The sequence below is a fragment of the Larkinella soli genome (genome assembly GCF_003703975.1).
GTDB classification, from domain to species: Bacteria; Bacteroidota; Bacteroidia; order Cytophagales; family Spirosomataceae; genus Larkinella; species Larkinella soli.
In genome coordinates, this window is sequence record NZ_QTJY01000024.1 from 1 (window position 1) to 57,671 (window position 57,671).

At 57.9% G+C, this 57,671-nt stretch carries 50 protein-coding genes (1 of these 50 running past the window's edge); 33 read left to right on the forward strand and 17 right to left on the reverse strand.

Annotated elements, in window-relative coordinates:
- The 5 genes from DX909_RS26965 to DX909_RS26985 all read left to right on the forward strand — a co-directional run.
- Window positions 1–220, forward strand: a 220-nt coding sequence (locus DX909_RS26965) for a YceI family protein (protein WP_164851424.1), incomplete at its 5' end; no start/stop codon positions are given.
- Window positions 221–294: 74 nt separating this feature from the next.
- Window positions 295–789, forward strand: coding sequence for a hypothetical protein (locus DX909_RS26970; RefSeq protein ID WP_128548366.1), 495 nt, complete (start codon window positions 295–297; stop codon window positions 787–789).
- A 160-nt stretch (window positions 790–949) separates the two neighbouring features.
- Complete coding sequence (locus DX909_RS26975; RefSeq protein ID WP_128548367.1) at window positions 950–1,681, forward strand: helix-turn-helix transcriptional regulator; 732 nt, start codon at window positions 950–952, stop codon at window positions 1,679–1,681.
- Window positions 1,682–1,903: 222 nt separating this feature from the next.
- Window positions 1,904–2,269 (forward strand): DoxX family protein, encoded by a 366-nt coding sequence (locus DX909_RS26980; protein WP_128548368.1) that lies wholly within the window; start codon window positions 1,904–1,906, stop codon window positions 2,267–2,269.
- 29 nt (window positions 2,270–2,298) lie between these two features.
- On the forward strand, window positions 2,299–2,532 hold the full coding sequence (locus tag DX909_RS26985) for a hypothetical protein (protein WP_128548369.1): 234 nt from the start codon (window positions 2,299–2,301) through the stop codon (window positions 2,530–2,532).
- On the opposite strand, the gene DX909_RS26990 is transcribed toward DX909_RS26985, so the two are convergent.
- Window positions 2,524–5,208 carry an ABC transporter permease gene (locus tag DX909_RS26990; RefSeq protein ID WP_128548370.1) on the reverse strand — a complete coding sequence of 895 codons (2,685 nt, stop codon included), beginning with the start codon at window positions 5,206–5,208 and terminating at the stop codon, window positions 2,524–2,526. The genes DX909_RS26985 and DX909_RS26990 overlap by 9 nt on opposite strands.
- On the reverse strand, window positions 5,205–5,531 hold the full coding sequence (locus DX909_RS26995; protein WP_128548371.1) for a PadR family transcriptional regulator: 327 nt from the start codon (window positions 5,529–5,531) through the stop codon (window positions 5,205–5,207). The genes DX909_RS26990 and DX909_RS26995 overlap by 4 nt, the downstream gene beginning before the upstream one ends.
- A 1,192-nt stretch (window positions 5,532–6,723) precedes the next feature.
- On the opposite strand from DX909_RS26995, the gene DX909_RS27000 reads away from it, so the two are divergent.
- On the forward strand, window positions 6,724–8,784 hold the full coding sequence (locus tag DX909_RS27000) for a HelD family protein (RefSeq protein WP_128548372.1): 2,061 nt from the start codon (window positions 6,724–6,726) through the stop codon (window positions 8,782–8,784).
- A gap of 144 nt (window positions 8,785–8,928) precedes the next feature.
- Here DX909_RS27000 and DX909_RS27005 read toward each other — a convergent pair whose 3' ends face one another.
- Together DX909_RS27005 and DX909_RS27010 are read right to left on the reverse strand one after the other, a co-directional pair.
- Window positions 8,929–10,608 (reverse strand): FAD-dependent oxidoreductase, encoded by a 1,680-nt coding sequence (locus tag DX909_RS27005; protein WP_128548373.1) that lies wholly within the window; start codon window positions 10,606–10,608, stop codon window positions 8,929–8,931.
- A gap of 175 nt (window positions 10,609–10,783) precedes the next feature.
- The gene (locus DX909_RS27010; protein WP_128548374.1) at window positions 10,784–14,857 is read right to left on the reverse strand and encodes a hybrid sensor histidine kinase/response regulator transcription factor; all 4,074 of its coding nucleotides are present in this window, start codon (window positions 14,855–14,857) and stop codon (window positions 10,784–10,786) included.
- Window positions 14,858–15,163: 306 nt separating this feature from the next.
- On the opposite strand from DX909_RS27010, the gene DX909_RS27015 reads away from it, so the two are divergent.
- Window positions 15,164–16,693, forward strand: a complete 1,530-nt coding sequence (locus DX909_RS27015) for a glycoside hydrolase family 43 protein (protein ID WP_229311216.1) — start codon at window positions 15,164–15,166, stop codon at window positions 16,691–16,693.
- 98 nt (window positions 16,694–16,791) lie between these two features.
- Here the strand turns inward: DX909_RS27015 and DX909_RS27020 are convergent, their stop codons facing one another.
- The 5 genes from DX909_RS27020 to DX909_RS29970 form a co-directional block, all read right to left on the reverse strand.
- On the reverse strand, window positions 16,792–18,033 hold the full coding sequence (locus DX909_RS27020) for an MFS transporter (RefSeq protein WP_128548376.1): 1,242 nt from the start codon (window positions 18,031–18,033) through the stop codon (window positions 16,792–16,794).
- Window positions 18,034–18,074: 41 nt separating this feature from the next.
- Complete coding sequence (locus DX909_RS27025) at window positions 18,075–18,641, reverse strand: DUF7010 family protein (protein ID WP_128548377.1); 567 nt, start codon at window positions 18,639–18,641, stop codon at window positions 18,075–18,077.
- Between the two features lie 166 nt (window positions 18,642–18,807).
- Window positions 18,808–19,188: an ATP-binding protein gene (locus tag DX909_RS29960; protein WP_310589889.1), complete on the reverse strand. Its 381-nt coding sequence runs from the start codon at window positions 19,186–19,188 to the stop codon at window positions 18,808–18,810.
- Window positions 19,189–20,139 carry a sensor histidine kinase gene (locus tag DX909_RS29965; RefSeq protein WP_229311217.1) on the reverse strand — a complete coding sequence of 317 codons (951 nt, stop codon included), beginning with the start codon at window positions 20,137–20,139 and terminating at the stop codon, window positions 19,189–19,191.
- Window positions 20,140–20,226: 87 nt separating this feature from the next.
- A complete protein-coding gene (locus DX909_RS29970) occupies window positions 20,227–20,478 on the reverse strand; it encodes a hypothetical protein (protein WP_229311218.1) in 252 nt (83 codons plus the stop codon).
- 258 nt (window positions 20,479–20,736) lie between these two features.
- On the opposite strand from DX909_RS29970, the gene DX909_RS27040 reads away from it, so the two are divergent.
- On the forward strand, window positions 20,737–22,074 hold the full coding sequence (locus DX909_RS27040) for a sigma-54-dependent transcriptional regulator (protein WP_128548378.1): 1,338 nt from the start codon (window positions 20,737–20,739) through the stop codon (window positions 22,072–22,074).
- Window positions 22,075–22,088: 14 nt separating this feature from the next.
- Here DX909_RS27040 and DX909_RS29680 read toward each other — a convergent pair whose 3' ends face one another.
- Window positions 22,089–22,238 (reverse strand): hypothetical protein, encoded by a 150-nt coding sequence (locus tag DX909_RS29680; protein ID WP_164851426.1) that lies wholly within the window; start codon window positions 22,236–22,238, stop codon window positions 22,089–22,091.
- A gap of 126 nt (window positions 22,239–22,364) precedes the next feature.
- On the opposite strand from DX909_RS29680, the gene kdpF reads away from it, so the two are divergent.
- Genes kdpF through DX909_RS27075 form a run of 7 tightly spaced genes read left to right on the forward strand, consistent with a single transcriptional unit; the run spans window position 22,365 to window position 31,009 of the window.
- On the forward strand, window positions 22,365–22,445 hold the full coding sequence (gene kdpF / locus DX909_RS27045) for a K(+)-transporting ATPase subunit F (protein WP_128548427.1): 81 nt from the start codon (window positions 22,365–22,367) through the stop codon (window positions 22,443–22,445).
- A 43-nt stretch (window positions 22,446–22,488) separates the two neighbouring features.
- Complete coding sequence (gene kdpA / locus DX909_RS27050) at window positions 22,489–24,204, forward strand: potassium-transporting ATPase subunit KdpA (RefSeq protein WP_128548379.1); 1,716 nt, start codon at window positions 22,489–22,491, stop codon at window positions 24,202–24,204.
- 37 nt (window positions 24,205–24,241) lie between these two features.
- Window positions 24,242–26,344: a potassium-transporting ATPase subunit KdpB gene (gene kdpB / locus DX909_RS27055; protein WP_128548380.1), complete on the forward strand. Its 2,103-nt coding sequence runs from the start codon at window positions 24,242–24,244 to the stop codon at window positions 26,342–26,344.
- A gap of 54 nt (window positions 26,345–26,398) precedes the next feature.
- Window positions 26,399–26,962, forward strand: a complete 564-nt coding sequence (gene kdpC / locus DX909_RS27060) for a potassium-transporting ATPase subunit KdpC (protein ID WP_128548381.1) — start codon at window positions 26,399–26,401, stop codon at window positions 26,960–26,962.
- A gap of 5 nt (window positions 26,963–26,967) precedes the next feature.
- The gene (locus DX909_RS27065; protein ID WP_128548382.1) at window positions 26,968–28,101 is read left to right on the forward strand and encodes a porin; all 1,134 of its coding nucleotides are present in this window, start codon (window positions 26,968–26,970) and stop codon (window positions 28,099–28,101) included.
- A gap of 18 nt (window positions 28,102–28,119) precedes the next feature.
- Window positions 28,120–29,247 carry a sensor protein KdpD gene (locus DX909_RS27070; protein ID WP_128548383.1) on the forward strand — a complete coding sequence of 376 codons (1,128 nt, stop codon included), beginning with the start codon at window positions 28,120–28,122 and terminating at the stop codon, window positions 29,245–29,247.
- Between the two features lie 16 nt (window positions 29,248–29,263).
- Entirely contained in the window at window positions 29,264–31,009 is a 1,746-nt protein-coding gene (locus DX909_RS27075) for a sensor histidine kinase (RefSeq protein WP_128548384.1), read from the forward strand.
- A 12-nt stretch (window positions 31,010–31,021) separates the two neighbouring features.
- Here the strand turns inward: DX909_RS27075 and DX909_RS27080 are convergent, their stop codons facing one another.
- A complete protein-coding gene (locus DX909_RS27080) occupies window positions 31,022–31,894 on the reverse strand; it encodes a phosphatase PAP2 family protein (protein WP_164851427.1) in 873 nt (290 codons plus the stop codon).
- A 1,164-nt stretch (window positions 31,895–33,058) separates the two neighbouring features.
- On the opposite strand from DX909_RS27080, the gene DX909_RS27085 reads away from it, so the two are divergent.
- The 4 genes from DX909_RS27085 to DX909_RS27100 all read left to right on the forward strand — a co-directional run bounded on the left by DX909_RS27085 (window position 33,059) and on the right by DX909_RS27100 (window position 35,899).
- Entirely contained in the window at window positions 33,059–33,355 is a 297-nt protein-coding gene (locus tag DX909_RS27085; RefSeq protein ID WP_128548386.1) for a helix-turn-helix domain-containing protein, read from the forward strand.
- A 56-nt stretch (window positions 33,356–33,411) separates the two neighbouring features.
- Window positions 33,412–33,666 carry a hypothetical protein gene (locus DX909_RS27090; protein WP_128548387.1) on the forward strand — a complete coding sequence of 85 codons (255 nt, stop codon included), beginning with the start codon at window positions 33,412–33,414 and terminating at the stop codon, window positions 33,664–33,666.
- Between the two features lie 192 nt (window positions 33,667–33,858).
- Window positions 33,859–34,668 carry an alpha/beta fold hydrolase gene (locus DX909_RS27095; RefSeq protein WP_310589888.1) on the forward strand — a complete coding sequence of 270 codons (810 nt, stop codon included), beginning with the start codon at window positions 33,859–33,861 and terminating at the stop codon, window positions 34,666–34,668.
- A 7-nt stretch (window positions 34,669–34,675) separates the two neighbouring features.
- Window positions 34,676–35,899, forward strand: a complete 1,224-nt coding sequence (locus tag DX909_RS27100; protein ID WP_128548388.1) for a sensor histidine kinase — start codon at window positions 34,676–34,678, stop codon at window positions 35,897–35,899.
- A gap of 19 nt (window positions 35,900–35,918) precedes the next feature.
- Here the strand turns inward: DX909_RS27100 and DX909_RS27105 are convergent, their stop codons facing one another.
- The gene (locus tag DX909_RS27105) at window positions 35,919–36,137 is read right to left on the reverse strand and encodes a hypothetical protein (RefSeq protein ID WP_128548389.1); all 219 of its coding nucleotides are present in this window, start codon (window positions 36,135–36,137) and stop codon (window positions 35,919–35,921) included.
- A gap of 147 nt (window positions 36,138–36,284) precedes the next feature.
- On the opposite strand from DX909_RS27105, the gene DX909_RS27110 reads away from it, so the two are divergent.
- The 5 genes from DX909_RS27110 (at window position 36,285) to DX909_RS27135 (ending at window position 40,448) form a co-directional block, all read left to right on the forward strand.
- Complete coding sequence (locus DX909_RS27110; protein ID WP_128548390.1) at window positions 36,285–36,776, forward strand: hypothetical protein; 492 nt, start codon at window positions 36,285–36,287, stop codon at window positions 36,774–36,776.
- A gap of 69 nt (window positions 36,777–36,845) precedes the next feature.
- Window positions 36,846–37,400 (forward strand): RNA polymerase sigma factor, encoded by a 555-nt coding sequence (locus DX909_RS27115; protein WP_229311219.1) that lies wholly within the window; start codon window positions 36,846–36,848, stop codon window positions 37,398–37,400.
- Between the two features lie 6 nt (window positions 37,401–37,406).
- Window positions 37,407–38,762 carry a hypothetical protein gene (locus DX909_RS27120; RefSeq protein WP_128548391.1) on the forward strand — a complete coding sequence of 452 codons (1,356 nt, stop codon included), beginning with the start codon at window positions 37,407–37,409 and terminating at the stop codon, window positions 38,760–38,762.
- A gap of 472 nt (window positions 38,763–39,234) precedes the next feature.
- Complete coding sequence (locus tag DX909_RS27130; RefSeq protein ID WP_128548392.1) at window positions 39,235–39,894, forward strand: DUF6766 family protein; 660 nt, start codon at window positions 39,235–39,237, stop codon at window positions 39,892–39,894.
- 128 nt (window positions 39,895–40,022) lie between these two features.
- Window positions 40,023–40,448 (forward strand): response regulator, encoded by a 426-nt coding sequence (locus DX909_RS27135; RefSeq protein WP_128548393.1) that lies wholly within the window; start codon window positions 40,023–40,025, stop codon window positions 40,446–40,448.
- Between the two features lie 12 nt (window positions 40,449–40,460).
- Here DX909_RS27135 and DX909_RS27140 read toward each other — a convergent pair whose 3' ends face one another.
- Window positions 40,461–43,796, reverse strand: coding sequence for a sensor histidine kinase (locus DX909_RS27140; protein WP_128548394.1), 3,336 nt, complete (start codon window positions 43,794–43,796; stop codon window positions 40,461–40,463).
- Window positions 43,797–44,014: 218 nt separating this feature from the next.
- Here DX909_RS27140 and DX909_RS27145 point away from each other — a divergent pair, with 218 nt between their 5' ends.
- The 3 genes from DX909_RS27145 (at window position 44,015) to DX909_RS27155 (ending at window position 46,379) form a co-directional block, all read left to right on the forward strand.
- Window positions 44,015–44,776 (forward strand): OBAP family protein, encoded by a 762-nt coding sequence (locus DX909_RS27145; RefSeq protein WP_128548395.1) that lies wholly within the window; start codon window positions 44,015–44,017, stop codon window positions 44,774–44,776.
- 84 nt (window positions 44,777–44,860) lie between these two features.
- The gene (locus DX909_RS27150) at window positions 44,861–45,784 is read left to right on the forward strand and encodes an ROK family protein (protein ID WP_128548396.1); all 924 of its coding nucleotides are present in this window, start codon (window positions 44,861–44,863) and stop codon (window positions 45,782–45,784) included.
- A gap of 34 nt (window positions 45,785–45,818) precedes the next feature.
- Window positions 45,819–46,379, forward strand: coding sequence for a D-sedoheptulose-7-phosphate isomerase (locus tag DX909_RS27155; RefSeq protein ID WP_128548397.1), 561 nt, complete (start codon window positions 45,819–45,821; stop codon window positions 46,377–46,379).
- 20 nt (window positions 46,380–46,399) lie between these two features.
- On the opposite strand, the gene DX909_RS27160 is transcribed toward DX909_RS27155, so the two are convergent.
- Window positions 46,400–47,125, reverse strand: a complete 726-nt coding sequence (locus DX909_RS27160; RefSeq protein WP_128548398.1) for a sulfite oxidase-like oxidoreductase — start codon at window positions 47,123–47,125, stop codon at window positions 46,400–46,402.
- 97 nt (window positions 47,126–47,222) lie between these two features.
- On the opposite strand from DX909_RS27160, the gene DX909_RS27165 reads away from it, so the two are divergent.
- Together DX909_RS27165 and DX909_RS27170 are read left to right on the forward strand one after the other, a co-directional pair.
- Window positions 47,223–48,101, forward strand: a complete 879-nt coding sequence (locus DX909_RS27165; protein ID WP_128548399.1) for a LytTR family DNA-binding domain-containing protein — start codon at window positions 47,223–47,225, stop codon at window positions 48,099–48,101.
- Window positions 48,102–48,210: 109 nt separating this feature from the next.
- Window positions 48,211–48,954 carry a DUF8737 domain-containing protein gene (locus tag DX909_RS27170; protein ID WP_128548400.1) on the forward strand — a complete coding sequence of 248 codons (744 nt, stop codon included), beginning with the start codon at window positions 48,211–48,213 and terminating at the stop codon, window positions 48,952–48,954.
- A 55-nt stretch (window positions 48,955–49,009) separates the two neighbouring features.
- On the opposite strand, the gene DX909_RS27175 is transcribed toward DX909_RS27170, so the two are convergent.
- Window positions 49,010–51,544, reverse strand: a complete 2,535-nt coding sequence (locus DX909_RS27175; protein WP_128548401.1) for a YfhO family protein — start codon at window positions 51,542–51,544, stop codon at window positions 49,010–49,012.
- A 179-nt stretch (window positions 51,545–51,723) separates the two neighbouring features.
- On the opposite strand from DX909_RS27175, the gene DX909_RS27180 reads away from it, so the two are divergent.
- A complete protein-coding gene (locus DX909_RS27180) occupies window positions 51,724–52,347 on the forward strand; it encodes a Uma2 family endonuclease (RefSeq protein ID WP_128548402.1) in 624 nt (207 codons plus the stop codon).
- 12 nt (window positions 52,348–52,359) lie between these two features.
- Here the strand turns inward: DX909_RS27180 and DX909_RS27185 are convergent, their stop codons facing one another.
- The gene (locus DX909_RS27185) at window positions 52,360–54,771 is read right to left on the reverse strand and encodes an endonuclease MutS2 (protein WP_128548403.1); all 2,412 of its coding nucleotides are present in this window, start codon (window positions 54,769–54,771) and stop codon (window positions 52,360–52,362) included.
- A gap of 84 nt (window positions 54,772–54,855) precedes the next feature.
- On the opposite strand from DX909_RS27185, the gene DX909_RS27190 reads away from it, so the two are divergent.
- Complete coding sequence (locus DX909_RS27190; RefSeq protein WP_229311220.1) at window positions 54,856–55,737, forward strand: hydroxymethylglutaryl-CoA lyase; 882 nt, start codon at window positions 54,856–54,858, stop codon at window positions 55,735–55,737.
- A gap of 5 nt (window positions 55,738–55,742) precedes the next feature.
- Here the strand turns inward: DX909_RS27190 and DX909_RS27195 are convergent, their stop codons facing one another.
- Window positions 55,743–56,267 carry a DUF7935 family protein gene (locus DX909_RS27195; protein ID WP_128548404.1) on the reverse strand — a complete coding sequence of 175 codons (525 nt, stop codon included), beginning with the start codon at window positions 56,265–56,267 and terminating at the stop codon, window positions 55,743–55,745.
- A 138-nt stretch (window positions 56,268–56,405) separates the two neighbouring features.
- Here DX909_RS27195 and DX909_RS27200 point away from each other — a divergent pair, with 138 nt between their 5' ends.
- Together DX909_RS27200 and DX909_RS27205 are read left to right on the forward strand one after the other, a co-directional pair.
- Window positions 56,406–56,726 carry an iron-sulfur cluster assembly accessory protein gene (locus DX909_RS27200; protein WP_164851428.1) on the forward strand — a complete coding sequence of 107 codons (321 nt, stop codon included), beginning with the start codon at window positions 56,406–56,408 and terminating at the stop codon, window positions 56,724–56,726.
- A gap of 90 nt (window positions 56,727–56,816) precedes the next feature.
- A protein-coding gene (locus DX909_RS27205) for a sensor histidine kinase (RefSeq protein WP_229311221.1) crosses the window boundary here: on the forward strand, window positions 56,817–57,671 show its beginning. 2,904 nt of this gene lie beyond the right edge of the window; only the first 855 of its 3,759 coding nucleotides appear in the window; the start codon lies at window positions 56,817–56,819; its stop codon lies off the right edge, out of view.

Consider the following 57,671-nt stretch of genomic DNA (forward strand, 5'->3'; position numbering starts at 1 on the left):
CAAGGAGGGGAGGAACCGGTATACCGGCTGGTTTCAATTGACCATCAAAGGAATCACCCGGGACGTAATGATCCCCTTCACACGGATCCGGCTCCGGTCGGCAGTCCGGTATCAGGGCCGTTTTACCCTGAATCGACTGGACTTTGGGGTGGGGGAAAGCAGTATGCTGCTTGACCGGGACGTCACCGTTTCCATCCGGTTGCAGGTTCCGGAAGGGTAGACCCCCTGTCTGCAATCAGCCCTAAAAACCTTTCAACCCGAACAGTAATTCCATACCAATCCAAATAAATAATCATGAATTCCGTCTTACCCCAATCTCCTTCTGCCCGGAAGCAGGACACCGCCGGTGTGCCGGCAACCAATCTCTTTGTGGTCCTTACTTTCTTTAGTTACGGCACGGCCATGATGGACTATTTTCTGGTGTATCCGTCGCGGGCCATCGTCGGCGCCGGCGAGTTCGTGGCCTACCACGCTCTGCTCGAAGACCGCATTTTGCCCATCAGCGTGGTGCCCTTTGCCCTGATGACCGTCCTGAACCTGTTGTTGCTTTGGTACCGCCCGGCGGATGTTCCGAAAGGGCTCATCCGGCTATCGTTGCTTTGCCTGCTGCTGGACTGGGCTTCGTCCATTCTGGTGCAGATTCCGATGAACCTGCAACTGAACGAGGGGAAAGACCTGCTGCTTATTCAGCAGGTGATGGACACGAACTACGGCCGGATTTTTCTGGAGTCCGCCCAGGCTCTGATCGCCTTTCTGATTTTAAACAAGCGAACCCGGCAGCCGCAGTGACCTGCCCCCGCTGATTCATGGTACGGGCGCAGATGATTTCAGGTAGTTCTACGCGTAAATTTTCTGAATATCGTGCCGAACTTTACCCCGGGTTATTCGCAGGTCGATGCGAATAACCCGGGGTATTTTTCTTTAATTACTTGTGAACCGGAATACCGCTATGGTCAACCTGCTATCGAACTGGACGTATTCGACGCCGGCTGCCTCTTCCCAATCAAGCCAGGAACTGAGCGTGCTGGATCAATTCTTTCCGGGATGGGTCCTGGCTATCTTTGAAAACCAGGGAGGGGATACGCCACGCTTTCTGAGTCGAAATGCATCGGAATTCTGGGGTATGACCGACGAAGAACTGACCCGGAAAACCTGCCATGATATAGAAGCCATGATCCATCCCGACGATCTGGACGGCTATCTGCGTTGCAGGCGACGGATGGCGGAACTACAAAAAACGCTGAAGCCCAGTGAAGCCCTCCATTATCGCTTTGCGATTCAATACCGGCTTCGTCCGCACCGGCACCTGGCGTACCGGCATGTTTACGGGGAGGTGCTGACCTACCTCGACGGTCAGAACCGGACGGCTCAGGCCATGATGTACCGGGATGCCTCCGCCGACCGGGTATCGGACCGGGTGCAACTCACCTGGTACCGCACCCATGGGCTGGATTATCACAAAGTGGGTAGTTACATTCCCGCCACCGCCGAGCAGGGACTGACCGTCCGTGAAGAAGAAATCCTCCACCTGATCAAGGAAGGCTTCAGCAGCAAGGAGATGGCCGACCGGCTCAGCATCAGCCTCAACACGGTCAAGAACCACCGTAAAAATCTGCTGCGAAAAACCCAGTCCCGCAACATGGCCGATCTGGTCCATACGGTCACGGCCGGCCTGTCCTGATTCTTTGCCGCGCCCTCCTGCCCTCCACCCCCGCTCGTTCCTCCCTAAGCCGTCTCCGGTCGGTGGTACGGACGACACTGTCCTTATTCACCGGGCAAAGGCGAACAATTAGCTCCAAAGGGCTATTTACCCGGGCTGGTCCCGCCCCCTACCTTTGTTACCCGGAACCCAACTCCTGCACGGCGTAGGTTCCGGCACAACACCGGTTACCAAAACCAGTCCATGAAAACTATCAAAATCATCTACTGGACCACTACGTCGCTGCTGGTCCTGTTGTCGGCCGCATCGGCCTATGGTTACTTAACTCAGGCCGAGATGCAGCAGAGCTTTCTCCATCTCGGCTTTCCCGACTACTTCCGGGTAGAGCTGGCGATTGCCAAACTGGCAGGGGCCGTGATCTTGCCGGCCCCGGTCAAGGCCCGCTATAAAGAATGGGCCTACGTCGGCTTTGCCATCGTTTATATTTCGGCCATTATTGCCCACGGCAGCGTGGCCGACCCCTTCGTCAGTACCGTATTTCCTTTAGTAGCCCTGGTGCTGCTGCTGGCATCCTATACCACTTACCATCGGGTGCAGGCAGTTTTTTAAAGCCGATCAATACCAAACTTCCACATCTCATGAAAACCACGTGCCTGCCCATTTTGGCCACTGAAATTCTATTTTTCCTGATCCTGCTGATCGTTTGTAAAGAAGATCCGGACGACAAAAAAGAGCGTTCCCGGAAGACCTGCTTATTCGTCCACAAAGCCGCCCGCGGGGCGGGGGCCTGGAAGAAAGCAGCGCCCCTCTCACGAATTGTTTTTTCTTCTTTTGAAAGGAGAAAGAAAAACCAGGGCCTATGGCTATTCTGAGCGCAGGCTTTTGACCGGGTTCATCAGGGCGGCTTTGATGCTTTGGAAGCTCACCGTCAGTACGGCAATGCCAACGGCCAACACCCCTGCCCCGGCAAATACCCACCATTCAATGTCAATGCGGTAGGTAAAGTCCTGCAGCCATTGATTCATCAGGTACCAGGCCACCGGGGACGCAATGAGGATGGCAATGACGACCAGTTTGACAAACTCTTTGCTCAGCAGGGCGACAATGCCGGCCACCGAGGCCCCGAGCACTTTCCGAACACCGATTTCTTTCGTTCGCTGTTCGGCCGTAAAAGCCGCCAGGCCAAATAATCCGAGGCAGGCGATGAAAATAGTCAGGCCGGCGAAAGTGCGATACAGCCCGCCCATTTGCTGTTCCGCTTTGTAATAGGCATTCAGGCTCTCCTCATAAAACCGGCCCACAAAAGCCACCTCGGGAAAGACCCGGGCGTAAGTGGCTTTGATACGGTCCACCGTCTGAAGTAGGTTTTTTGAACGTATTTTCACGCTGCCGGCGTAATAGAACTTGCTGGAGGGCGTCATTAGCAGCGGCTGAACCCCGCCGTCCCGTGCCGAGTTGGTGTGAAAGTCTTTCACAACGCCCACAATAGGTCCCTTGATGGGGCTGGTAAAACCGCCTAAGCGTAAGTTCCGGCCAAGAGCCGAGGCCGCATTCTCCACGCCCAGTTTTTTGAGCAGGGTTTCGTTGACCACGAATTTGGGAAGCGTATCGTTGACGGCGTAGGGAGTCCCTGCCAGAAAGGTAATACCGTGGGTTTGAAAGTAGTTGCCGTCGGCCATCTTCAGGGAGACGGTGAAGTCTTCATCTTTCGAGAGGTTGGAGTAGGCGAAGGTGCTCTGCCACTTGCTGTTTGAAGAGGGCACATCCGACGAGAACGTCACGGAAGAAACGCCCGGAATACGCAGCAGCTCGTTGCGAAGCGTGGCGTTTCGGGGGCCGTACTCGGTATCCATGCCGAAATTATACACGCCCTGCTGATCAAAACCTAAGTCCAGGCGGCTCAGGTAGTCCATCTGACGCAGGTTGATCACCGTGCTGATGATGAGCACTAAGGCCGCAGTGAATTGAAACACAATCAGGCTCTGACGCAGGGAAAGGCCCTGCAGCCACCCTCGTGACGGTTGTTTTCGGAACACGTCCAGGGGAGAAAACGAGGATAGAATCCAGGCCGGGTAGAGCCCCGCCAGCAACGTGAGCAGGACCAGAAGGCCCAACAGGGCGAAGCTGACGTCGGGTCTGAAATACAGCGAGGCATCGGCGGGAATGTTGAACAGGGTGCTGACGTAGGGCAGGGCGGCATAGGCCAGTCCAACGCCCAGCAGCAACGAGACCAATACCATGAAAAGGGTTTCGGTCAGAAACTGGGCTACCAACTGCCCTTTCTGACTGCCCAGGACCTTGCGGACGCTCACTTCCTTGGCCCGCCGGGAAGCCAATGCTGAGGCAATGTTGACGAAATTGACGCAGGCCATCAAAAGCAACAGGCCGCCCACAATCGCCAGGTTCCAGATGCGTGACCGGGGAACGACGGCCACCTGGTTCGAAAACGTATCATACCTTTGGTCATGATGCATCTCGGCTAACGGACTCAGGAAGTGCGTTTTCTTATCACGATCCTTCTGCCCTTCATAGTGTTTGCGGGAAAACTTCACCAGGAGGGCGTTGGCGGTAGCGACCGGGAAGTTGGGCGGCAGGCGGACAAAAATCTGGTCGTTGCTCGAGGTGCTGCCCCAATCGGCAAATGACCCGAAGCCGAATCGCTCGGCCCTGTCGGCCTGTTTGGTGGCGTAAGAAATCACCAGGTTCATCGGAAACGAGGTATTGGAAGGCGCATCGGCCAGGACGCCAACCACCTGCATGGTGGTGTGGTTGTTGATCCGCACGAACTTGCCCACCGCCTGCTGGGCATCACCGAAATATTTCTCCGCAAATTTCCGGGACAACGCCACCACATTCGGTCGCGCCAATGTGCCGGGCTGACCGATAAGCCAGCGGAAATTAAACAGCCTGAAAAACTCGGGTCCCACCATCAGGCCTTCATCGTCTTCCAGAAACTTGGCCGTCGCGTGGGCGGCATTTGGATCGCTGCCCAACACCGTCACCTGGGGGTCGAGCGTCCCGAAGACGGGCGCGATGATCTCCAGCTGGGGAAGATCCGTTTTAAGCGCGGCCGCCACGGGCAGCGGATTCCCTGGGGTAAATTCTTTGTCACCCGTGGCCAGCACCTGCTCCCGCACGATGCGGTAGATACGGTCGGGGTCGGTATGAAACCGATCAAAACTAAGCTCGTAACGGACCGTCATGAACAGTAACAGGGCCGCAGCCACCCCGACGCTCAGGCCCAGCACGTTCAGGGCGGTGAAGCTACGATGGCGCTTGAGGCCACGCCAGGCAAGCAGAAAGTGATTTCGAATCATGTCGGTTGTGGTCGGGTTTGAAAAGGGGGTCGGTTGACGCTTCATGACAAAAGGCCGCATCAGGCTCAGGACATCGCGCCAGTAGCGCCACCGCGCCCTGCGAAGGCCCATCAACCCGACCCGCTGGTGAAACAGTTCGTCAAGGTCACTCTCCATTTCGTCGAGCAGGTGCGGAGCGCAGAACCAGCGAAGCAGACGTTGGGCGAGGGCAGGAGGGAAAGGCTCTTTCATGACCAGGCGGTTTGGGGAATGGCGTTCCACATCTGGTTTCTCAATTGCCGGACCTCTTCCAGCGCGCGCCGACCAGCCCCCGTGACCGAGTAAAGCCGTTTCCGGCGGCCGCCCCGTTCCGGCGCAATACCGCCCATCCGGGATTCGACGAGCCCTTTTTCCTGAAGCCGGTTCAGGGCCGAATGCACTGCGCCGAGGTTGACCGGACGATTCATCTGCTGTTCAATTTCGGTGACCACTGCCGCCCCGTATGCATCCCCGGCCCGAATGGCAACGGCCAGTAAGACCACTTCTTCAAACTCGCCCAGATAGGTTCCTTTCATGGCAAATGATTATTCCCGTAAATGTATAACAAATGTCTTGCCAGACTAAAAAATCCTTTCTGACAGGCTCTTTTCGCCTGTTTCAGGTTGGTGGCGCAGGGGAACTGTCCAGAAATGGACAAAAAAGCGTACGGTTTTGGACGGCCCCGTCTGCCGGTTTCTTTCACGAGGTCAGGCAACGGAAACGGCCGGCCATCCTCGATCAGGGGAAGCTCGAAGTCACCCGGAAACGGAAAGAGAACCGGGAAAAGGCGGGGGACAGCCTCCGGTTTCTTGCGCGCGTTGGGTAGTTCGGTGCATCGAAAAAAAGCGGCTATTGTATGATAACCCGCTGATTCTTGATAAATTAGAAACGTGATGGTGAGTAAACCACACGAAAAACGATGAAAACCGCTTTTGTCTATTCGGGGCGACGGCCCGAGGTATACTATCCACTCAGGCGACAGATCGTGGAAGAATTCCGGTTAGAGCTGGCGCAAGCCACCGGCTTCAAAAGATCCTGGCTACGCTGGAAACGAAGAATAGCCTTAGACATCAGGTACAATCAAATTCTGTTTTCCGCAAGGGGGCAGATCGCCCGTTAGCATCGGATTATACAGGAACTCGCTAAACATGAACGCCCGGCTACTCTGCTTAGTAGCCGGGCGTTCATGTTTGGTAGACGGCAATGGATCAGCGTTCTCCGGGTCCTTTCTCCTCTCTTTCAAAAAGTAAAGGGAGACGATGAACTTCTCGGATAGACGATTCCGGAGGCTAAACTTCAAATCGATGGTTTGGAAAAAAATGGTCGAAATGCAGACATCCCGAGAGGCCCATTCCGGGTAGTTAATCTCCCTTTGAGGAGAGTAAAAGCAGCCTTCAAAACTGTGCCCTCTTATTTGGAAAACGCATTGTTTTAGGGAATATTGCTCGAAAAGGAAGATAATTAATTTATTGATTTACAGTTAGTTATTTAAAATTTGGTGGTTTATATTCGCAGCACGATTCAGTTTTCCACCCTCTTTTATTCTCAAATAAACAGCATGCTTTCACCGTCTCGCGCGGAATGAAATGACGGATCGGCGTTTCGGTTTTTCTGCCTTGCGCGGGCAGCGCAACGGGTTGGCGCCCTGCCGGCGGAAGGGAACGGAAATGGGAAAGCCGTAACGTCTTTATCGACCGGAATCCAGGGCTTCTTTTAAATAAACAGTAAATGATAAACGCAACCGAACAGGAAGAAAGAGAATTCCTTGCCGAGATCAGGGAAAAACTGACGTTGGCGGTCAGACGGATCGATGAGGCCGTCAAGCAGTATTCCGACGAACTCAGGGAGAAAAAGCGGTATATTCATGAGCATCAGTCGGGCATGGACGACGCCGATATGGTGGCTGCGGACCAATCCATCAACCGTATGGCTTTTACGGGCGAAGCCGCGGTGGCGAGGAAACGGAAGCTGATCAAGCTGGTTCAGTCCCCTTACTTTGGCCGCATCGATTTCGTCGCGAAGGAGGATCAAAGATCGCCGGTGTATATCGGCATCCATACCTTCTCCGACGAAAAGCAGCGGGTGAACCTGATTTACGACTGGCGGGCCCCGATCTCCGCTTTGTTCTATGACTTCGAGCTGGGAGAAGCCTCGTACTCGACCCCTTTCGGAAAGGTGCAGGGCCACATCGCCTTAAAACGTCAGTACAAAATCAGAGACGGTTACATGGAATTCATGATCGAGAACGACGTGAACATTCATGACGACCTTCTTCAGAAAGAGCTTGCCCGGTCCTCGGACGACAAGATGAAGAATATTGTCGCTACCATTCAGCGGGATCAGAATGCGGTAATCAGGAACGAGTCCGCCCAGGTTATGGTCATCCAGGGCGTAGCCGGTTCCGGGAAAACGTCGATCGCCTTACATCGGATTGCCTTCCTGTTGTATCGTTTCAGAGATTCGATTGCGGCAAAAGACATTCTCATCATTTCTCCCAACAAGGTTTTTGCCGATTATATTTCCAATGTCTTACCCGAGCTGGGGGAAGAACACATTCCGGAGATGGGCATGGAAGAGCTCGCCGTTCAGCTGCTTGAGAAAAAATACCGGTTTCAGACCTTCTTCGACCAGGTGTCCGCGTTGCTGGAGGGACACGATGCGGCTTTTATCGAACGCATCCGGTTCAAATCCTCGGCCGAATTCCTCAGCAGGCTCGATCAATACCTGATCTATATCGAGAATAATTACTTCCGGGGGGCGGACCTCAGGGTTGGCAAAACCATCGTTCCTGCCACTTTCATTCTGGATAGGTTTAGGGCCTACCACCGGGTTCCGCTTCTGAAAAGGTTCGAACATGTCGTAAAAGACGTTCAGGATTTTGTCAGAACCGCAGGAAACCATAAGCCGACCGGGCCGGAGAAAACAAAAATCTGGGAGGCCGTTCCGGCCATGTTCAGGTTTAACAATGTGCAGGACTTCTACCGGGATTTTTTCGACTGGATCGGAAAACCTGAGTTTTTCAGGATCGACCACCGGCTGACCCTGGAATACGCGGACGTCTTTGCCATCATTTATTTTCAGATCCGTCTGGAAGGCATCTCCACCTACAATCATGTCAAGCACCTGCTGGTGGACGAAATGCAGGATTATACGCCCGTTCAATATGCGGTATTGTCCAGGCTGTTCCTTTGCCGGAAGACGATTTTGGGGGATGTAAGTCAGACGGTTAATCCTTACAGTGCTTCCTCCGCCGAAACGATCGAACGGGTGTTTCCTCAGGCCGATGTGGTCAAACTTTACCGAAGCTATCGGTCCACGGTAGAGATTACCGCCTTTGCGCAGCGGATCATCCCCAACCCTGACATTATCCCCATGGAAAGGCATGGTCAGGAACCCCTGTTAGCCCGTTTCGACAGCCGGAACGAAGAACTGGAAGCCGTCAGACAGCTGATCCTGACCTTCCAAAAATCACAAAATCAGTCGCTTGGAATCATCTGCAAAACCCTGCGGCAGGCCGAGGATCTATACGATGCGCTGAAAGGGCCGGGGGTTCATCTGCTTACTGCCGACTCCGTGGCCTTCGAAGAGGGCGCCGTCATCACTACCGCGCATTTGGCGAAGGGGCTTGAATTTGATGAAGTGGCCGTACCGTTTGCTTCCGCCCGGAATTACCGGACCGAGGTAGATAGGCATATGCTCTATATTGCCTGTACGCGGGCGATGCACCGGCTGACGGTGACCTATTCAGGAGACCTCACGGAATTTCTGTCGGCAAACAGGAAACCATAACGGGAAGCCGCCCCGCCCGGAAGACGATACCGGGCGGGGCACGGCCAATACGGCCTGAAAGGACCGGGGTGGTTTTTCTAAGGCCTCGATTCCCGTAGTCACGGGTCCGGAGAATGTTTTTTACCTGCTTCGGAACATTCCGGCTTAATAAAGCTGGTAAAGGGCCGCTTTAAGGTGGTCTTCCAACGCTGACCAGCTATCCGAGGTCAGTTCACCGGCATGTTGGCGCAACGACTTGCGAACGTTTTCATACTGCCTTGCCAGCTCGGAAGCGGGAAGGGCAGCATCCATTTCCGAAATAAAATTCAGGGCGACGGTACTTTCAAACATGGACTTGGTCGTACTGCCTGTATTGCCCCCTCCATGCACAAGCATCACCCCGCCCTGGCGAGTTTTCTGAACGATGCGCAGTTCGCGGTCGTCTACACTCCATGACCGGATGCAGCCTTTCTCCAGAATGTTGACGTCCGGATGGTTCCGGGCCAGGCAATCTTCGAGGGATAGGTCCAGATGATAAACCCGTCTTACCACTTCCCAGAAACCGGCAACCGCCAGCTTTTCCGCTTTCCGGATCGTGTTGATCCGTTCGATGCGCTGAGGGTCCGGTTTGGGTAGATCCGTATCTCCTTCGAAAGGATAGGTGCCCACGAACAAATAGCCGCTGCCGATGCACAGAATATATTCCGTCTCCCCGTTTTCCTTTTCCAGGATGACCGGCTGAACGTTGAGATCGGCAACCTGGGACAGATACTCTTCGCCGTCTACCGTAATCCGCATTTTGCCCCCGTGAATTTTACAGGCTTTCGGAGACAGACCCATACCACCGATCAGTTTTTCGGCGGTTTTCCCGGTGATGTGCGCCCAGAAGCCTTTCATGCCGCACACGTGCTGGCCGGCGTCGACACCCCTGAACAAACCCGGTTGCAGGTAGGCGCCCCCGTGAAACAGGATGTGCCTGGAGGCATATTCCCCGCCGTCGCGGGTGATCAGGGCTTCTACCTGATGATTGGAATCGTATCGGATTTCGGTTACTTCATAGCCGGGTCCGAACAGAAAACGGACACCGGACTTCTCCAGTTTCTCCAACAGGAATCGGGTAACGGCCTTGATGTTGAAGGCTAACCCGTGCATAATCAATGCACCTCCTTTTATGAAGGATTCTTTCTCAAAACCGGCCTGGTAGGCGGCAAACTCCGGATTATCGACGGCTTCCTCATTATAAAAGGAAGCTTTGATAATGCCTTGACCGGAAAGCGTTTTTCTGGCGCTCTCGAACAGGGCTTTTTCGTCATAGAAACGGTGAATACCGAGACTCAGGGAGAGTTCCTGCGCCAGCCGGGGCTTTTCGGCCAGAAACTGCGCCAGCTCCCGGTACCATAGTTCCATACTGCAGATATTCTCCTCAACATACTCGATAAACAGTTGCTCATTCTCCAGCCATGCCTGCTGGTTGGTTTTAATGGCCTGATTGAGTGCTTTTCTTTTCAGTAAAAAGCGCTGCGTTTCCGGAGAGAATTCTTCGAAAGGTAAAGCCAGCATTCCGCCTTCGGCGATGGTCTTTTCAAAATCGGCGGCAATATCCGGGTACATCTGCGTAACGTAGCCGTCCAGATCGAGGTAGGGGTGGCCCTCCGTCGAGGTGATGTACCGATTATAGGACCCGTCGTGGGTGGACGATTGAAATAACTGGCCGGCACCAGCCGTGCGTGTACAGGGCGACTTACTGAGCAGGGTGACGGCCAATCCCTGTTCAACGGCTTTGAAGGCGGAGACCAGGGCAGTGATACCGCTGCCGACAATGATCATGGAGTCATTGGTTTTCATGGGCTAAGGAATAAGCTGGTTTAGTACGACATGGTAGCGTCTGCCCAGGGTCCCGGTCGACGGAAAGGGATGGGTCAATCGCCGGCTAAAGATGGTGCCGGGCGAATTCGCGGGCTATCAATTATGTTGCCGTGCCTATCGATTATGTTGCGGGGCCTGAAAAAACCGGTCCGGCTTAACCGGTTTGAGCGTGCCGGGCCAGAAACTCCGTTGGGGTAAGCGCGTATAACTCCCGGAAGCATTTGGTGAAGTAGGCCGGAGACTCGAACCCAACCAGATAGCCGGTTTCGGCAATCCCATACCCCTGCCGGAGATACTCGGTGGCACGTTTAAGCCGGTAGTTGCGCAGGAGTTCGCTGGCCGACAGGCCCGATAGGGCTTTTACTTTCCGGAACAGGTAACTTCGGCTCATGCCCGCCTGGGCGGCCAGTTGCTCGACTCCGTAGTCTGATTCATCGAGGTGCGTATCGATCAGGGCATACAGCCCGGTAATGAACGTGTCTGCCGGTGGCGACCCAGGTCCGGACGGGGGGGCATCCAGTCCCGTAAGGCCGGCACGGATGTGTTCCCGGAGCCGCTGGCGTTGCTGAAGCAGATTGCCGATCCGAATCTGAAGTTCCCGAACATGAAATGGCTTGGTCAGGTACTCGTCGGCCCCCACCGATAAGCCTTCAAGCCGGCTATCGAGCGATGATTTGGCCGTCAGCAGAATAACCGGCAGGTGGTTGGTTCGTACATCGGCTTTGAGTCTTCGGCAGAGTTCAAGACCGTCCATCACCGGCATCAGTACGTCGCTGATGATCACATCCGGCATCTGGGCCAGGGCCTGCTCGAAGCCCTGATGACCCTGCTCCGCCCGGTAGATGCGGTAGGCCGACGGCAGGCTTCCGGCAATAAAATCGGCCAGTTCCGCATTGTCTTCCACCAGCAGCACCGTCGGCGATTCGCCCGAAACCCGGTCCGGGCTGGAGTCGTTGACGTCCGTTTCGGCCGGCGGCACGATCCCGTTCTCACCCCCTGTCTCCGGCGGTTTTGCTGAATCCATCGGCCCGGCTGGTGGAAAGGGTAACCAGACCCGGAACGTAGTGCCCTGCCCCGGTTCACTCTGCACGGCAACGGTACCCTGTTGTAACTCGATCAGTTCCTTCACCAGAGCCAGTCCGATGCCCGTTCCCGGCTGACCCGACGCTGGCGTAGCGTCGGCCTGGTAGAAACGCTCGAAGATGCGGGGCAGGGCGTCGGCCGGAATGCCCCGGCCCGTATCGGCGACGGTCAGCTCAATCCCTTCCCGTGCCGTTGAGGGAGCGAGTTCTACCCGAATCTGCTCGCCTGCCGGGGTGAACTTGACGGCATTGCCCAGCAGGTTGGTTACGATCCGTTCGAACTTTTCCCGATCAAACCAGTAGGCGCCCCCGGCCGTACACCGGTAACTGAACCGACAGCCCCGGTTCTGCGCTTCCTGCGCAAAAGGCGCGGCCCACTCCCCGATCAGAACGCCCGGCTCTCCCCGGATGAGGTGTACCGGCTGGGCACCCGCTTCCAGCCGGGCGAAGTCGAGCCACTGGTTAACCAGCCGCAGAAGCTGATGGGCCTGCCGGTCGATGGTACTCAGCCGAAGGCGGTCTTTAACGGAGCGGTCCTCGCTCATCATCTGCTGCGCAGGACCCAGAATCAGCGTCAGGGGCGTCCGTAGTTCATGGGTAATGTTGGTGAAAAAGGTGGTTTTCAGCCCATCGAGTTTCCTGAGTTGTTCGGCCTCCTGCCGGCGAAGCCGGATGGCCTGCCGTAACTGCAATCGGTTGAGGTAGATCCGCACGGAAACCAGCAGAACCGCCAGCCCCAGCAGGCCATAAAGTCCGTAAGCCCACCAGGTAGCCCAGATGGGGGGCCGGATCGTGATCGCCAGCCGGCGGACGTGCGGGCTCCACCGTCCGGAGGTATTGGAAGCATTGACGAGCAACGTATATCTGCCGGACGGTAAGTTCGTATAAACGGCTTCGGGCTGGTCGACGGGTTTCCAGGCCGCTTCCAGCCCTTCGAGCCGGTAGCGGTAACGGTTTTTAGCCGGGCGGTTGAATTGGAGGGCGGCAAACCGGAACGTAAGGTAGTTCTGATCGTAGGCCAGCAGGAGCCGGTCAGCGGCATGCAGGGGCCGGTTGCCCAGCGGGGAGGCCGGTTCAACAGCGCCCGGGCCTGCACCGGATCGCCCGGTGGCGGGTCGATCGGGCCGGATAAGTTGATTGTTGATCTGCAATTCGGTCAGTTCCACCATCGGTTCGACCGGGTCATCGACGATCTGGCGGGGATAAAAAACAGTGAAACCTTCCAACCCGCCCATCAGGATCTTCCCGTCCGGAAACGCTATGAAGTGATTGCTGTTGAACTCATCGGCCAGCAGACCGTCGTCGCGGGTGAAAGTCCGGACGGCAAAGGTCCGACGGTTCATGCGGCATAAACCCTTGTTGGTACCCATCCACAGATCGCCCCGCCGATCGGGCAGGGCGGAGTATACGACATTGTTGGGCAACCCGTTGGCCTGGCTAAACCGACGAAACCGTCCGGTTCGTTTGTCAAACAGACACAGGCCGTTCCCGAAGGTGCCCACCCACAGCCGATGAGGATCGTCCGGGTCGGCCGCCACGCAGTACAGGGAATTACTGCTCAGCGAAGCCGGGTCTCCGGGCTGATTTACGAACCGGCGCGTCCGGCCGGTTTGCCGGTCGAGCTGCCACAGCCCGCCGGTCCGGCTGGCCAGCCACAACGACCGGGCATCCACCACGAAGGCCGTAACGGTCCCGGCAGGCTGCCGAGGTACCGGATGGGCCAGACGGACCCAGCGCTTTCTGTTTTCTTCATACCGATACGCCTGATGGCCGTACACGGCCCAAACGCTCCCCTGGGGGTCGGTAGCCAGCGGGCAGGGCGTGTCGCCGGCAAGCCTGCTCCGAAACGGAACGGGCAGGGGCAGATGGTGGATCTGATTTCGGGCAATGTCCAGCCGGTATATATCCGAGCTGCCGACGTTGAACCACCAGCGTCCGGACGCATCGAAAGTGGATCGCAGGTTATAGCTGATCAGACCGTCGAGGGCCGACAGCACCGGAGCCGGGACGGGAGGGATGCCGAATGTACCGCTGGTAAGCAGGTCGAGGTGGAATCCCCGCTCATACCGGCGCGTGTAAAACGGATTCGGGCGAAGGTCGTACGTCCGGATACCGGCCCCGTTCGTGCCCACCCACAATACGTCCGTCCGGTCGATGAACAGACTGGCGCAGGCATCGGTCGGCTGGTTCAGGCGATCCGCTATCCGGACGCCGTCCCGGTCGGTAAACCGGAACAGGATATTGTTCTGATCGAAGTAAACGGTACCCTGCCGATCCTCGGCAAAATGAGTATCCTCCCACTGGTTTCCCTGGGCCGGCAACGCATAGCTTCGCCACCGGCCCGTATGAGGCTGGAATAAGGTCAGATGCCGACGCGCCAGTAACAAAAGCTCACCGGTCGGACGCGGGTGTATCCCCACCAGATGATGATCGGAGGGGTCACCGGCCTGGATCGGCGGCCTTTCAATCAGGACAAAGCGCTGGGTGCCCTCGTCGAACCGGTTCAGCCCGTTTGCGGTGGCGAGCCAGATGGTTCCATCCTTTCCCTCGACCAGATCATGCACCGCATCGTGGCGGTTTGACCCGGCCCGGGAAGGCAGGTGCCGAAACCACCTTCCCCGCCGGCTTTTTAAATGCCAGCACAGAACGCCCCTGTTCTTCAGAATGATCCAGAGTCGATCCCGCCGGTCGACCCGCACCCGGTAGGGGGACCTGCCCGTCAGCAGCCGACGCAGGGCCGGCTGCCGGGATAGGTTGGTAAACGTTTCGGTAATCGGGTTGAAGACATCGATGTCGCCCTGTTCGGACACGATCCAGATCTGTCCACGGTGATCGGGGGAGAGTTGTTCCAGCCCGGCGAAGGATAAGGAGGGCCTTCCATCCGGATCGGGTTGAAAGATCCGGAACTGATGGCCGTCGTAGCGGCAAAGACCGTCGCGGGTAGCCACCCAGATAAACCCCTGTCGATCCTGGAGTATGGACGGCACAAAAGCCTGAGGCAGCCCCTGCCGGTCCGTGATGAATCCGGGCTGGGGCAGTTGCCGGGCGGAAACGGCCCGGAACCAGGGCGATGCCCAGATTATCCAGATCAGGCCGGCTATCCGTATTGGCTCGAAAAGAGTAGTATAGAAGCTGCCGCTTTTCATAAGTTGAACTATAACCCTATGAAAATTAAGACATTTTAAGGTAATTGCTGAGTAATTCTACCTGTCGGACCGCTGAAGGAGGCAGGACCCTGCCCGGGTGATCGGTCGGCGATGTGGTGGAGGGGCGCGGCTTTCGGGCCCAAAAAATGTCCTGTTAAATTCACCGGATGGATGCGGAACGATGAACGCAGCGAACTATCTTCGGCCCTGGGACCGCGTTTCGCGCGTCAACCCTCCGTTCCCTGACCTTCCTCAAGCGATCTCCGGATGAGAAACCGTATCCTTGCGAGTATTTTAATCTTGGCGGTGGCTCTGCGCGCCTACGCCCAAATTTCTCCCTCCCCGGGGGTAACCTATACCAACCCGGTCATTGCGGGCGACTTTGCCGATCCTTCCGTCATCCGGGTCGGCGATACCTACTACGCCGTGGGGACCTCCTCGGAATGGGGACCGGCCTATCCCCTTTATACTTCCGGCGACCTGGTCAACTGGACGTATGTGGGTCCGGTGTTTCACCAGTTACCCCCGTGGACGATGGGCAGCTACTGGGCCCCGGAGCTGTTCCATCGCAATGGTACGTATTACGTGTACTATACGGCCCGGCGGAAATCCGACCGGCGTTCGTTCATCGGCGTGGCTACGACGCGCGACCTGACAAAGGGGTTCACCGATCATGGTTTATTACTGGAATGGACGACCGAAGCGATTGATCCCTTTGTCATCGAGGACGCCGGTAAACTGTACATGACCTGGAAAGCCTACGGGTTGGATCAGGGCCGGGCCATCGAAATCCTGGGTGCCGAACTGTCGGCGGACGGACTCAGGGTCACCGGACCACCGTTTTCGCTCATCCGGGCGGAGCGGGATACCTGGGAAAAGGGAGGAGCGGAGGGGCAGGCGATTTTCAAACGGGGCCGCTACTTTTATATGTTGTATTCGGGCAATGCCTGCTGCGGGCCGCAGTGCAATTATCAGGTCGGTATAGCCCGGGCCGAATCACTCCGGGGCCCCTGGGAGAAATTTGCCGATAACCCCCTGCTGGTCAGTGATACCGACTGGAAGTGTCCCGGCCACGGAACCGTCGTGGTCACGCCCGACCGGCGGTACTTCTACCTGCACCATGCCTATAACGGGGTGGATTTTACCTTCACCGGCCGGCAGGGCGTGTTGAGTGAGCTGATTTGGGACGATAAAAGCCAATGGCCCGCTTTTCGGTATGGCCGCTCGACCCCCACCCGGGCGGAGTCACCGGGTCAGGCCGGGCAGAAACGGCCTTTGCCTCTTGCGGTCGATTTTAGCCGCGCCGGAGGCAATGTTCCCTGGGTTTGGGATGTGAGCCTTCCCCGGCCGGTGTACAGGGTGAATCAGGGTTACCTGCAACTGGTCAATACCGGCTCGGACCAGGCAGGGGTGTTCCTCGGGCTGGTCATCAAAAAGGGAACCTATACCCTGTCGGCGGACCTCGTTCCCCAGGCCGACCTGCTGCAAAGTGTGTGTCTGTACGGTGATGCCCGGAACCAATTGGGATTAGGAATCCGGCAGGGATCGCTTGAACTCTGGCAAATCAGGGAGGGCAAGCGGACGATTCTCAAGACGCAGCCGATTCCGGAAGCCGCCCCATTGGTGACGCTCCAGGTACGGAGTAAAGAGGGCCGGTTTTTTGAGTTCGGATGGCGCACGAAAGACGGCTCGCAGACCCTGCTGACGGAGGCACCCCTGGATGGTTCTTTTCTGCCTCGCTGGGACCGCGCTCCCCGGATCGGCATCGGCCTCAGCGGTAAAGACCAGGCGAGCAGTCGGGTTCGGGCCCTGAGTGTTCACTACGGAGAGCCCTGAATCTGGCGGAAGGTCCGTTGGTCTTGTCAGTCGGTTACGAAAGAAACGGCAGGGACTTCCGGCCGACCGGCTTTTCTGCCGCATGACCGACCCGTCTTTCACATTCGTCTGGGTAAAAATAAAGTCAGCACGGCGGCCGTCAACACGGCAAAAGCCATCAGGATATAGGAGGAATGGAACGAACCCGTCAGACCATTCAGAAAACCTACCAGATACGCACCCACAAAAGAACCTAAGGCACCCATGCTGTTGACCAGACCGATCGCTCCACCGGCTACGTTTTTCGGCAACAGCTCGGTGATAAGGGCAAAAAACGGCCCGTAAGGGGTATATAAAGCCCCTCCGGCGATGACCAGCGAGCCGAACGAGAGCCAGAAATTACTGCCCTCCAGGAAGAAAGTACAGAAAAAGGCCACGGACGCGATGAGCAGGAACGGCCAGATGAAAAGGCTCCGGTTCTGGGTTTTATCGGAGTAATAGGAAGCACCGAACATACCTGCAATGGCAACCAGGTAAGGAACCGCCGACAGCCAGCCCGTGGTGACGATGTCCATATCGGGACTTGCCCTGATGATGGAGGGGAGCCACATCACAAAACCGTATACGCCCAGACTCCACAAAAAATAGTGAATACATAACAGAATCACCGCTTTGGACCGAAACGCCTGGCTGTAGTTCCTGACCGGTTTGATTGCGCTTTGCTCCTCCTTCAATTTGCTCTCCAGCTCCGTTTTTTCCTCATCCGTCAGCCAACTGGCTTCCCGGGGCGTTTCGTCGATCAGTTTCCACCAGACAAAGGCCCACAAAATTCCCGGTGCGCCCTGGATTATGAACATCCATCGCCATCCCAGGGAGTTGATCAGATAGCCGGACAGAACCGACATCCATAACACCGTTACCGGGTTGCCCAGAATCAGAAACGTATTGGCCCGGGAGCGTTCTTCCCGCGTAAACCATTGACTCAGCAAAATGAGCATGGAGGGCATTACCGCGCTTTCTACCACACCGATCAGAAACCGGATGGTAATCAGCGCGGTTACGTTACTCACCATGCCGGTGGCCGCAGCCAGACCGGCCCATAAAATCAGGGAGACGAAAATTAACTTCTTGGCACTTTTATGCGAAGCGTACTGGGCTCCTGGAATCTGAAAAAAGAAATAACCCAGAAAAAATAAGGAACTGAGCAACGAAGAAGTGGCCTTGGAAATCTGAAGATCTTCGTTCATTCCTCCCGCTGCGGCAAACCCAAAATTAGCCCGGTCGAGATAGGCCAGACTGTAGGTGATGAAAACGATGGGGATGATACGGTACCAGCGGCTGGGAGCGGCTATTCTGGACATGGAGGAAGGGTTTCTTTTTTATTTCGGTACAATTCCGGCGTTTACATCCGCATGGGGCCTGATTTCACCCTTCGGTTCATCAGCACGGCGATGGTCACCAGATAGATCAGGACAATCGCAAAAGGAATGGCCGTAAACCGCTGCTGCGGCCATAAATACCAGAGGATCAGGACGAGAACCGTCCTTGCCAGGGCATGGAAAACCCCTACCCAATGGTCGATGATCCACGTCAGGGGCAGCCACATCAATCCGGTCAGGATACCCACCGTGAGCGGCAGGGAAGAATAGTCGACCAGGAAAAAGGGAATAGCGATGGAATAAACCAAAACGGCCTGGCCTACCGTAAAGAAGAACAGGGCATCGAAAGTGTTTTTCGGCCTGGATTTATCGAGGAAGTTCTCGCCGGTAAACCTGGAAATAAACATTCCGAGGTAGGCAATGCTTCCCGTGGCAATAAATAGAAGCCATACTTTGGCCGTGGCCGGTAAAAACGTTCCCCCGATGCCGACGATCAACCAGGCGATTAACCCGGCGATGGGGGTCGCCAGCAGCTTCCGGCTTTTAAATTCCTCTTTTTGTTCTTCAAGACTCCTGCCTGTTGGTATCATCTGCCGTTCTGTTTTTGAATAGCCCACCACTCGCCGATGGGTCCATAGGGTAGGGCCGGCGCCCGATCGATGTCCGGAATGGGGTCAACTGAATGAAAGGCGGATAAATATAGCAATGAATATGGATTGTCGAGCCTGAGTCGGGCATTCCGTGAAAACCGCCGTTCTAACGGCACAGGACACGTGCACGGCTCTGCCCAGTTTTGCAATCCAGCGCCTGACAGATGGCTTCCAGCGTGCTGAACCGGATGGCTTTACCGGTTTTCAATATGGAAAGATTGGCCAGGGTCAGATCCACTTTTGCGGTAAATAGTGGCCGGAATCTATCCGACCTGTTCGGCCGGCAAATAAATCCAGAAGGTGGCCCCTTCCCCGGCTTACTGGTGGCCGTGATACCGCCGCCGTGATTTTCTACTACCCGCTGGCAGATGGCCAGGCCGATGCCGCTGCCCTCAAACTCATTCTTTCCGTGTAAGCGCTGGAAGACCTGAAAAATCCGGTCGGCATATTTACTTTCAAAACCGATTCCTTCATCGCGTATGCTGATCTATTGAAACTGGAGCGCCGGGCTGGCCGGCCTGACCTCCGGGGGTAGTTCATTCCGAAGACAGAGGGCACTCCTTAACTCCACTTTCGGCCGCTGATCCGGCCGGTGGAACTTCAGCGCATTGGCCAGCAGGTTCTGGAACAGCTGACCGAGTTGAAGGGCGTCGCCCTGCACGACCGGAAGGGAAGGAACAACGACCTCGGCCCCCTGCCGGCTGATGGCCCAGTCCAGGGTGGTCAGCACTTCCTCCAGGACGGCGGTCAGCGAAACGGCACCGAAGTCCTGCGGACGCGTCGAGAGCCGCGAATACGTCAGCAGGTCGTTGATCAGACGGGACATCCGGGCTCCGGCATGGCTGATGCGATGAAGAAAATCGCGGCCGGTTTCCGATAACTGACCATCCAGCTGCTGGATCAGCAGGGAGGTGAAAGACTGAATTTTTCGCAGCGGCTCCTGTAGGTCATGACTGGCTACGTAGGCAAACTGCTTTAGATGGTCGTTGGAGCGGTTCAGTTCCCCGATCTTGTTTTCAAGTTGGAGCTGGAGCTGTCTTAACCGGGTAAAATCGGTGAAGTGAATGACGACTTCTTCCCCCAGTTTGCTGGTACTCATTAAATTATACAGGTCCAGCCCGTCCTTGTCATAGTGGATTTCAAAGGTGAGCGGCTGCCCCGTCCTGAAGGTTTCTACGGGATTGGTGAAGCTCTCCGTGTCGAAATACCCGGGAAATACCTCGCCCACCGTTTTCCCCTGCAACTGCTCCGGCGTTGCGTTGGCATACGACGCATAGGCCTGGTTGGTCAGCTTAAAACGAAAGTCGATAATTTCGCCGTTTTCGAGGATCGGCTCCAGAACCTGGAGGGGCTCCCGGAAGAGGTTGATGATGGATTGCAGATACCGGTTAGCCTGGGCGACTTCCACCAGCCGGACTTCGTTCGTGACGTCCACCACCGAGTGAATGATGTAGGAAAGCGACCCACTTCCGGATACAACCGGCTTGTTGATCGGTCGCCAGGTTCGCCATTCCGGTTCGCCGGTCTAAGCATTCGGCCACTCGTGGCGCTGATCGGCCATCGGATGAGCCTCCCGGGTTTGAATCACCTGGGTCAGTGACTGAAGGAGCTGAGCGGCCACGGCATCGTTGCGCCCGTCGCTGAAAAACACCTCGAACAACCCGTGTCCTATCAGTTGGGATCGCTGGAGGTTGGCGGCCGCCAGATAATCATCCGAGACGGCGGCTATGGTAAACCTGGGCGCATCCGGACAAAGCACCAGATGTTTGCCCGGCATCGCACTGATTAAGTGGGTGGAAAAAGCCGGAGCATCACTGTCCGCTGCTGGAGTACGCATCACCGAAAACCTGCCAGATGAAAAGCATTATATGACAAAGTAATCGCATCCGGGCCTCATTGGCAAGGAAAGCATCCGGTGTTCCGAATAAAATCCGCAGGGGGCCGGGCACCGGGAGGGCGATGCTATTTAACTCAATTTGCCGTATTTTACGGCACGGTCGCGAAAGCGGCTTTTTTAACCCAATTCCATCGCCCCTTGTCGGCCACGCTACTCCTTATCGACGACGAATCCCGGCTGCGCGGCCTGCTGGCTCGCCTGCTGCAACTGGAAGGCTACACCGTGCTGGAAGCAGACACCGCCCACAACGGCCTGAACCTCCTCGAACGGGAAGAAATCCAGCTGGTAATCAGCGACGTCCGGCTGCCGGACCTGAACGGCATCGAACTCACCGCCCGCATCCGGGAAATCTCCCCCGCGACTGAAATCATCGTCCTGACCGCCTATGGCACCATCTCCGACGGGGTGAAGGCCATCAAAAACGGCGCCTTCGACTACATCACCAAGGGCGATGATAATGACCGGATCATTCCGCTGGTCAGCCGGGCGGTTGAGAAGGCCAACCTCCAGTTCCGCATCCGCCGGCTGGAACGGCAGATGAGCCGGCGCTACGGGTTCGACAGCATCCTCGGCGAATCGGCGGCCATCCGTCAGGCCGTCGATCTGGCCCGCCGGGTGGCACCCACCGATACCACCGTTCTACTTACCGGCGAAACCGGCACCGGCAAGGAGGTGTTTGCCCAGGCCATCCACCAGGCCAGTCCGCGCCGGACCGGCTCTTTCGTGGCCGTCAACTGCGGAGCGCTCAGCAAGGACATTCTGGAAAGCGAACTGTTCGGCCACCGGGCCGGCGCCTTCACCGGGGCCTCCCGTGACCAGAAGGGGCTGTTTGCCGAAGCAGACAAAGGGACAATCTTCCTGGACGAAATCGGTGAACTGCCGCCCGACCTGCAGGCCAAACTGCTTCGGGTACTTGAAACGCACGAATTTCTGCGCGTCGGCGATACGAAACCGACCCGAACCGACGTGCGGGTGATTGCCGCCACCAACCGGAGCCTCGAACGCGAAGCTGAATCCGGGCAGTTCCGGCTCGACCTCTTTTACCGGCTTTCGGTGTTCACCGTCGAACTGCCGCCCCTCCGCAGCCGGCCTGAAGATATTCCGGCGCTGGCCGAACAGTTCGCCCGGCAGGTGGCCGCCAAAACCGGGTTACGGGAGGTACGGCTCGATCCCGAATTTCTGGAGAAGCTCCGCCGACACCCCTGGAAGGGCAACATCCGCGAGTTGAAAAACGTCATCGAGCGGGCCGTCATCCTGACCGACGGGCCGGTGCTGACCTCCGGCCTGCTGCCTTCCGACCTGCAGACCGGAACGGCCACCGGCGATCCGTCCGCCCTCGACCTGGCGACCGTGGAGCGCCGGCACATCGGGCAGGTACTCCAGCGGACCAACGGCAGCAAGCCGGAGGCCGCCCGGCTTCTCGGCATCGGCCTGACGACCCTCTACCGAAAAATTCAGGAATACCGCCTGGAATAGGACCCTTCCGTTTTTCATTTTGGAAAAACGGCTTTCCATTCCGGAAAAATCGCCCCCTTCATTCCTGCTCTTCTTCCGAAAAGCTTTACGGTTAATATATTGATTATCAGTGGTTTGTTATCAAATCTCTCTGCCCAGGCATTTTCAGGAATACTTTTTGGCATACGGTTTCCGACTGATCAAACAAAAAGAATTCTATGGTAACTGCACTGCTCTGGGCTACGGCTCTCCTCTGTTTCGCACTTTTTTACAGGACCATTCACTGGGTTGAACGCATCTGACCCGACGCCATGCTGACACTCCTTCTCATCGTCTCTCTGCTGGTCTTTGCCTACATGCTGTATGTGCTGATCCGGCCCGAACGCTTTTAGGCGGTTCCGCTCTGTCGGCCGCTCCCATGAAATGAATACGACTATGACCAATGAACTTCTCGGAATCGCCCTGATTTACGGCCTGGCCGTGCTGTCGGCCTACCCGCTGGGGAAACTGATTGCCGCCGTTTACGCCGGCCGGCCCAATGTGATGGATTGGATGGCACCGCTGGAAAGGCTTCTCTACCGGATCGGTGGAATCGATCCGCACCGCCGGATGAACTGGAAGGAACACCTTACCGCCCTGCTCACCCTGAGTGGAGTCTGGTTCGTTTACGGCTTCATCCTGCTGCAGACGCAGGGAAGCCTGCCGCTCAATCCCGACGGAAATCCCTCACAGACGCCCGATCTGGCTTTCAACACCGTCATCAGCTTTATCGTCAACTGCGACCTTCAGCACTATTCCGGCGAGTCGGGCCTGACCTACCTGACCCAGACCGCCGTGGTGATGTTCTTTCAGTTCGTCTCGGCGGCCGCCGGAATGGCCGCGCTGGCGGTGCTGTTCAACGCCCTTCAGACTCAGGCGACCGACCGGCCCAACAATTTTTACGTGTACTTCGTCCGCAGCATTACCCGCATCCTGCTGCCGCTGTCGCTGGTGCTGGCATTGATTCTGGCTTTCAACGGGGTACCCGCGAGCTTTGAAGGAAAAGATACCGTCGTTACGCTGGAGGGCGATACCGTTCAGGTGTCCCGCGGCCCGGCCGCCGGGATGATCGCCATCAAGCAGCTGGGAACCAACGGGGGCGGCTGGTTTGGGGTCAACTCGGCCCATCCGCTCGAAAACCCCAATTTCGCGACCAATGTCGCAGAAAACGTGTCCATTCTCCTCATCCCGATGGCGCTGGTGTTTGCACTGGGCTTCTATCTGAATCGAAAGAAGCTGGCCCTCAGCATCTTCCTGGTCATGACGGTGGGTTTCTTCGCGGTTCTGACACCCTCCCTGACGGCCGAACTGAAGGGTAACCCGGCAATCGCTTCGCTCGGCATCGGCCAGCCGCTGGGCAGCATGGAGGGCAAGGAAATCCGGTTCGGGGCGGCCGCTTCGGCCTTCTGGGGCATTTCGACGACGGCCACCTCCAACGGCTCGGTCAATGCCATGCACGATTCCATGACACCCCTGTCGGGGGCCATGCAGTTGCTCGACATGATGATCAACGCCTTCTACGGGGGTGTCGGGGTCGGTTTGCTGAACTACTTCATCTACCTGATCATTGCCGTGTTTATTTCAGGACTGATGGTGGGCCGTACGCCCGAATTCCTGGGCCGGAAGATCGAAGCCCGCGAGATGAAGATTGCTTCGCTGGTCGCCCTGCTGCATCCCCTGCTGATTCTGGCCGGAACCGCCCTGGCGAGCCATCTCCGTGTGAACGCTCCCCAGGCCGACTGGACCGTCCGGCCCGCCGGCTGGCTCAGCAATCCCGGTTTTCACGGCTTTTCGCAGATGCTGTATGAATTTACTTCCTCGGCGGCCAACAACGGCTCGGGTTTCGAGGGGCTGAGCGACAGCAACTTTTTCTGGAACTACACCACCGGGCTGGTGCTGATCCTGAGCCGGTATCTGCCCATCGTGGGGCCGATCGCCATTGCCGGGCTGCTGGCGGGGAAAAAATACGTACCCGAGAGCGCCGGAACGCTGCCCACCGACAACGCCACCTTCGGGCTGATGACCTTCGCCGTCATTTTCATCCTCGCGGCTCTATCCTTTTTCCCGGCGCTGGCGCTGGGGCCGCTTGCCGAATATTTCTCTCTTCCATAAAACCGGCCGGCCCGCTGAAACCGGCCGCCTTTTCATCATGACTCCATCAACTTCTTCTTCCGCCAAACGGGTCGCCCGCCCGCACCGGAGCAGCCTGTTCAAAGCCGCCCTCCGGGAATCGTTCCTGAAACTGAATCCCGCCCTACTGATCCGGAACCCGGTCATGTTCACCGTCGAAATCGGCACGGCCGTCATGCTGCTCGTAACGGTTTATATTGCCCTTTCGGGCGAAACCGACCAGGGAACGCCGGGCTACAACTTCGCCGTTACGGCCGTGCTGCTGCTGACCATCCTGTTTGCCAACTTCGCCGAGGCCATCGCCGAGGCCCGCGGCCGTGCCCAGGCCGAATCGCTCCGGAAAACCCGGCAGGAAACCCCCGCCAAAGTGCTGCCTGCCGACGGCGGATTTTCACCCGATCAGGTTCGGGTCACCTCCTCGGCGCAGCTGCGGAAAGACGATCTGTTTCTCTGTGAAACCGGCGACATTATCCCGTCCGACGGAGAAATCATCGAAGGGCTGGCGACCATCGACGAATCGGCCATCACCGGCGAGTCTGCGCCGGTGATCCGGGAAGCCGGGGGCGACCGTTCCTCGGTGACGGGCGGCACCAAAGTCCTGTCGGACCGGATCATCGTGCGGGTGACGACCCGGCCGGGCGAATCCTTCCTCGATAAAATGATCGCGCTGGTGGAAGGAGCCTCCCGCCAGAAAACGCCCAATGAGGTGGCCCTGACCATCCTCCTGGCCGGTTTTACCCTCGTATTCATCATCGTCTGCATAACGCTTCAGCCCTTTGCGGTCTACGCCGGGACCCCGATTACCGTGGCGGCCCTGATCGCCCTGTTCGTCTGCCTGATTCCGACCACCATCGGCGGGCTGCTGTCGGCCATCGGCATCGCGGGCATGGACCGGGCGCTCCGGGCCAACGTCATCGCCAAATCGGGCCGGGCCGTCGAAACCGCCGGGGATGTCGATACGCTCCTGCTCGATAAAACCGGCACGATCACCATAGGGAACCGGAAAGCGACCCGGTTTTATCCGGCTCCGGGAATTGCCCCGGTCGACCTGATCCGGTCCGCGGCCCTGAGTTCCCTGGCCGACGAAACGCCGGAGGGAAAGTCCATCGTCGAGCTGGCCGGGCCGGAAATGACCCGGGAGCTGAGTACGGCCGGAGCCACTCTGATCCGGTTTACGGCCGAAACCCGCTCCTCCGGCATCGACCTCCCCCTGAACGGCTCCGCCCGGCCGGCCGGCCGGCCCAACGGGCTCCGCATCCGGAAAGGGGCGGTCGATGCCATCCGGACGCTCGTCCGGCGGGCGAACCAGACGTTTCCCGAAGAAACCGACGCGCAGGCGAAAGCCATTGCCGCCAACGGCGGTACGCCCCTGATCGTGACCGAAAACGAGCAGGTGATGGGCGTCGTCGAACTTCAGGACATCATCAAGCCCGGCATCGCCGAACGTTTCGAGCGGCTTCGGAAAATGGGTGTCAAAACCGTCATGGTCACCGGCGACAACCCCCTGACCGCCCGCTTCATTGCCGCCAAAGCGGGGGTGGACGAATTCATCGCCGAGGCCAAACCGGAAGACAAAATGAACTACATTCGCCGGGAGCAGGCCGGCGGGAAGCTGGTGGCGATGATGGGCGACGGGACCAACGATGCCCCGGCGCTGGCCCAGGCCGACGTCGGCGTGGCGATGAACTCCGGAACGCAGGCGGCCCGGGAAGCCGGAAACATGGTGGACCTCGACAACGATCCGACCAAACTCATCGAGGTAGTGGAAATCGGAAAGCAGCTGCTGATCACCCGGGGAACGCTGACCACCTTCAGCATCGCCAACGACGTCGCCAAATACTTTGCCATCGTGCCCGCGCTTTTTGTGGCCTCCATCCCGGCCCTGCAACAGTTGAACCTGATGCGGCTGCACAGCCCGGAGTCGGCCATTCTGTCGGCGGTGATCTTCAACGCCCTGATCATTCCGATGCTGATTCCGCTGGCGCTCCGGGGGGTCGGCTACCAGCCCATCGGGGCCAGTGCGCTGCTCCGCCGGAACCTGTTCATCTACGGCCTCGGCGGGCTGGCGGCACCGTTCGTCGGCATCAAACTGATCGACCTGATCGTTGGTTTATTGATCTGATTCATCCGGGGCGGTTCAAACCGCCGACTATTTCCCTTTAAATGGATTATCCCTATGAAAACGCATATCGGGCCGGCCCTGCGACTGACGCTGGCCCTTCTCCTTCTTCTTTCGGCTGTTTATCCGCTCCTGGTGGGGGGCATTGCCCGGCTGGCACCGGGGGGCGGAAACGGGCGCACGGTTTCAATACTCGGAAAGACGGTCGGTTATGCCGACGTCGGGCAGTCCTTTACGCAGGATCGGTATTTCAACTCCCGCCCCTCGGCCGTGGGCTATAACCCGGCCGGGTCGGGCGGCTCGAACAAAGGCCCTTCCAATCCGGATTACCGGAAGGAGGTGCAGGCCCGGATCGACACTTTTCTGAATCATAATCCCGGCGTTCACCAGGCCGAAATTCCCGCTGAACTGGTGACGGCTTCCGGGTCGGGGCTGGACCCGGACCTCTCGCCCGCTGCGGCCAGAATTCAGATTTCCCGCATCGCCCGGGTTCGTAACCTGCCGCCCGACCTCCTGAACCGGCTCGTGGACGAATGCACGGAAGGCCCCTGGCTGGGCCTGTTCGGGCCGGAGAAGGTAAACGTGTTGCGTCTCAATCTGGCGCTCGACCAGTTAAAGTAAAGCCGATGATCAACCAAATAAGAATCGGATGGGCCGCTGCCGTTCTGGGATTTGCCGGTTTTTCGGCTCCGGCCCAGCCGGCGGATTCCACGGCGGCCGCAACCGGTCTGCGCCTGACGGGTTATGTGGAAGCCTATTATGCCCATGATTTCACGGCCCCCCGGACGGTCCGGGAGCGACCCGGTTTTCTGTACAATCACCGCCGGAACCGGGAGGTAAACATCAATCTGGCCTTTCTGAAAGCCGCCTGGAGCGGGAACCGGACGCGGGCCGGTCTGGCCCTTCAGGTCGGAACCTATCCGCAGTACAACTACGCTTCCGAGCAGGAACTGGTCCGGAACATCCTGGAAGCGAATGCCGGAGTGAAGCTGAGCCGGACGCGGAGCCTCTGGCTCGACGCCGGTATCTTTGGTTCGCACATCGGTTTTGAAAGCGCCGTCTCGAAGGATTGCTGGACGCTCACGCGAAGCCTGCTGGCCGAAAATTCACCGTATTACCTCGCCGGGCTGAAGCTGACCTACGAATCGGCCGACGGCCGCTGGACGCTGCTGGGGTCCCTTGTAAACGGCTGGCAGCGGGTCAGAATACCGGAGGGCTTTCGGGGTCCGGCCCTCAGCACGCAGGTTCAGTTCCGGCCGACAAAGGTCCTGACGCTGAACTGGAGCAGCTTTCTGGGTTCCGACCGGCCCGATTCGCTGAAGCAGGGGCGGTTTTTCAATAATTTCTATGCCGTGCTTCAGCCGGGTGGGCGGGTCGGGCTTCAGCTTGGTTTTGATATTGGGCGGGACCGGAAACCGGTGGTCCGGGCGGGTTCGGAGGTGCGCGTCGACGGGGGAGGGGTCTACGTCTGGTTTTCGCCCGTGGCGATTGTCCGGCTCCGGACCGGTGAGGGCGGCTACCTGAACGGACGGGTGGAATATTACGACGACCGGCACGGGGTGATCGTCGGCAGGACCGGTACGCCCAACGGATTCCGGACCTTCGGTTACTCCCTGGGGTACGATCATACCGTCCTGCCGAATGCGCTGCTGCGCGTGGAAGGGAAAATCTACGATAGCCGTGACCCGGTTTTTGAGGGCCGCCACGGCCTGAGCCGAACCAGTACCGCCCTTACGACCAGCCTGGCCGTCAGCTTCTGACCGAAACCCAAACCTGCCATGACCGATCAGCGCGACCAGTCTGCCGACCACTTTCTCCGGCTCATCCAGGCCTCCCGACGCGGCAAGTTCAAAATCTACCTCGGAATGAGCGCCGGGGTCGGCAAAACCTATCGGATGCTTCAGGAAGCCCACGCTCTGCTGCGGAGCGGAATCGATGTCCGGATTGGTTACATCGAAACGCACCGGCGGGCGGAAACCGAAGCCCTCGTGACGGGCCTGCCGGTGATTCCGCGACGTACGCTTTACTACCGGGGACGGGAACTGGAAGAAATGGACCTTCAGACCATTCTGAACCTACACCCCGAACTGGTCCTGGTGGACGAACTCGCCCATACCAACATTCCGGGGTCGAAAAATGAAAAACGCTGGCAGGACGTGCTCGACCTCCTGGATGCCGGCATCAGCGTCATCTCGGCGGTCAATATCCAGCACATCGAGAGCCTGTACGAGGAAGTCAGGGCCATTTCCGGGGTGGAGGTGGCCGAGCGGGTCCCGGACCGCGTGCTGCAGGGGGCCGACGAGGTGGTCAACATCGACCTGACGGCCGATGAACTCATTACCCGGCTGCGGGAGGGAAAGATCTACGAACCCGCCAAGGTCCAGACGGCCCTGTCCCATTTTTTCCGGACCGAAACGATCCTGCAACTGCGGGAACTGGCGCTGCGGGAAGTAGCTTCGGCCGTCGAGCGGAAGATCGAAACCAGCCTGCCGCCGAACGTTCAGGTCCGGCCGGAACGGTTTCTGGCGGCCGTCGGCACCAACCAGGAAACGGCCCGGCGGGTAATCCGTAAAACGGCCCGGCTGGCCGCCTATTACCATTCCCGCTGGTTCGTGCTGTATGTGCAGACGCCCGCCGAAAGCCCGGACCGCATCCGGCTCGACCGCCAGCGGCATCTGATCAACAACCTCAGACTGGCTACCGAACTCGGGGCGGAAGTGATCCGGACCCGGGGAACCGACGTGGTCGGCTGCATCGTCCAGGAAGTGGAAAAACGAAACGTGACGACCGTGTGCATCGGCAAACCGCATTTTAACCTGATCCAGGTAATTCTGCGTACGTTTGCTTTCCGCCGGCTGCTCAACCGCCTGTCCGAATCCGACACCGATCTGATCATTCTTTCCTGAAAAAACGAAAACCGGCATGTCGATCAAAGCTAAAATATCGCTCGCGCTGACGTTCATGTTTGCGGTCATCCTGACCCTGGCCGGACTGGAAGCCTATTACCTTAACCAGCTCACCAACGATTCGCAGGCTATTCTGAAAGACAATTACATCTCCCTCGAATACGTCGCGACCATGCACCGGGCGATCTCGTCCCCCGGCGATCCGGACGCACTGACCGACTTTGAAACCAGTCTGAAAAAGCAGGAAGGCAACCTGACCGAGGTCGGTGAGCAGGAACTGACCACCATCCTGCGCCGGGAGTTCGAACGGCTGCGGGTCGGCCCCCGCGATTCGGCCAGTGTCGGGCGCATCCGGCAGGCGTTGTTCGGGCTGGAAGACCTGAACCGGCAGGCGATGGTTCGCAAAAACGAAGTGGCCAAAGAGACCGCCCGCAGTGCCCTGCTCTGGCTGGCGATGGTCGGCACGTTCTGTTTCCTGGTCCTGTTTTCGTTCATCATCAACGTCCCGGGTTACATTGCCGACCCGCTGCGGGAGCTGACGCGCGGCATCCGGAACATTGCCGAACGGAACTTCGAGGAACGGCTGCACTTTCGCTCGGACGACGAGTTCGGGGAGCTGGCCCGCTCCTTCAACTCGATGGCCCAGAAGCTGGACGAATACGAGCACTCCAGTCTGGCGAAGGTGCTTTATGAAAAACGGCGGATCGATACCCTGATCCAGATCATGAGTGAAGGCATTATCGGCCTAGACGAAAACCGTCATATCCTGTTTGCCAATCCCGTCGCCTGTCGGCTGCTCGGGGTGGAGGAGTCGGGGCTGGTGGGCCGGTACGGGCCGGATGTGGCCGCTTCCAACGACCTCATGCGCACGCTCATCCAGGAAGTCATGACCGGGCCGGCCGAACCGGCCGACGATCCCGGCAACCGGGGCATCCTGAAAATCTTCGACCAGGGAAAGGAAAGCTATTTTACCCGGCATACGCATACCGTCAGGGTGACCCGGACCGGGGAAGAAGAATCCGAACAGGCCGGGTATGTGATCGTGCTGGAGAACATCACGCCCTATAAGGAACTCGACCTGGCCAAAACCAACTTCATCGCCACCATCTCTCACGAGCTGAAAACTCCGCTTTCCAGTATTATGATGAGCCTGAAACTGCTGGAAGACCGGCGGGTTGGTTCCCTCAACGGGGAGCAGGAGCAACTGGTCGGGAATGTCCGAACCGAGACCGGGCGGTTGCTCAACCTGACCGGCGAACTGCTCAACATGGCGCAGGTAGAATCCGGACAGATTCAGCTGAACCTTCAATCGGTACGGCCGGCCGAACTGGTCGACTATGCCGCCGGCGCCCTCCGTACGCCGGCCGAAGAAAAACGCGTGCCGATTCGGAAAAGTCTCCCGGCCGACCTGCCGCCGGTCCGGGCCGACCCCGACAAAGCCTCGTGGGTATTGATCAATTTTATTTCGAACGCGGTCCGTCACAGTCCGGAAGGAAGCGCCGTCGAGATTTCGGTTCGGACCGTTCCGGGGGAGGAGGGGGTCGAATTCCGGGTTCGGGACCACGGGCCGGGCATCCGGCCCGAACACCGGAGCCGCGTATTCGACCGGTATTTCAGGGCACCCGGATCGAACGGCGGCACCGGCCTGGGGCTGGCCATCTCCAGCGATTTCATCCGCAGCATGAACGGCCAGATCGGCCTCGACACCACCGTGACCGAGGGGGCGGCTTTTTACTTCCGGCTCCCGACCGCGATTCCCTAACCCAGTGATTGTTCAGAAACGGAGCACCACCCCGGCCCCGGAGCCGCCCACCGTCGGTTGCAGGGAAAGGCCCCGTTTGGCTTTCACACGGGGGTAGAGCCGAACGACCGTCTCGGCAAAGGCAACGCCCATAGCGGTTCCAAGCAGGACATCCGACAGCCAGTGGGCCCCGACGTAAATCCGGGAGAGGCCCGTCAGAATCGGCAGGGTGTAGAAGAACACCCGCAAAGGCACCGGCCCGACCTGGTGGGCCAGCACCCAGAAGGTTGCCGTCGCCAGGGTGGCGTGGCCCGAGGGAAACGAGTGGTAGGCGATACCGCCAAACGGGTTCAGGTGAAGGTTGCCGCGGTCGGCATTGGGCCGGGGCCGCCCGACTACTTCCTTGAGGGCGGTTTGCAGAAGCCCTGAGGTGGTTACGGACGCCACGACCATGATGCCGGTGTCGCGCAGCCAGGTGCTGTTGAAAAGTACACCCGTCCCCCAGAGACTAAGCATGATCGGGTAATTCAGCTGCGGCCGTCCGAGCAGATATCCGGCCCGTTCGAATCGGTCGAGGGTGGGGGTGTGGTTATCAAGCATGAAGCGGTAGACCCGCTTTTCGACCAGCAGGGCGGTGGCGGAAACGGCCAGAACCCCGCCCAGACGCACGAAATCCCGTTTTTGCCAGTGGGCCGGCTGCGCATAGGTCCGGAGGATGGTCCGGGCCGTGTTTGAACCGTCGGTTGCGACCCGCTTCAGCAGACCCTGTTTGGGAAGGGGCTGGGGGAGGGTCAGGCTGTCGGTTGAGGAGGCAACGGCCGTCGTATCCTGCGGGAATGCTTGCCGAGTCAGGCCGGTCAGGGCCAGTGCCGCCAGAAGCGCAGCCGCCCGATAGGTTGGTTTCATTCCCATAAGAAAAGGTGCTGGTACGTGTTGAGAACGGTTTGGCCTGGAAATGAGCCGGTTTTGGGCCGAATCCTCATTTTATCGAACGCCCCTGTCTGTCCAAACTCCTGAAAACGCATCTTTATCGTCAAGTCATCGAGTGCAAGCAGCCGTGTCTACCATGAAATTAAAGCCGGGCCCTGATGGGGTCCGGCTTTTTCCGGACACGTTGTTTTTCGAGGTTCCTTTCTATATTGACGCCCAAATATAAAGTTCAAGTACGTGTAAAAGCCGGGAACCGCTGGAATCCGGCTTTTTTCTTTTGGTCCGGTCGTTAAAAGGGGGTTGTTTAGGGAAACGCTTTTGCCCTCCCGACGCAGGAGGGACCCTGTGGCCTGTTAACCCATCCTTGTGAGCGCTGAAGCCCTGGATCTCTCCTGCGTCGGGATGATAAACCGTGCCCAGCCGGACCACCCCCCAACCCCCTCCTTGGTAAGGAGGGGGAGAGCGCTGCCCGATTCCAACCCTGCGGAGCCACCCCCTCCTTGCCAAGGAGGGGGCCGGGGGGTGGTCCGGCAGGGGGGGTGGTATGGTGGCCCTTGTTCCCCAGGATGCTCCATCCGACCTGGAAGCAAAAACCCTTCCCAAACAAGCTCTAAAGGGTCCAGGAAGAGGGCTATTGCCGTCCAATGGGTATAAAAATTCCGCCCTTCCAGAAAAAATTCAAGAACGGTGTCACATAGCCGACGAAACGGGAACGTTGGGTAAATCAGAAGCTGAATACCCCTCTAACAAATTTAATGCCGGTTTCAGGCCGGTCAGGATAGGCTTGCAGCCGCTGAACGAACCGGAAAATCAATCCGTTTAGCGTCCGGTACCGGCTTGTTTTTTTTCTAAATCATCTGTTTATAAAGAGTTTGTATTTTTCTCAGTATATAAGTTCATCCAAAAAGAAGTGATTTTTCGGTCAGCCGGAGAGGGGGAGCCAAAAGACCCGGTTATTGTCTGGTACCGAAGCAAAGAAAATTTACCGAAAGGCAGGCTTGGGGAAATAGTATTTTTAAAAATGGACATTCGATCATGATAAGGGTTTTGTACTTCGACAAGCGGGCATTGACTTCAAAATTTGGTTTTGTTTAACTTTTGCCTGACAAACGCAGCACCTACCTTCCCTTTGAAGCGCCTATGAAACTCTCGGCTGACGGTTATTTTCTTCTCCGAAACGCCATACTGGCCCATCAGGACCAGCCTCAGTTCGTCAAGCGATGCCAATGCATCCTTTTCCTTTCCCTGGGTATGACGCCTACCGAGGTGATGACTCTGTTCAAGATCAATCGACGGGCGGTTAACAAATGGGTCCAGTTCTACCAGCGGGACGGTCTGGCCGGGCTGATGGACCGCTATGGTCAGGGGGTGAAAGAAGGCCTCCCTGCCGGGGCTGCTCCCGACCTGCCCGGCCGGCCTGAACCCGCCGGCTGCTGACGGTTCCGGCGTTTATTCCTCCGCGTGATTTGCTTTCCAACCCTGGCTGTTCTTTAATGGAGAATCTGTACATCTATTGTTTTCGAAAGCATTACAAGATCCTTCCCTGCTCGACCATCCAGGAAGGCCTTCAGCGTCTGACGGACCTGGGCCTGGTGGACGGCATCGAGCCGATCGGGGTCTACAACCCGAAAAGCCGGCGGATGGTCTGGCATCCGTACTATGAAGTCGGCCTTCGTGAGGCCGGCCGGCATCACGCCCAGGTTACCAAACTGATGATTACCTTTGGCGCCGCTGCCGCCGAAAGTTGAATCCGTTTCGTCCGGCTTCCTGATCCTTTGCCGGTTTTTTATCGCCTTAGGGGGCGACAGGACCACAAAATAAGTATTCCCTCCCAGGGCAACTCATTCGGCGGGAAATTCCTGATTTTCTGTTCATTTCCGTATTTTCGTGGAAGGCAAGCGAACCACCGGAGTCGGTACGGAACAGGTATGAACGTGGAAATGGACATTATCAGGCGGAGTAATGTGAAGGTGTGGGGTTCAGGCAGCCGGACGCTCCTGTTTGCGCACGGATTCGGGTGCGATCAGAATATGTGGCGGTTCGTCACCCCGGCTTTCGAGAACCACTTCCGGATCGTTACTTTCGATTATGTCGGCTGCGGGAAATCCGACCTGACCGCCTACCACCCCGACCGGTATGCCAATCTGAACGGCTATGTGCAGGACGTTCTGGAAATCTGCCGGACGCTGGACCTGAAAAACGTCATCTTTGTCGGGCACTCGGTGAGCAGCATGATCGGCCTTCTGGCTTCGATCAAGGAGCCGGACCGGTTCGAGCGGCTGATTCTGATCGGCCCTTCGCCCTGTTACATCAACGAGCCCCCCGACTACGTGGGCGGTTTTGAACGGAAAGACATCGAAGAACTGCTGGAGACCATGGAGCGCAATTACATCGGCTGGGCCAACTTCCTGGCCCCCGTGGTGATGAATCGCCCCGACTCGCCCCATCTGGCCGAAGAACTGACCGAAAGCTTCTGCTCGACCGATCCGTATATAGCCGGCCGTTTTGCCCGGGCTACCTTTCTCTCCGACAACCGCCGGGACCTGCCCTTCAGCCGCAAACCGACGCTGGTCATGCAGTGTTCAGAAGACCTGATCGCTCCGCTAACCGTGGGCGATTATCTGCACCGGAACCTGCCGAACAGCCGGCTGGTGGTGCTGCGGGCCACCGGACATTGCCCGCACCTGAGTGCGCCCGACGAAACGATTCAGGTCATGACGGAGTATCTCGGCACTCCCTCCCTCAACTGATTTCGGCATGGATGTCCTGACGGATGAGGCTCTGGACCTGGCCCCCTGCGGATATTTCGAGTTTACCGACGACGGGAATCTGGTCCGGTGCAATACCACCCTGCTGGAACAACTGGGATTTGCTTCGGAAGAACTGACCGGCCGGAACGTGGAAACGCTGTTCACGCTGGCAAACCGAATTTTTTACCAGACGCACTTTTTTCCGCTGCTGAAGCTTCACGGCCGGGCGGAAGAAATCTTTGTGACCCTTCGGGCGAAAGACGGCAGCGATTTGCCGGTGCTGATCAATGCGGTCCGGCGCCCGGCGGAAAGCGGGTTCGTCAACGTCTGCGTCGCCATCCCCGTCCGGCAGCGCAGAAAGTACGAGGATGAAATACTCCAGGCCAAAAAAGTGGCCCAGAAGGCCCTGGAAGAGAACAATGAACTCATTACGGCCAAAGAGCAGCTCGAAGCCCACCGGTATATCCTCGATCATAAGCTGGCTCTTTTCAAGCAGAGAAATCAGGATCTGATCCAGCTCAACAGGGTCATAACCCACGATCTTCAGGAGCCGCTCCGGAAAATCATGCTTTTTGTCGATAAGCTCCGTCTGGATGAAGGCATCCGGTTGTCGGCTTCCGGGGAGCAGGTCATCGAACGGATTACGAAGGCCAGCCGCCTGCTGAAAGATCTGATCAGCGGCCTCCGGGAGTTCGTCACCTTCGACGTGACGGAAAATCCGCCCTCCTCGGTCGATCTGAATCAGGTCGTCGCCAAAGCCCGGGACCTGGTTATCCGGGAAACCGGCTTTGGAGCCGTCGACCTGAAAATGTCCGAACTGCCGGTCATCGAAGGATTCGGCGAGCAGCTTCAGCTGCTTTTTTACCACCTGCTGTCCAATTCCGTCAAATTCCGCCGGACCGACCTGCCCACCGTGCGGGTGGAAATTCGAAGCAGCATCGTGCAGGACAACCAGTTCCGGATTCTGAAAGACCGCTACCATTACGTCGATTTTGTCCGGCTCGTCTATACCGACGAGGGACAGGGCTTCGACACCCGTTATACGCCCGGTCTGTTCCAGATCCGGAAGAAGCTCGACGCCCGAACCGAAGGGCTGGGCTTCGGGCTGGCCTACTGCAAAAAGATCGTTGAAAACCATAACGGCTCCATTTCGACCGAATCGGAGCCGGGAAAAGGCACCCGGTTCATCATTTTGCTTCCCTTCCGCCAGTCCGATCAGGCTTTTATCTGAACCGGAATCCGGCATCGGTTCAGTCGCGGTTCTGCTCCGTTCCGGACGTTTCCGTGCCGGGTTCGCCCTCCGAGCCGGTACCGTATCCCGACCCGTAAGACCCTCCGCCCTGAACGTTTCCTTCCGCTTCGGTGGGCGTAAAGTCGCCGTCCGAATCGTTGCCGGTCCGGTCGGATTCGCTGCCTTCTTCCGGATGCTCGCCCGGGACAAGCTGGTTGTTCACTTTCTGAATTTCCATGTTGGAATGAATGTTCGTTTGATTCTCAACCCGGCCCCGGCGGCTTTGTTTCCGGTCCGGGCTGAAAATAGTTAAAAAGCGTTCCCTCCCTTGTCGCGTTTTAGGAATCCGTATCGTCATGGAGATGAAACCAAAATAATTCATACCATGAAACGGCGGAAAACTCTCTTTGGAATGGCCCTCCTGATGATGCTCGGAAGCATCTGGGCCTGCAACCACGACAATGAAAAAGCCCTGCGGCCCAAAGAAACGTCAGGAATCCGGACCAGTCAGGCGGAATACCAGCGCCTGATGGGCGCCCGGACGGCGGCAAAAGGGACGGCCTTCGAGATCACCGGAATCACCCGCGGTGAAACGAGCCTTCAGATTCAGGTAAAGGGCGGCTGCTCCGCCGACGACTATGCCGTCGTGTGGGACGGCCGCATCATGGAGAGCTACCCGGCCCAGATCAACCTCGTGGTGGCCAATGAAAAAGAACCCGGCGGCTGCTCCATGCCCGGCGAGTTTACCCTGACCGTCGACCTGAAAAAACTGCTCGGAGAAACCTACAAACCCGCTGATTTTTACGTCCGGGTGTCCAACGGCTCCCAGGTTCAGGACAAGGTGGCCGACCCCAACGGCGCCGTCTCCAATCAATGATCCACACCCTTTGAAACCGAACGAGGTGCCGCGGCCGGCCGCGGCACCTTTCCATCTGATCGCCCCGTTGTGGAAGTGCTCACCGATTGCAGTGTACTGGAACGTCAGCTCATCGAGGGATGCCGGCGGGGAGAGGCCCGCGCCCAGGAACGGCTGTTCAGGCATTTTTACGGCTTCGCGATGGGAATCTGCCTGCGCTACGCCGTCTCCCGGCAGGAAGCGCAGGAAATCCTGAACGATAGTTTTCTGAAGGTGTTCGATGCCGTCTCGGCCGGTACCGACGTGCAGTCGTTCCGGGCCTGGCTCCGGCGGATCGTCGTCAACACCGCCCTCGACCGCTACCGACGTACGAAACGGCGGGCGGAAGTGGAGGTGCAGGAAGAAGAGTCCGAAGCCGCCGTGGGCGAAGAGGCCGTCGACCGCCTGACGGTGGAGGAAATCCTGGCGCTGCTCGACCAGCTCCCGGACGAATGGCGGCTCGTCTTCAACCTCTACGAGATCGAAGGCTACCCGCATGAGGAAATTGGCCGTATGCTCTCCATTCCGGCCGGTTCCTCGCGGACTTATCTGGCCCGGGCCAAAAAACGCCTTCGCCGGCTCATCCAACAATGGTATTCATCGTAAGCAGCCATGAACTCCGACGAATTGCCCGAGAATTTCAACCGCCGGCTGGCCGACTTTACCCCGCCCTACGACCCGGCGGCCTGGAAGGCCTTTGAGCGGCACCGCCGGAACCGGAACGGCCGGCGCCGGTGGTTCGTCGGATGGTACCGGACGGCCGCCCTGATCGGCCTGCTCCTCCTGGGGGGGCTGGCCTATTTCCGGGTGAATCCGCCGGAGCCGTCCCGGGGAAAAGTCCGGGTGGTTCAATCCCCCGGAACCCCGGTCACACCGGACAAAACGCCCGAAACCGTCGCCGGACCTTCTCCGGACCAGGCTCTGCCGGCCGCCCCGAACCACCGGCCCCCGCTGGATAATCCCCGACTATTCAGTCCGGGACCGGATGGTTCCCGTTCGGAATCGTTCAGCCCGTCCGTCGAAATTCCGGACGGGGGGGCGGTAGCCCAAACCTTCCGGCGAACCTCCGGCCGCTACTCCCGCAACCGGAAAAGCCGGGAGTCCGACCTCTTTGAAAAACGGCTTGTTTTCGAACCGGAACCGGCGGAGGAAATCCTCTTTTCACGGGCCGAATCTCAAACCCCGAACGGGTCGGTTAAAATCCGGCGGCTTGATTTTCTCCCGGTGAAGGCTTTTCAGACCGCCTTCGGCCCATTGTCGGTTCAGACCTTCGGCACGAAGCCTGCAAAAGCGGAGATCCGGCCGGAAAAGCGATGGGACTTCCGGCTCGGCGGGGGGGTGTTCTCGCAGGCCAACTACGCCCGGTCGGGTTCCGCGGCAGCGACGCCGGGCGCCCTGATTTCGGCCGAAATCGGTCTGGGCCGCCGGCTGGACCTGAGTTCGGGTCTGGGCCTGGCCCGGCAGACGCTGCGGATCGACGGGGAGGTGGTTCCGGAATCGGCGCCCTCCGGAATGCGCCGGCTGACCGGCGTTTCCTACCGCTGGCTGGGTGTCCAGGTCCCGCTTTCGCTCCGGTATCGGTTTCTTCCGGGAAAAAGGCAGCAATTCTTCGCGTCGGCGGGTGTCTCGGCCCTCCTGGCCTTCGACCGGCAGTTTGAACGCCATTTCCGAACGGACCGCATCATCGTCACCACCATCGAACTCATGAACGGCCAGAAGCAGGAGGTAAGCCGCCTGGAGACCGAGTACGAGGACGTTCGCGGTCGAATCGGCTCGGAGTCCGATTTCCAGCCGGTCGGGTTTCTGAATGCCTCGGTCGGCTTTGAGCGCTTGCTGGGCGGGCGGCAGCGGCTGATCGTGGAACCGTATTTCCGGTATCCGGTCGGCAGCGTCGGCCCGGAACACCTCCGGTTCAGCACCCTCGGGCTTCAGCTCCGCTGGTCGATCCGGCTTGAAACCGGCCGGTAGAACCGGGCCGCATTCCGGGAAGACAGAACCAAATGGGTGGCCGGTGGTTTGTAACCGCAGAACATCGCTTCCCGTATGGAACTCCTGGTGGCTGCGGCTCAGGCCGTCTATTACGTCCTCACCGGTGTCTGGCCGCTGGTGAGCATGAAAACGTTCCTGAAAGTGACCGGCCCCAAAACCGATCTCTGGCTGGTGCGGACCATCGGCCTGTTCATTACCGTGAGACGTATACTTCTATCGCCGGCGCGTGATTCCCGGAGTCTACCTGCTGGATGCGCTGGCTGAAATCATCCTGATTCTGGGCTGGCTGGCTGCCCGGTTTTTTGCGGAATCCTGACAGAAAATCGCTTCAGATGATCTGAAGCATGAATTTGCCCGACACCGCTTACGAAGTTTAAGGCCTCGGCCGGCCCGGTCTTCAAACAATCGGAAGCCGTTTCGTAGTTAATGGAGGTAACCAACGTATATCTCCATGAAGCGATTCCTTCGTGAGAACGGATTGTCTCTGACGCTTCTGATTCTCACCATTCTCACATTGGTCGGGAACCTGCTTACCGGCTGGTATACCTTTAACGAAGAACTGAAGGATTATAACCGCCCTGCCCTTGATTTCGGAAGCTATCTGACCAGTGGACACTGCATCGAATCGGTTTTCGAGAACTGGGAAAGCGAGTTTCTCCAGATGGGTCTGTATGTGTTATTCACGGTTTTTCTTTACCAGAAAGGCTCTTCCGAATCCAAAAGCCTGGACAAGGAGGAAGCCGTCGACCGTCGGCCGAACCCCAAACGGCCGGGTGCGCCCTGGCCCGTTCGAAAGGGCGGCCTCCTTCTGGCCCTGTATAAAAACTCCCTCAGCCTCGCGTACTTCCTGCTGTTTCTGGCCTCTTTCCTGCTGCACGCGGTCGGGGGAGTGAAGGAACACAATACCGAACAGATGCTGAAGGGGAAGACCGATAGGCTGACGCTGGGAGAATTTATGGCAAGCAGTGACTTCTGGTTTCAGTCGTTACAGAACTGGCAGAGCGAGTTCCTGTCGGTTCTTTCCATCGTAGTGCTGACGATCTTCCTCCGGCAGAAGGGCTCGCCGGAATCCAAACCGGTCGATGCCCCCAACGACGAGACCGGGGAATGATTCCATTGGAAAACGGCCGGTTCCCCACCGGCCGTTTTCCAATCTGCCCGTCACGAAACCAACCATTTGGTAAGTTTGAGGTTTATCCTTTAGATTCGCGTCCTTTACGATCTGTCCTGTAAAAATTTATGGAAGTACCCTTACAGATTTACCTGGCTGAAGATGACGAGGATGATGCTTTTTTGTTCCAGATCATGATAAAAGAGCATTTCCCGGATAGCCGGATTTCAGTGTTTGTCAACGGGAAGGAACTCATGGAGGCTCTGCGCTCCGAAGGAGTGGCACCCACCTTTATCTTTCTCGATATCAACATGCCGGTCATGAACGGAATCGAGGCTCTGACGGCAATCCGGTCGTCGCCCGCCACGCGTACGATTCCGACCTTCATTCTTTCGTCCTCGGATTTCGGGCGGGACGTCGAACAGAGCTATCTCTCCGGGGCCAACGCCTACTTCGTGAAACCGAACCAACTGGCGGATTTCAGCCGAATGATCGATAATTTTAAGAGTTACTGGAATCTGGCCGGCATGAAACAACCGCTTCCTGCCCGATAAAGGGATGCGCGGTTAAAGTGATGCCGAATTAATCATTTTCTCCGCTTTTACGGGAATCCGGACCACGAACTCCGATCCTTCTCCGCCCAGATTCCTCGCTTCGAGGGTGCCGCCGTGGCCCTTCGTAATGATCTCGTAGGACAGGGATAAGCCCAGGCCGGTCCCTTCGCCCGCCGGTTTGGTGGTGAAAAAGGGCTGGAAGATTTTTTCCCGGACCGCATCGGGAATGCCCGTACCATTGTCGCGCACCCGGATTTCGAGTTCGCCGTTCCGGCGCTGGGTACTTACCCACAGATGGCCGGTATACCGGCTGCCCAGCAGTTGCTGCTTTTCGTGGAGGGCATAGAAGGCGTTGGAATACAGGTTCAGGAGGACCCGCCCGATGTCCTGCGGCACCACCTCGATCTTGCCGATGTCCCGGTCGAAGCTGGTGGTCAGTTCGGCCTGGAAACCGGCGTCCTTGCTCCGCTGGCCCTGGTAGGCCAGCCGCAGAAACTCGTCGGCCAGGTTGTTGATGTCGGTCGGCTCGGGTTCCCCGGTGGAAGCCCGGCTGTGTTCGAGCATACCCCGAACGATGGCATCCGCCCGCCGGCCGTGCGCCAGGATCTTCCGCAGGTTGTCTTTCAGGTACGCCAGAATGTCATTTTCGGCATCCGGATCGGGGCCGGGCAGATTTTCCAGTTCGTCGATCAGTTCGATGCTGACTTCGGAAAAGTTGTTGACGAAGTTGAGCGGGTTCTTGATTTCATGGGCGATGCCGGCCGTCAGCTCCCCGAGTGAGGCCATTTTTTCCTTCTGAATGAGCTGATCCTGCGTCGTCTGGAGTTTGGTGAGCATTTCCTCGAGGTGGTCGCGCTGGGTTTCGATCTCCTCTTTCTGGTTGACGACTTCGGCGGTTCGTTCGGCGACCTGTTTTTCCAGCAGTTTCTTTTCCTTCAGCAGGGTACGGTTTCTGTACTGGATGATTCCCCTTATGCCGGCGAAAGCGCCGGAAACGTACAGCAGGTAGGCCCACCACGTGGCCCACCAGGGCGGGAGAATGGCGAACCGGACGGTGCGGCCCTGCTCGTTCCAGGTGCCGTCGCTGTTCGAGGCCTTTACCTGAAACTGATAATCACCGGGTTCGAGGTTGGTATAGCCGGCAAACCGGCGGGTGCCGCTGTGGACCCAGCCTTTGTCGACGCCGGACAGCCGGAAGGCATACTGGCTTTTTTCGGCATCATCGTAGTTCAGGGCGATGAATTCGAAGGAAATCGAATTGTCGGTATGGGAGAAACTGAGTGGTTCGCCGGTCAGGGGCTGGTTCTTTCCCCACACCTTCATGGCCGTGACATGGACCGGGGGCGGGGTCAGATTGTTGCGGATATCGTCCGGACGAAAGGAAATCAGGCCGTTCACCCCGCCGAAGATGACCCGGCCGTTCCGGTACCCGGCGCTGTTCCGGATGAACTCATGGTCGGGCAGACCGTCCAGGAGCTGGTAGACCCGGAAGGTTCCCATGCGCTCGTTATACCGGCAGATGCCCCGGTTCGTGCTGATCCAGAGGTGGCCCGACTCATCCCCCACAATGGCCGTGACCCGGTTTCCGGGTAGGCCGTTGCGGCTGGTGATCCGTTTGAAGACCCCCGTTTTCGGGTCCAGCCGGCACAGGCCGCCGAAACTGGTTCCGAACCAGAGCAGGCCTTTGCGGTCCTCATGAATGCAGACGATGTCCTCGCCGTTGAGCTGGCCGACCGGGCTGGATTCGGCGGCCTTGTAGCGGATCATCTGCCGCGTATTCGGATCGAACCGGTAGATGCCCTTGCCGTTGTAGCAGACCCAGACCTGACCGTCCCGGGTGGCCAGGATGGCATTGATGTTTTTTTCGGCCCGGTCGGAGGGCTGAAGCGGCTTCCGGTAAAAATACTGGAACGATCTGGTGTACGGGTTGAACCGCGCGAACCCGCCTTCCCCGCCCACCCAGAATTCGCCACGGGTGCCTTTCGACAGAAAGAGAATCCGGATTTTCGAGGGCAGATTGATGAAGCGGTCGGTTTCCGGGTTCTGGTAGTAAAACCCGTTGAACCCACCCACCCACAGCCGCCCGAGCGTGTCCTGCTGGAGGGCCATGGCTATTTCGTCCCTGACTTCTTTCTGGACGAAGGGATCGATCGGAATCCGTACCGGCTTACTGGAGTCCGGGTCGAGCTGGTAGAGGCCGCCGAAATTCGAAATCCACAGGCGCCCGGTCTTTTCTTCAAGGAGGGCTCCGATATGGTTCTCTTTTTTTCGGAAGGCAGCAGGCGACGGAGTGATCTGAACAGTGGTAAATTTCGAGGGTCTCAGGTCCAGTTTATCGACACCGTTTTCGGTGCTGATCCAGAAAGTACTCGACCGATCCTGAAAGATGGAACGGACTTCCATACTGCCGATGCCGTTTCGCATCGAAGGGTCAAATGAAAAGGTAAGGACATCGCCGGTTTTTTTATCCAGCCGCTGAAGTCCTTTGGTGGTTCCGATCCATAAATAGCCTTCACTATCTTCCCGGATGGCATTGACAAATATATTTTCGTTGATCCGCCCCCGGGGTTGATAGGGTTCCAGGCAGGGTTTCGGGGCGTTCAGATCGACCTGAAGAAGGTGCTTGCCGACCGTGCCGACCCACAGAACATCGTCTTTATCGATGTACAGGGCCGTACACCAGACCTTTTTCTTCTTGTCCGGGTTTCGGGGAAAAGGGATCTGGATGAACCTGGGCTTTTGCCGATCGAACAGGAATAGACCCTCCGTCGAGCTGACCCATAACCGGTGCTGACGGTCCTCGACTACGTTGATGAGCGGGCGGTCTTTGAAGGGAAAGGGATAAAGCGTGAAATGAGGCACCTTCCGGTTGGGTTCAAACCGGCACAGTCCCCCGCGCGCACCCAGCCAGAGCTTGCCCTCATGGTCTTCACAGATCGAAAAGTGCTTGTTCCAGTTGTTCATGCCGTCTCCTTTGATCCGGAAGGAGCGGATGGCGTGCGTTTTCTTGTCGATCTCGTGCAGCCCCGCGTTGGTGCAGATCCAGAGCCGGTTGCTGCGGTCCTCGTGAATGTAGGTGATGTGGCTGCTGTACAGGGAGCCGTTCCGGCGGAGCGGATCGGATAGAAAGTTGGTGAACTGGTAACCGTCGTATTTGCTGAGCCCGTCGCTGGTGGCGAACCAGAGAAAACCCTCCTGATCCTGAAAGGCATAGTTGACGGCGTTCTGCGCCAGACCGTCCTTCACGGAGAGATGGGTAAAGGTACCGGCCGACTGGCCGCGGGCCTCCAGTGCCCAAAGCAGAAGGAAGCCAAGTCCATACAGGAGAGGGCCGGGACGGAATTTCATGACTGGACAGATGTAAGGGTTCCGGACCGGTCCGAAGCTTCCGATGAAGCGGAAAGCCGGATCGTAACCGGTTTGTAAAGCAATAATAATGAATTACTTGGTGGATACCTTGCAATGGACTTACAAAATCGGGAAAGGCCGAAGGATGGATCGAAGGAGGAAATCCGAACAAATCCGGAACCGCCGGGTTCCGAAGAAGGAGATCAGTTGCCATCACGATGAACATTTCAAGGTATTACGCGGGTCTGGCTTTGTTGTTTCTGGCCTGCGGGGGAGACAACACCTCGTCCAACGTCCGGTCGCCGGGCAGTGAAAAATCGGCTAAGACGAAGACGCTGGAGGCCGGGGCCGCCACCATCCAGGACAAAACGCCGGTGCGCCGGCTGGAAATCTACCTCAACGGCTTTCATTTCTACAACGGAAACCTGAAAGGCCAGATGGAAGCTCATCACTACTGTACCAAACTGAACGAAGACCTCACCCAGTGTGTCATTTTCGACGGGAACGGCAAGGATGCCAAGTTGATGGGGGTGGAATACATTATTTCCGAAAAACTTTTCCGGACGCTGCCGGCGGACGAGAAAAAGCTCTGGCACTCGCATCGGTATGAGGTGAAAAGCGGAACGCTCATCGCCCCCGGCCTGCCGGAAGTGGCTGAACACGAACTGATGGAGCTGACCGTCAATACCTACGGCAAAACCTGGCATACCTGGCATACCGACCAGAACCTGACCCTCCCGTACGGCAGCCCCGCCCTCATGATGGGCTTCACGCGCGACGGGCTGATCGACCCCCGGATCGTCAAGGAACGCGACCAACGATTTAAGGTTTCGTCGGAGGAAAACCGCAGGAAACGGAGCGACATCCTCGCCCATCCGACCGTTCCGGGTGCCGATTCCTGGCAAACCGGCGAAATCATCCAGCTTCCCCCGCTCACGCGGCATTCGCACGGCGAGGCCCGGGCGGATTCGCTTCCGTAAGCTTTTCCTGCCGAAGATGGTTTTTTTATTAATTTGCGGGGCAAACGAAAGCCGGAAACACCGGATTTCCGTTCGCTTCAGCGTATGATCTTAGGAATTGAAATCGGCGGTACCAAACTTCAGCTCGTCACGGCCGAATCGGCCGGTAAAACCGGTCGGGCCATGATCGGAGAGCGGTTTCGGTTCAGCGTCGATCCGGATCAGGGCGCCGACGGCATCCTGAAGCACATCGAGGAGGTCATCCGCCGGCTGAACGGCTCCATCCAGTCCGTGGGCGTAGGTTTCGGCGGCCCGGTCGATGCCCTTACGGGAACGGTCGCCACTTCGCATCAGATACAGGGCTGGTCCGGTTTCGGCCTGACCGAATGGCTGGGCGAACGCTCGAAAGCCGCCACCGTCCGGGTAGAAAACGATGCCAACGTAGCCGCCCTGGGGGAGGCCCTGCACGGGGCAGGCCGCGGTTTCCGGCACGTCTTTTACGTGACCCTCGGCAGCGGGGTCGGCGGGGGGCTGGTGGTCGACGGCCGGATTTACCACGGCGCGTCGCCGGGCGAGACCGAGATCGGCCACCTGCGGCTGGACCGGTACGGAAAAACCGTCGAGTCGGCCTGTTCCGGCTGGGCCGTCGACCGGGAGATCCGTCAGATTCTCCGTGAATTATCTTCCGATTCCATCCTGAAACAGCTGGTAGGAGAGAAAAAAACCGGGGAGGCCCGGTTTCTGGGGGATGCCTTCGCCAAAGGCGACGGAACGGCCCGGCGCATCCTGTACCGGCTGGCCGACGATCTGGCTTTCGGCCTGTCGCACGTAGTCCATCTGCTGCATCCCGAGGTAATCATTCTGGGGGGTGGGTTATCCCTGATCGGGGAGCCGCTGCGGTCGGCCGTCGCCCGCAGCCTGCCGGATTACATCATGAACGCCTTTCATCCGGGGCCGGCCGTGCGGCTGGCCGAACTGGGCGAGGATGCCGTGCCGGTGGGCGCCCTGAGCTTAACGAAACCTTCCTGAACCGGCTCCGAAAGCCGCCGGTCAGCCATTCCATATGCAAACCTATTTCGAACAGTACCTGGTCCACCATCATGCCGCCCTCGATTCGATTCCGGTCGAACAGGTCGAACGCATTGCCGACCTGATGAAACAATGCTGGCAGGAAGACCGCCAGTTTTTTGTTTTCGGAAACGGAGGCAGCGCGGCCAATGCCTCCCACTTCATCACGGACCTCGGAAAGGGAGCCTCCGACAAACTCGGCAAACGCTTCCGGTGCCTGTCCCTCAACGACAATACCGCCTGGCTGACGGCTCTCGGCAACGACTACGCCTACGAGGACGTGTTCTCCGGTCAGCTTCAGAACTATGCCCGACCGGGCGATATGGTCCTGACCATGAGCGTCAGCGGCAGTTCTCCCAATCTGGTCAAGGCGGTTCAGTGGGCCAATGACCACGGCCTGACCACCGTGGCCCTGGTCGGCGGCAAGCGGGGTCGCCTGGCCGACCTGGCCCAGGAGGTCGTCGTGATCGATTCGGACCATTACGGCCGGGTCGAGGATGCGCACATGACGATCTGCCATATGCTTTGCTATCGGTTCATGGAAAACCCGGTGTAAAACCGGGTTTTCGGGCATTCTCAGCTGTAGCGGTCGTTTCGCCAGGGGTAGGCGGTATTCGAGTAACCCCGTTCCTCCCAGAATCCCAGGCGGTTTCCGGCCAGAAACTCGATCCGTTTGATCCATTTGGATCCTTTCCAGGCATACAGCTGGGGCGTAATCATCCGGACGGGACCCCCGTGTTCGATGGGCAGCGGTTTGCCCTCGACCGTGTGGACGAGGAGTACATCCGGTTTGAGGGCTTCCTCCAGCGAAAGGTTGGTGGAATAGCCGTCATAGCCGTAACACATGACGTGGGTGGCCTTGTCTTTCGGCATGACCAGGGCAGCCAGGTCGGCAAACCGGACCCCTTTCCAGGCCATGTCGAGCTTCGACCAGGTCGTCACGCAGTGAAAGTCGCTGACGTCGTCGGTCTGGGGCAGGGCCATAAAGTCGTCCCATTTCAGACGGATCGGATGTTCGACCTCGCCGTCGAGGGCCAGCTGCCATTTTTGAATCGGTATATTGGGATGGTATCCCAGATCCAGGACCGGCCATTTTTGGGTAACGGTCTGACTTTTCGGTATTTTGGGCATCCCATGGCGGTTCGGCGGGCCGGAACCCAGCGGTTTGTTGGGGCCGTCGGCGCTGTCGGCCATCGAAGGCGTGTTCTGCATGGCTTCCTCAAACCGGCGTTTGAGCTTCATGCGGGCCTCCACGATCCGGTCGAGCTTACCCGCATCCAGGGTCGTTTCTTTTTCTTCCATGAGTACTTGTTTTTAAGAAATAACGGAAAGCGGACGATTCCAGTTTAAATTACACAAAAAGCGATTGTCTGAAAAGTAAACCGGACTGATTGCCGTTATGGAACCCCTGACCCGTCGCCGGCACCTGCTGCTGCTCCTGATTCTGGTGCCGCTCCTGGCAACGGTGGCATCCCATGTGGTTTTTTTCCGGCGGTTTCCCTGGCAGCCCGGCTACCGCTTTCCGCTTCCTTATTTCCTGACGGTTTCGACGGTCATGCTTTCCTGCTGGACGGTCAACCTGGCCATTTTCCGGAAACTGGACCGCGCCCTGCCGTTTTCCGTCGATCCGGTCCGGCGCATCGGCCGGCAGGTTCTGCTGGGCGGTCTGGCTACGATGACGACGTTTTTTCTGGTTTTCCCAGGAGCCGTCCGGCTATATACGGGGCAATGGCCGAATGCGGTGCAGCTGACTTCGGGTATTTTTGTCTGCATCACCATCGCGACCCTGATCAACGGCGGCTATGTCGGGCTGTATCTGCTTCAGGCTTACCGGCTGGAGAAGGAGCAGGCCGCCCGGGACCTTTCCGACCAGATCAGCGACTTACGAAAAACCCGCCCGCCGGCCGCCGGAACCCCGGCGATCTGGGTGGAAACCGTGGCACGCCGGCTTGCGCTGCAGCCGGAAGAAATCGCCTACTTCTACTCCACCCAGGGCGTCGTGCTGCTGGTCCGAACCGACGCTCAGCAGCTCACCACCCGCTATAACTCGTTCACCGAACTGGAAAAACTTCTGCCGTCGACCCTCTTTTTCCAGCTCAACCGCCAATTCATCGTGTCGCTGGCGGCCATCCGGAGCGTTCAGGACGACAGCAACCGCAAGCTGCTGGTGTCGCTGGCCCCGGCCCTGCACAAACAGGACCCGGTTGAAACCGTGACCGTCAGCCGGTACCGCAGCGCCGAGTTCAAACGGTGGCTGAATCAGCTGACTGCCGCCTGACCATTCATCCGGACTTTCGTTACCATTCGTTGATTCCGGCTCGAAAAACGCATTTTTTCTGCGCTTAAGGGACTTGTTTTACGGCGTTGAACCAAACCTGTAAACAACAATGCATCCCGATCTTTCCCATCTGTTTCAAAACCCGCCCGCCTGGATGGCGGGCTGTTTCGCCGGTATTCTGCTGCTGACGCTGGCCGGTTGTTACGTCGTTCTGCGGAAAGCCGCTCCCTCGCAGGGCGGACGAATTTTCGTCGGTCTGCTCGTCTGGCTCGGCCTGCTGCTGCTGCTGGCCCGGAACGGTTTTTTCCTGACCGTCGGGACGGTGCCGCCCCGCTTTACGCTGACCATCGGGCCGCCCGTAGCGTTTGTGCTTTCCCTGCTGCTGTTCCCGGCCGGACGCCGGTTCATGGACCGCTGCCCCCTGCCCGCCATGACCTTCCTGAACACCATCCGGGTTCCGGTCGAACTGCTGCTGTACGGGTTGTTCGTATATGGGCAGATTCCGGAACTGATGACCTTCGAAGGCCGGAATCTGGATGTGCTCTCCGGTCTGACCGCTCCGCTGGCCGGATGGTGGGCCACCCGCAACCGGCCGTTCGACCGTCGTCTGCTGCTGTTCTGGAACTTCCTGGCGCTGGGGTTGCTGGTGAACATTGTCGGTCATGCGATTCTGGCCGCTCCGGTGCCTTTTCAGCAACTGGCCTTCGATCAGCCGAACGTCGGGGTGCTGAAGTTTCCGTACGTCGGGCTGCCGGGGCTGGTGGTGCCGGTAGTGCTTTTCACCCATCTGGCTTCCCTGCGTCAATTGCTGAAACCCGAGCCGGTTTCCGTGGACCAACTGAGCGCCATTTAATCAAAAAGCCCCTGATCGTAAAATCAGGGGCTTTCTTTGGAAACGCGGAGCCGAATCAGGAAAGCTGTTTTTCCCGGACTTCGCCGGTCTTTTTCTGCCGGTTTTCGAAGTAAACGGCCGCCCCGATGAATGCGACCAGCAGGATCGAGCAGATGAGGTCCGCCATTTTCCCGACCCGTACCGATACCGGGTCGAAGCGGAAGACGACGGTATGCTTTCCGGCCGGAACCTTCATGGCCCGCAGCATGTAGTCGGCCCGCAGGTGGGGCACTTCCTGACCGTCGACGGTGGCTTTCCACTCGTCGCGGACGTTGTAATAGATTTCCGAGAAAACCGCCAGCTGGTCCGTTTTTGCGTTGCTTTCGTAGGTCAGTTCATTGGGTTTGTAGCTGGTCAGCCGGATGGTATTGGCGACCGAATCGGGCTGGATTTTCAGGCCGGCCACCTGGTCGGCGAAACGCTGGTCGATCACGGCCGTCCGGCGGGGATTCAGACTGTCCATCGCCTTCATTTCCGCATCCGCGTTCGGAACCAGCCGGTATTCACTGACGAACCAGGCGTTGCCGAGGGCGCCGGGGTTGCGCTGGGCCACTGTCTGGGGCGTTCCCTGCTGCCCGTTGGCCGGTTGGGCCTGCCCGAGGAAATATCTGGTGTTCAGCATGTTGATGACGTTCTGGTTGTTTTTCATCACCTGAAACTCCACCAGGTCCTGATACCGGCGCATCTTGGCGGCATGATATCCGCCCAGCGACTTGTGGAAGTAGGAAGTCCGGGCATCGCTCATGAAGTTGGTCGTCAGGTCGAGCACGCGGAAATCCGGGTCTTTGTCGGCCAGAATCTGCTCGTCGGCGGGCGTCGGGGTGACAGTCTCCTGAATGGCGGATTTACTGACGAAATCGTCATTGTTGAGATACCGTTTGTCGACACCCATCAGGTCGAAGATCATCAGAAGGAGCAAAACCGGGTATAACACGGCGGCTTTGAGCCGGTTGCGGGCATACAGCCAGACCAGCGCGGCCGCCAGCAGGATGAAAACGGCCGACCGGAACGCATCCGTCCGGAACAGGCTGATGCGGTCGTCGACGATGGCGGAAACCACCTGTTCGGCGAGGTTCTTGTTCTGGAGGCCCTGCTCGAAGTTTTGAAGCGTGATGTCGTCGACCGGCGCCCGGAAACTCTGGAACACCGTCGGGGCCACGGCCATCAGGAGGCAGAGGCCGGCCGTAACGCCCACGGAGATCAGCAGCGGCCGGTTCAGTTGTTCGGCGGTCAGTTTCCGGTCCACGATTTGTTTCAGGGCGACGATGCCGAGCATCACCAGCGGAAGCTGCACGAGGGACAGGATCATGGTGACCGCCCGGAACTTGTTGAAGCCGGGGAAATAATCGAAGAACAGGTAGTTGAAGCCCGCGAAGTTTTTCCCCCACGACCAGGCCAGATAAAGCAGGGTGACGCCCAGCGCCCACCATTTCAGCCGGCCCCGCACGATCTGAAGACCCAGCACGAAAAGAAAGACGACGATAGCGCCCGCATAGGCCGGACCGCCGGTGCTGTACAGCGTTCCATGATAAAGTAAAACCTGCTGGATCACCTGCTGCGCCATGCCGGCATCGACCCCGATGCCGGTCAGCGCCTTATAGGTTTTGGAGTCGGTGGAGAGCGAGCCGACCGTCGAGCCCCCGGCAAAGTTAGGGATCAGCAGGGTGAGAGTTTCGCCGATGCCGTAGCTGTATTGAAAGGCGTAATCCTTGTCCAGACCGGTTTGCGGGGCGGCTTTGGCCGGGGCAGGGGCGCCGGGAGCGGCCGGGGGCGTAATGGTCAGTTCGGATTTTCCGCGAATGGTTACCGTGGCATAATCGGCGGTATTCCAGAGCCGGGTGGTGTGCGTTCCGACGGCGATCAGGGCGGCTGCGCCGAGGGAAAGGAGGGAGAAAACCAGCGGCCGGACCCTCCCTTCCCGGATGGCGGCAATGCTTTCGATCAGGACGTAGATCACCAGGCCGACGGCGAGGTAATACGTGATCTGGATGTGATTGGCATACAGCTCAAGCCCGAGGAAAAGAGCCGTCACGGAGGCTCCGGCCAGATACCGTCCGCGCAGGGCCATAACGACGCCCGCAATGATGCCCGGCGCGTAGGCCAGCGCCAGAACTTTGGAAACGTGGCCGGCTTCGAGGCTGATGAGGTGGTAGGAAGCAAAGCCGTAAGCCACCGCTCCCAGCGCCGACAGCCAGATGTTGGCCCCCAGCGCCAGCATCAGCACGAATCCGCCGATCATAATGAGCCAGATGTAATTGGCCGGGTCGGGGAGGAGGAGGTTGATGTATTGTCCCAGTTTGTGGGTCAGGCTGGTCGGGTAATCCCCGGCGATCATATAGGCCGGCATCCCGCCGAACATGCTGTTGGTCCACCAGGCCCACTCGCCGGTTTGTTTGTGGTATTCGACGACTTCCCGAGCCCCGGCAACGGACTGGATAATGTCGTGTTGGTTGAGTCGTTTGCCGTTGAGGACCGGGGAGCAATACATCACCGCCAGCACCGCGAACCCGATGACGGCAACCAGATGAGGAAGAAAACGCTTAAAGTTCATGGAATCGTTATCGGTACGAAGCCGGTAATGGCTAAAGAATGAAAGAGTAAAGAAACGGTTTTTTCGGCAAACGGAAACGAAGAAAAGGCGGATTTAACGCATGGAGGCATTGCCCGGAAGTGTCCCGGCGCGGCTTCTATCGTCTAAACGGGAACGATTTGAAACTATTGCCTATCTTTATGGAAGCCAGAAACTACGAACCGGTTATGACCCCCGAGCTGAAAAAACATCGATACACCTTCGAAGAGTACGAAGCCCTCGAACAGGAGGAGGGAATTCGGTACGAATACGACGACGGAGAAATTTATGCCATGGCCGGGACGACCTTTCGGCATAATCTGCTGGTTCAGAATATAGGCTATGCCCTCCGCAGTTTTGCGAAAATAGGCGGTTGCCGGGTGTTCGTAGAAAGCATCAAGCAAAAACTGACGACGGGAGAAAAATACGTTTACCCGGATATAATCTATACCTGCGAACCTAATGACTGGAAGGACGATCAGAAGACGGTCGTAAAAACACCCACATTGCTAATCGAAGTCGTCTCCAAATCTTCCGAAAAAGGGGATACGGAAACGAAGCGGCTCGAATACACCAAGCTGCCTTCCCTGCTGTATTACCTGATCGTCCATCAGGCCCGGTATGCGGTGCAGGTCTTTGAGCGAGCCGAAGGCTTCTGGAAATTAAGCATTTACGAAGGGCTGAGTGCGGTCATCGACCTGCCGCTTCTCGGCATCACGCTCCCCTTGGCCGACATTTATGAAGGCATTCCGGAAAATCCGGAAAAAGAAGAAAACCCGGCCTGACCGGGTTTTCATTTACTTCATCTTGACGACCGTCACCCCGGCACCGCCCCGGTCGGCGTGTTCGTCCTGCATGGACGCTACCTGCGGAAAGGAGCGGAGGTGGTTCCGGACGAGGGTCCGCAGAATCCCGTCGCCCTTGCCGTGGACGACCCGCAGTTCCGGATAGCCCAGCATCAGCCCGTTGTTGATGAAGTTGTCCAGTTCCACGAGGGCTTCTTCCCCCCGTTTTCCCCGCAGGTCGAGGTTGAAGCTGAAATTCATCATCTTCTCGTTCAGGTCGATGCCGGTCATTCGCGGCCGGGCTGTTTCGCCGACGGCTTCGCGGTAAGCTTTCCGGCTCACCTTTTCGAGCCGGTTCAGCTTGATGTTGGATTTCAGGTCACCGATGCGGATTTCGGCATCCTTGCCCCGGAGGGCCAGCACTTCGCCGATGGTATTCTGCCCCTTGATCCGGACGAAGCTTCCCGCCGTAATGGCCCCCTCTTCGGGCAGAAACTCCTCGCTCTGCGGTTTGACCGGGTCTTCGGACAGGACCTCCGGTTTCAACTCCCGCTGCTCGAACTGTTCGAGTTCCTGCCGGACGAGCCGGGTCATATCGCGTTCGGCCTTGTTCTCCTTGATCTCCCGGATGGTGTTCTCGATGCGCTGATTGGCTTCGGTCACCAGAGCCCGGGCTTTCTGTTTGGCGTCGTTCAGAAGCCGCTTCTGCTCATTATCCAGCTTGGTTTTCAGGGCGTTGGTCTCAGCGAGCTGCTGGGCCAGCTTGCGCTGGCTGATGCCCATTTCCAGGTTTCGCTCGGCAAAAACCCGCTTCTCGATATCCAGTTCCTTCAGCAGTTTTTCAAGATTGACCTGCTGGCTGCCCAGTTTCTCCTTTGCCCGGTCGATCACGGCTTTCGACAGACCGATCTTCGATGCGATCTCGAACGCGAACGAACTGCCGGGCCGGCCCACCTCCAGTTCATAGAGCGGCTCCAGATGCTCGCCGTCGAAGCGCATGGCTCCGTTGACCAGCCCCGGCGTCTTGTCGGCAAACAGCTTCAGGTTGGTGTAGTGGGTGTTGATCACGCCGAAGGCGCCCGACTTGTTCAGCTCTTCCAAAATGGTTTCGGCAATGGCTCCGCCCAGGCCGGGTTCCGTCCCGGTTCCGAACTCGTCGATCAGGAACAGCGTCTTCCGGTTGGAAAGGGTCAGGAACGCCTTCATGCTGGTCAGGTGTGAACTGTACGTGCTGAGGTCGTTTTCCAGGGATTGTTCGTCGCCGATGTCGATAAACAGATTCTGGAAGATACCGGCCGAGGAGCCTTCCACCACGGGAATCAGCAGGCCGCACTGCACCATATACTGGAGCAGCCCGATGGTCTTCAGCGCCACGGATTTACCCCCGGCGTTAGGCCCGGAGATGATCAGGATGCGTTGTTTCGGATCGAGCAGCAGGTTGAGCGGCACCACCTTCTTGCCCTGTTTCTGGAAAGACAGGTGGAGCAGTGGGTGCCGGGCCAGTTTCCAGTCGATGGTCGGCTGGTTGATCAGCTTCGGCATTTCCGCGTCGATCTGGAGCGCGAAGCGGGCCTTGGCACGGATGAAGTCGATCAGTCCCAGGAAGGTCGTCGCCCGCAGGAGGTCCGGCAGGAAAGGCCGGAGCTGGTCGGTCAGTTCGCGCAGAATCCGGGCCACTTCCCGCCGTTCCTCGTATTCCAGCTCCCGGATTTCGTTGTTCGTATCGAATACCTCGGCCGGTTCGATGAATACCGTCTGGCCCGTGGCCGACTCGTCGTGGATGAAGCCTTTCAGCCGGCGTTTGTGCTCGGCGGCCACCGGAATCACCATTCGGCCGTTGCGGATGGTGAGCGAGATTTCGTCGGGAACCCAGCCCTGCTGACGGGCATACCGAAGGATGCCGTCCAGCTTTTTCCGCAGGCCGGCCTGCTCGGAAATGATCTTCCGGCGAATCTCGGCCAGGGCGGGGGAGGCCGTATCCCGGACGTGTCCGCGGTCGTCGATGACGCGCTCGACGGCGTCCGTCAGCTTTTTATCGACGGTGACGGCCTCGGCAAGTTCGGTCAGGTACGGATAACTTTCCTTTTCTTTGCCGTCCAGAAACCGGAGGCATTGCTGGATGGTGCGGAGCGTCAGTTTCAGGTCGAAAAACTCCTCCTCGGTCAGCATAATGCCCTCGATGCGGGCTTTTGCGAGCTGGGGCCGGATGTCGAGGTAGTTCGACGACGGAAAATCCGGTTCGTACTGAACGATGGTTTTGAACTCGGCGACCTGCCGAAGCAGTTTATCGATCAGCTGGAAATTGTCGGAAAATCGTATTTTATCGACATACGACTGCCCGAGCGGGCTGATGCAGGCCTGCCGGAGCAAATCGCGGATCTTATCGAAACCTAATTTTTGTTCAAAAGAATCAGGGTAAAGCATTTAGCTAAAGTCTTCAGTTTTGCGGCTTCCCGTTTTTGCGGAAACCGCCTTCATGGATAACACAATCAATTTGCCGACGGTTCTATGCAGGATTCTTCAATTTCGAATACGCCCTTCAAACTCATCGAATGCCCGCGCGACGCCATGCAGGGCCTGCCGGACTTCATTCCGACCGATCTGAAAATCAGCTATCTGAACGCCCTGCTGAAGGTCGGCTTCGATACGCTCGATTTCGGCAGCTTCGTTTCCCCGAAAGCTATCCCGCAGCTGCGGGATACGGCCGAGGTGCTGGCAGGGCTGGACCTTTCGGGTACGGCCACAAAGTTACTGGCTATTGTCGCAAATCGGCGCGGTGCGGAGCAGGCCGTTTCGTTTCCGGAAATCCGGTACCTCGGTTTTCCGTTGTCCGTCTCGGAAACGTTCCAGCTGCGCAACACCAACAAAACCGTCACCGAAGCTTTTGCCGAGGTGGAAGCCATTCAGAATCTGTGCGTTCAGACCGGGCATCAGCTGGTGGTATACCTGTCCATGGGCTTCGGGAACCCGTATGGGGATCCGTACAGTCCGGAGGTGATCGGTGAATTTACCGAACGGCTGGTGCGGGCGGGCGTCGGCATCGTCGCCCCTTCGGACACCGTCGGTTCTTCTTCTCCCGAGGGGATCGAAGCCCTGTTCAGCCACCTGATTCCGGCCTTTCCGTCGGTGGAGTTCGGCGCGCACCTGCACTCGACGCCCGACGCCGTGGCGGAAAAAGTCCGGGCAACCCTGCGGGCGGGCGTCCGGCGCATCGACGGCGCTTTGCGCGGTTTCGGCGGCTGCCCCATGGCGAAAGACGAGCTGACGGGCAATCTGCCCACCGAACGGATCATCGCCCTGCTGGAAGACGAAGGCATCCGACCGGCCGTTGATGCGGCCCGGCTGGCCGAAGCGCTCCGGTTGTCGGCCGGGGTGTTCGGCGGCCGGTGAGCCGGTTACATGAAGGTAGACGAAACCTCCTCCTTGACGGCATTCAGGGCGTTGATGGTCGGCTGGGCGTTCTGCTGGATCACCTTGTCGAAGATTTTCTTGGACAGATCGATGGCCGGCGCTTCGGGGGCCAGTTCGGAGGCCGCTTCGTTGATCAGAGCCACCACCTCGTTCATGGCGTTCTGGACCTGGTTCCAGACCTGCTGGCTCATGTAAATCTGCTGCGTCACGTTATGATTATACTCCTCCCGGATCTCCCGCAGCAGGAGCTGCTGGAAGTCCAAAGTCGTCGGGGCCTCCCCGCTGAGCCGGAGCAGGAGGTTATTCGGAGTAATTCTTTCCAGAAACAGGGCCATGCGCTCGTAGGCCTGTAAACGGAGGGGAATCATTTCATCCGTATATCGGTTCCGGTTTTCGGTCCGCTGTTTTTCGGTTTCCCTTTCCAGCATGAGCTTCACCGTCACATACATCCCATACAATACCAATCCCGCCGGAACAACCAGTTTGAGCAATTCAGCAAATACATCCATTGTTTATACGGAATTTTCCGGAGTTGGGACACAAAACCCTTTCAATCGTCTATTTATTTATGTTTTGCGGTTTTCAAACCAATCAGGACATAAAATAAGTTTGTAAATTTCAGAGTGCAAACCGTTTTTTTGCCCAATATGTTCATCGATGCCATTGAGAACCCCGTCCGATTATCGTCCGAAGCCCGGGTTCAGATCACGGAGACGCTGCGGGCCAACAAAATACCGGACACCTACGGGCTACGGGTCGGAGTTCGGGGCGGTGGGTGCGGAACCTCCTGGCTGCTGGGGTTCGACCAGCCGGGGCCGTCCGACCAGATTTATGAAGTCGATCAGATTCGGATTATTATCGACCGGAAGCACTTACTGTATGTTCTTGGCGTAGAGGTCGGGTTCGAAAAAGGAGAAAACGGAAGCGGGTTTACCATCCGGAAAGAGGCAGAAAGGGCCATTGAATAGATTCGTATGTCGCAGAATATCCGTCGGAAAATTTGGCATGATTTTGGGGCTGAATCACCCGAAAGGAAGTCTGGCATTCAACGATTAAAGGTGGCTATACTCAATAAGCACATTTTTCTGATCCTGTCCGTCCTGGCACTGGCTCTGTCTTTGATCTTCAACACGGTCCTGGAACGCGGTGCCATCAGTGCGGCCGACGAGCAATATCTTCACGCTACGCAGAAACGCATCCGGCAGGAAGTCAGTCTGAGTGCCGAGGAGATGCAGTCCGTCGCTTCCCGTCTTCAGGATTCGACGGGTCTTTCCTTTGCCGGCCTGCGGCAGGAAACCAAATACCCTTATTTTGTCTTTCAGAACCGGAAACTTCTCTTCTGGTCGGACCACCGGTTCATCCCCGAATATCCGAAGCTGCGGAGCATCATTTATCCAAAATTCATCGCCTTTCAGCAGGGGGATTATATCGTTAACCGTCAGGTAGTTCTGAAGGGACGCGACTCATTGGAAGTGTTTTCGCTGGTGAACGTTCGCCGGCGCTACCCGAATGAAAACAGCTACCTGCGTTCCGGCTATAACCCGGAACTGTTTTCCATCGATCCGGTAAGAATCACTACCGAGAAGGAGAGCATCTACCGCAGTATGTACGACAGTACGCCGGTTTTTCTCTTCTCGGTCGTCCCTCCGCAGATGGAGGTCTACCAGAACCAGAACTCGACCGTCAACACGGTCATTCTGGTAATGCTCTCGGTATTTTTCATGGGGCTGTACCTGATCCGGCGCACGCTGAACCTGCGACGGAGCCGCCATTACGGGGCGGGCCTGCTTATCCTGGGTCTTTACCTGGTCGTTCTGCGGGTGGTCATGCTGTACTTCGGATTTCCCTTCCTGTTCCTCGATTCCGACCTGTTCAATCCGAAATTCTTCGGTTCCTCGGTGGTGGCCCCCTCG

Coding starts and splice junctions, on each gene's coding strand:
- DX909_RS27130 (WP_128548392.1), top strand. CDS start 39,235: ATGAAGCGATTCCTTCGTGAGAACGGATTGTCTCTGACGCTTCTGATT.
- kdpC (WP_128548381.1), top strand. CDS start 26,399: ATGAAAACGCATATCGGGCCGGCCCTGCGACTGACGCTGGCCCTTCTC.
- DX909_RS27025 (WP_128548377.1), bottom strand. CDS start 18,641: ATGATACCAACAGGCAGGAGTCTTGAAGAACAAAAAGAGGAATTTAAA.
- DX909_RS27110 (WP_128548390.1), top strand. CDS start 36,285: ATGAAACGGCGGAAAACTCTCTTTGGAATGGCCCTCCTGATGATGCTC.
- DX909_RS27160 (WP_128548398.1), bottom strand. CDS start 47,125: ATGGAAGAAAAAGAAACGACCCTGGATGCGGGTAAGCTCGACCGGATC.
- DX909_RS27070 (WP_128548383.1), top strand. CDS start 28,120: ATGACCGATCAGCGCGACCAGTCTGCCGACCACTTTCTCCGGCTCATC.
- DX909_RS27010 (WP_128548374.1), bottom strand. CDS start 14,857: ATGAAAAGCGGCAGCTTCTATACTACTCTTTTCGAGCCAATACGGATA.
- DX909_RS27140 (WP_128548394.1), bottom strand. CDS start 43,796: ATGAAATTCCGTCCCGGCCCTCTCCTGTATGGACTTGGCTTCCTTCTG.
- DX909_RS29970 (WP_229311218.1), bottom strand. CDS start 20,478: ATGCCGGGCAAACATCTGGTGCTTTGTCCGGATGCGCCCAGGTTTACC.
- DX909_RS27170 (WP_128548400.1), top strand. CDS start 48,211: ATGCATCCCGATCTTTCCCATCTGTTTCAAAACCCGCCCGCCTGGATG.
- DX909_RS27105 (WP_128548389.1), bottom strand. CDS start 36,137: ATGGAAATTCAGAAAGTGAACAACCAGCTTGTCCCGGGCGAGCATCCG.
- kdpF (WP_128548427.1), top strand. CDS start 22,365: ATGCTGACACTCCTTCTCATCGTCTCTCTGCTGGTCTTTGCCTACATG.
- kdpB (WP_128548380.1), top strand. CDS start 24,242: ATGACTCCATCAACTTCTTCTTCCGCCAAACGGGTCGCCCGCCCGCAC.
- DX909_RS27080 (WP_164851427.1), bottom strand. CDS start 31,894: ATGAAACCAACCTATCGGGCGGCTGCGCTTCTGGCGGCACTGGCCCTG.
- DX909_RS27185 (WP_128548403.1), bottom strand. CDS start 54,771: ATGCTTTACCCTGATTCTTTTGAACAAAAATTAGGTTTCGATAAGATC.
- DX909_RS27190 (WP_229311220.1), top strand. CDS start 54,856: ATGCAGGATTCTTCAATTTCGAATACGCCCTTCAAACTCATCGAATGC.
- DX909_RS27180 (WP_128548402.1), top strand. CDS start 51,724: ATGGAAGCCAGAAACTACGAACCGGTTATGACCCCCGAGCTGAAAAAA.
- DX909_RS26985 (WP_128548369.1), top strand. CDS start 2,299: ATGAAAACCACGTGCCTGCCCATTTTGGCCACTGAAATTCTATTTTTC.
- DX909_RS26975 (WP_128548367.1), top strand. CDS start 950: ATGGTCAACCTGCTATCGAACTGGACGTATTCGACGCCGGCTGCCTCT.
- DX909_RS27020 (WP_128548376.1), bottom strand. CDS start 18,033: ATGTCCAGAATAGCCGCTCCCAGCCGCTGGTACCGTATCATCCCCATC.
- DX909_RS26995 (WP_128548371.1), bottom strand. CDS start 5,531: ATGAAAGGAACCTATCTGGGCGAGTTTGAAGAAGTGGTCTTACTGGCC.
- kdpA (WP_128548379.1), top strand. CDS start 22,489: ATGACCAATGAACTTCTCGGAATCGCCCTGATTTACGGCCTGGCCGTG.
- DX909_RS27175 (WP_128548401.1), bottom strand. CDS start 51,544: ATGAACTTTAAGCGTTTTCTTCCTCATCTGGTTGCCGTCATCGGGTTC.
- DX909_RS27085 (WP_128548386.1), top strand. CDS start 33,059: ATGAAACTCTCGGCTGACGGTTATTTTCTTCTCCGAAACGCCATACTG.
- DX909_RS27065 (WP_128548382.1), top strand. CDS start 26,968: ATGATCAACCAAATAAGAATCGGATGGGCCGCTGCCGTTCTGGGATTT.
- DX909_RS27005 (WP_128548373.1), bottom strand. CDS start 10,608: ATGAAAACCAATGACTCCATGATCATTGTCGGCAGCGGTATCACTGCC.
- DX909_RS27090 (WP_128548387.1), top strand. CDS start 33,412: ATGGAGAATCTGTACATCTATTGTTTTCGAAAGCATTACAAGATCCTT.
- DX909_RS26990 (WP_128548370.1), bottom strand. CDS start 5,208: ATGAAAGAGCCTTTCCCTCCTGCCCTCGCCCAACGTCTGCTTCGCTGG.
- DX909_RS27155 (WP_128548397.1), top strand. CDS start 45,819: ATGCAAACCTATTTCGAACAGTACCTGGTCCACCATCATGCCGCCCTC.
- DX909_RS27145 (WP_128548395.1), top strand. CDS start 44,015: ATGAACATTTCAAGGTATTACGCGGGTCTGGCTTTGTTGTTTCTGGCC.
- DX909_RS27165 (WP_128548399.1), top strand. CDS start 47,223: ATGGAACCCCTGACCCGTCGCCGGCACCTGCTGCTGCTCCTGATTCTG.
- DX909_RS27000 (WP_128548372.1), top strand. CDS start 6,724: ATGATAAACGCAACCGAACAGGAAGAAAGAGAATTCCTTGCCGAGATC.
- DX909_RS27150 (WP_128548396.1), top strand. CDS start 44,861: ATGATCTTAGGAATTGAAATCGGCGGTACCAAACTTCAGCTCGTCACG.
- DX909_RS26970 (WP_128548366.1), top strand. CDS start 295: ATGAATTCCGTCTTACCCCAATCTCCTTCTGCCCGGAAGCAGGACACC.
- DX909_RS27075 (WP_128548384.1), top strand. CDS start 29,264: ATGTCGATCAAAGCTAAAATATCGCTCGCGCTGACGTTCATGTTTGCG.
- DX909_RS27100 (WP_128548388.1), top strand. CDS start 34,676: ATGGATGTCCTGACGGATGAGGCTCTGGACCTGGCCCCCTGCGGATAT.
- DX909_RS26980 (WP_128548368.1), top strand. CDS start 1,904: ATGAAAACTATCAAAATCATCTACTGGACCACTACGTCGCTGCTGGTC.
- DX909_RS27200 (WP_164851428.1), top strand. CDS start 56,406: ATGTTCATCGATGCCATTGAGAACCCCGTCCGATTATCGTCCGAAGCC.
- DX909_RS27135 (WP_128548393.1), top strand. CDS start 40,023: ATGGAAGTACCCTTACAGATTTACCTGGCTGAAGATGACGAGGATGAT.
- DX909_RS27120 (WP_128548391.1), top strand. CDS start 37,407: ATGAACTCCGACGAATTGCCCGAGAATTTCAACCGCCGGCTGGCCGAC.
- DX909_RS29680 (WP_164851426.1), bottom strand. CDS start 22,238: ATGCCAAAAAGTATTCCTGAAAATGCCTGGGCAGAGAGATTTGATAAC.
- DX909_RS27195 (WP_128548404.1), bottom strand. CDS start 56,267: ATGGATGTATTTGCTGAATTGCTCAAACTGGTTGTTCCGGCGGGATTG.
- DX909_RS27095 (WP_310589888.1), top strand. CDS start 33,859: ATGGACATTATCAGGCGGAGTAATGTGAAGGTGTGGGGTTCAGGCAGC.